The following is a 56,375-nucleotide window of genomic DNA, read 5'->3' on the forward strand; positions in this document are numbered from 1 at the left end:
TCTACATCGCCTGCGGCATCTCCGGGGCGATCCAGCATCTGGCCGGCATGAAGGATTCGAAGGTCATCGTCGCCATCAACAAGGACGAGGAGGCACCGATCTTCCAGGTCGCCGATTACGGCCTCGTCGCCGACCTGTTCGAAGCCCTGCCGGAGCTGCAAAAGGCGCTGTAACCATTCGCCAACCGCGCCGTGAGAGCCCCAAGGAAAAGGGCTGGCAAAAGCGCTGACTTGGCATTAACAATCTACCGGGCCGGTCAGACCAGCCCGGTATTTTCGTATGTGACGGCGGCATGGCCGCCAAAATTCTTGAAGATGGATGTTCGCCGCGATGATCAAGACGGTCGGAGTTATTGGTGCCGGGCAGATGGGCTGCGGCATTGCGCATGTTTCGGCAATGGCCGGATACAAGGTGCAGATCTACGATCTTGCCGCTGACCGCATCGAGGCAGGGCTGGCCACCGTCAACGGCAACCTTGCCCGCCAGGTGTCTTCCGGCAAGATGACCGACGAGGCCCGCAAGAGCGCGCTGGCGCTGATCAAGGGCTCGTCCGATATCAACGACCTGTCGCAGGTGGACCTCGTCATCGAGGCGGTCACCGAGGACGAAACCATCAAGCGCAAGATCTACGGCCAGGTATGTCCTATCCTGAAGCCGGAAGCACTGCTTGCGACCAACACCTCGTCGCTGTCGATCACCCGCCTCGCCTCGGCAACCGACCGTCCGGAAAAATTCATGGGCATCCACTTCATGAACCCGGTTCCGGTGATGAAGCTGGTCGAGCTCGTGCGCGGCATCGCGACGGACGAAGGTACGTTCAAGGCAGCCAAGGAATTCGTCGGCACGCTCGACAAGACGGTGACGGTCGCCGAAGACTTCCCAGCCTTCATCGTCAACCGCATCCTGCTGCCGATGATCAACGAAGCGATCTACACGCTCTATGAAGGCGTCGGCACGGTAGACGCGATCGATACCGCCATGAAGCTCGGCGCCAACCACCCGATGGGTCCCTTGCAGCTCGCAGACTTCATCGGTCTCGACACCTGCCTGTCGATCATGCAGGTCCTGCACGACGGTCTGGCAGACTCGAAGTATCGTCCCTGCCCGCTGCTGGTAAAATATGTCGAAGCCGGTTGGCTTGGCCGCAAGTCCGGCCGCGGTTTCTACGACTACCGCGGCGACGTGCCGGTGCCGACCCGCTAATCCACCGACATCCGAAATTCAAAGCCCAGCGAAATGCCGGGCTTTTCATTTTCAGACCGTGGCGGACAGGCGCTCAACTGCCGGCGGCCGGGGCAATGGCGGCGCTGATCAGCGCCTTGGCATCGTCGCTGTCCCAGGCGGCCGGGCCGTTCATCGAGCCGATCAGGCAACCCTTGTCGTCGAGCAGCAAGGTTGCCGGCAGGCCGAATGCCAATCCTTCCTTCTTCAGACTGTTGAAGACGCCCATCGAAGCATCGCGGTAGTAGCGCAGGTCGTGGACGGCGGTCTCGTCGAGGAAGGCCTTCGGCTTTTCGTCGTCGCCGACGTCGATGTTGATCGCGACCACCTCGAACTTGTCGCTGCCGAGCGACTTCTGCAGCGCGTTGAGGGCGGGCATCTCCTCGCGGCAGGGCACGCACCAGGTCGCCCAGAGATTGACGAGGATGGTTTTGCCGGAAAATGCAGCGGTAGTCGTCGGCTTGCCGTCCGGGCCGTTGAAATCAAGCGCGATCGGGCGCGGCGACGCGGCCGGCGACATCGCAGCCACCTGCCCCTTCATGAACGGCGTCAGCGAGGCGACCTTTTCGCCCGTCAACGGGCAGACGGCAGCGGCCGTTTCGGTCGTCTCGGCATTGCCAGACCCCGTCTCCTTCACGTATACCGCTACCGCACCGACGATCACGCCGAACACGGCGGCGAGCGCGAACAATTTCACGGCCGGGGGGGATTTCTTCTGGTCGGACATTTCATTCTCCAAGGCGGGCATTCTTCATGGCTGACGGCAATTCCGAGACGAAATCCTCCAACCAGATGTGGGGCGGTCGCTTCGCCTCGGGTCCGGATGCGATCATGGAGGAGATAAATGCCTCGATCGGCTTCGACAAGAAGCTCTATGCTCAGGACATCCGCGGCTCAATAGCGCATGCGACCATGCTTTCGCATCAAGGCATCATTTCGGCCGAGGACAAAGACAAGATCGTTCACGGTCTCAACACGATCCTGTCAGAGATCGAAAGCGGCCAGTTCGAGTTCTCCCGTCGCCTCGAAGACATCCACATGAACATCGAGGCCCGGCTTGCGACCCTGATCGGCCCGGCCGCCGGTCGGCTGCACACCGCCCGTTCGCGCAACGACCAGGTGGCGCTCGACTTCCGCCTCTGGGTCAAGGAAGAGCTGCAGCGGACCGAGAAGGCGCTGACCGGCCTGATCGCCGCCTTCCTCGACCGCGCCGAGGAACATGCCGAGACCGTCATGCCCGGCTTCACCCATCTGCAGACGGCCCAGCCCGTGACCTTCGGCCACCACTGCATGGCCTATGTCGAAATGTTCGGCCGCGACCGCTCGCGCGTGCGCCACGCCATCGAGCACATGGACGAAAGCCCGATCGGCGCGGCCGCCCTTGCCGGCACCGGCTTCCCGATCGATCGTCACATGACCGCCAGCGCGCTTGGCTTTGCCGGTCCGACCCGCAACTCGATCGACACGGTTTCGGACCGCGACTTCGCGCTCGAATTCCTGTCGATTGCCGCAATCGCCGCCACCCACCTGTCGCGCCTTGCCGAAGAGATCGTCATCTGGTCGACGCCGCAGTTCGGCTTCATCCGTCTCTCCGACGCGTTTTCGACCGGCTCCTCGATCATGCCGCAGAAGAAGAACCCCGATGCCGCCGAACTGGTGCGCGCCAAGACCGGCCGCATCAACGGCTCGCTGATCGCACTTCTGACCGTCATGAAGGGCCTGCCGCTTGCCTATTCCAAGGACATGCAGGAAGACAAGGAGCAGGTCTTCGACGCGGCCGAAAGCCTCGAGCTCGCCATTGCAGCGATGACCGGCATGGTGCGCGACATGACCATCCGCGCCGACCGGATGAAAGCGGCTGCTGGCTCCGGCTATTCGACCGCGACCGACCTTGCCGACTGGCTGGTGCGCGAGGCGGGCCTGCCCTTCCGCGATGCCCACCATGTCACCGGCCGCGCCGTCGCCCTTGCCGAGCAGAAGAGCTGCGAGCTCGCCGATCTCTCGCTTGAAGATCTGCAGTCGATCCATCCCCAGATCACCGCCAAGGTGTTCGACGTGCTGACGGTCGAGGCCTCGGTCGCCAGCCGTACCTCCTTCGGCGGCACCGCTCCGAACGAGGTTCGCAAGCAGATCGCCTGGTGGCGCGCCCGCAACTGATTCCTGTCGCCCGAAACCGTTCAGCGGTTTCGGGCCGACGGCACGCCTGGGCACAAGGGTCTGAAACGCGTCGCAGAATCAGGGTGCACAAGCGCCGGAAAAATCGATAAGACATCGCACCAGCATCAGTCTCCGCGAAGGAAAATCACGATGACATTCACGAAGGCGGCCCGGCTCGCGCTTCTTCTGGCGATCCCCGGGCTGGTTCTTGTCGGTTGCGGACGCAAGGGCGACCTCGACCGACCCGGTTCGACGGCACCGATCAACACCTTGACCCCTGCCGGAACCGTCGAAAAGAAAGAACAGGTGGACGACCGCCGTTTCCTGCTCGATCCCCTCCTCTAGAGCGTTTCCAGCTTAAACGGGGTGTAAAAACGCTCTAACTCTTTGTTTCAACGCATTTCCCGACGGAAAACCGCTTCGCACTTTTCCTGGAAATGCTCCAAGCCGAGCAACGCCCGTGAACCATTTCGAATACCGCGACGGAATCCTCTACGCTGAAGACGTGCCGGTGACCGACATCGCCCGTACCGTCGGAACGCCCTTCTACTGCTATTCGACGGCGACGCTCGAGCGGCACTACAAGGTCTTCTCCAAAGCCTTTGCCGACGTCGATGCGATGGTCTGCTATGCCATGAAGGCCAATTCGAACCAGGCCGTCCTGAAGACGCTCGCCCGCCTTGGCGCCGGCGTCGACGTCGTGTCGGGCGGCGAACTGCGCCGCGCGCTCGCCGCCGGCATTCCGGCAGGCCGCATCATGTTTTCAGGCGTCGGCAAGACCCCGCAGGAAATGGACCTGGCACTCGAGGCCGGCATCTACTGCTTCAACGTCGAGTCCGAACCGGAACTCGAGATCCTGAACCAGCGCGCCGTCCGCGCCGGCAAGCGTGCGCACGTCTCCTTCCGCATCAACCCAGATGTCGACGCCCGCACCCATTCGAAGATCTCGACCGGCAAGAAGGAAAACAAGTTCGGCATTTCGTGGGAGCGCGCCCGCGCCGTCTACGCCCATGCCGCAACGCTGCCCGGCATCCAGGTGACCGGCATCGACATGCATATCGGCAGCCAGATCACCGAGCTGCAGCCCTTTGACGATGCCTTCAAGCTGCTGCGCGAGCTGGTCGACACGCTGCGCAGCGACGGCCACGCGATCGATCACGTCGATATCGGCGGTGGTCTCGGCATTCCCTACAAGGAAGACAACAATCCGCCGCCGCTGCCCGACGCCTATGCCGAAATTGTCAAGAGCCAGCTGCAATCGCTCGGCTGCAAGATCGTCACCGAGCCGGGCCGGCTGATCGTCGGCAATGCCGGCATCCTGGTGACCGAGGTCATCTACGTCAAGGATGGCGGCGACAAGACCTTCGTCATCGTCGATGGCGCCATGAACGATCTGATCCGCCCGACGCTCTACGAGGCCTATCACGAGATCAGGCCGGTCCGCATCTCCGCCGCCAATGCGCCCCGCATCAAGGCCGACGTCGTCGGTCCCGTCTGCGAGACCGGCGACTACCTGGCGCTCGATCGCGAGATGGCCATGCCGAAGCCGGGCGATCTCTTCGCCATCAGCTCTGCCGGCGCCTATGGTGCAGTCCAGGCCAGCACCTACAACAGCCGGCTCTTGATCCCGGAAGTGCTGGTCAAGGGCGACCGCTTCCATGTGATCAGGCCGCGCCAAAGCTACGACGACCTGATCGGGCTCGATTCCGTCCCGGACTGGCTCGACTGAGCGACCTTCCGGATCGGACGATGATCTGTGGATCGCCCGTGCGGGCGATCACGATTTTGTTGTCGCCCTCGTCTTCGCCACAAACGATGTTATCCTGATCATTCAAAAGGTCGGTCACGAGCGGTCATGAGCGACCGAAAGGGAACTTGGGCGGATGACGCAATTCCGGCAGGATGAGACGCCACAACCGAGGTCGTTTGCCAGAACGCTGGCGCTGAAGAGGTTTGTCGCGCGGGCGGTGTTGATCGCCGAGCAGGTCTTGCCGTGCGCCCTCGTTCCCGCGTCGATCGCCCTCCTGTTTCTATCCGCCGCCTGGCTCGGTCTGTTCCGCATTGCCCCACTTTGGTTGCACGCCGTCGTGCTTCTGGGCTTTCTCGTCGCCTTCATCGCCTCCCTCGTTCCGCTGACCCGGTTAAGATTGCCGGAAAATGTCGACGCAGACCGCATGCTGGAGGAACGCAACGACCTTCCCCACCAGGCGATCCGCGTCCAAGACGATATGCCGGCAACCGGCGGTGCCTTTGGCGAAGCGCTGTGGCGCGAACATCAGACGCGCATGGCGCAGATGATCCGCGCGCTCGACACCGGCCTGCCGCGTCCCGACATTGCCCGCCACGACCCCTTCGCGCTGCGCGCGCTGCCGGTTCTGCTCGCCTGCGTCGCTTTCGCCTATTCCTATTCCAATCGGGCGGGACTGCTCTCCGACGCGTTCCATCTGCCGCAAGCGACAAGCGAAGTCGCCGACATCCGGGTAGATGCCTGGGTGACGCCGCCCGCCTATACCGGGCGCGCGCCCGTCTTCCTCACCGGTCGCCAGGGCGTCGCATCCCCCTCTGATGAAACGGCGGCAATCACCATTCCGCAGTTCAGTGATCTGACCGTGCGCGTCACCGGCGCCGGCACGGAAGAAACCGTCCGCTATGCGGAAGACGGAGCGGCAGAACCGATCATCATCCCGACCGCCGGGGAAAAAACCGTCGAAAAGACTGCGTCAGCGCAACCGGCCGTCCAAAAGGCGCCCGATAATGCCGTGCGCAATCACGCCTACAAGATTGTCAAGGGCGGCGAACTATCTGTCGGCGACCAGAGGTGGACGTTCAAGATCACCCCGGACAGCGTGCCGCAGATCGCCTTCGACGGCCTGCCGAAGCCCACCCCCAATGCGTCGCTGGACATCGCCTTCCTGGCAACCGACGATTACGGCATCGCGCAGGCATGGGCTGAGATCAAGCCGCTGGACGAGCCTGTGAAGGACGCACGGCCGCTCTATCCGCTTCCCGAATACCGGCTCGACCTGCCGCGCCGCAATGCCCGCGAGGCCAAGGGCACGACCAGCCGCAACCTCAGTGAACATCCGCTCGCCGGCAAGCGCGTTCGCCTCACGCTCGTCGCTCGCGATGCTGCCGGCCAGGAGGGCCGAAGCGTGCCGCAGGATATGATCCTGCCGGCACGCCAGTTCTTCAATCCCCTGGCGGGCTCCGTCGCCGAACAGCGCCAGGTCTTCGCGCTCAACGCCAACGACCTGCCGCGGGCGATCGACCTCAACGATGCGATCACCAGCTTCGCCGAGGAGACGATCCCCAACCTCACCCATTTCCTGCTGTTGAAATCGGCGCGCTCACGCATGGCGCTGGCGCATAACGGCGACATGCTGCGCGATGCCGCAAAACACCTCTGGGAGATCGCGCTTGGCATCGAAGATGGCGATCTGTCGCTCGCCGACCGCCGCCTGCGCGACGCGCAGCAGGCGTTGTCGGACGCGCTTGAGCGCAATGCGCCCGATGAGGAGATCGCCAAACTGATGAAGGAACTGCGCGAAGCCATGCAGGAATACATGCAGGCGCTCGCCAAGGAGGCCGCGAAAAACCCGCGCATGGCCGCCAATCCGGATCAGAACAATGTGCTGCGCCCGCAGGATCTGGAGAAGTTGATGAACCAGATCGAGAACCTGGCGCGATCGGGCGCACGCGACCAGGCCCGGCAGATGCTGTCCGAGCTCCAGCGGCTGATGAACAACCTGCAGGCCAACCGCGGCCAGCAGCAGATGGGCGAACAGAACAACGCCATGCGCGAGCAGATGGACAAGCTCGGCCAGCTGATGCAGGAACAGCAAAGGCTGATGGACGAGACGTTCAAGCTCGACCAGGCGCAGCGCGACCGCATGCAGCGCGGCGATCCGTTGCAGGGCGAAGACAACGAGCTTTACGGTCAGGAAATGCCGCAGGACCCCGGTCAGCGCGGCGATGAGAACGGTGAGCCCAACCCGCTTGACGACATGACCGCCGAGCAGCTGAAGGACGCGCTGAAGCAGCTGAAGCAGCAGCAGGATGCGCTGGGCAAGCAACTCGGCGAGTTGCGGAAGGGCTTGGAAAGCCTGGGCATCAAGCCCGGCAAGGGGTTCGGCGACGCCAAGCGCGAAATGGAAGGCGCCTCCGGATCGCTCGGCAGGGGCCAGGGCGAGCCGGCCGTGGGCAGCCAGGGTCGCGCGCTGCAGGCACTGCGCGAAGGCGCCCAGGACATGATGAACCAGATGCAGGCTCAGGGTCAGGGGCCCGGCCAGGGCATTCCGCAATACGGCCAGAATGGCCGCGATCCGCTCGGCCGGCGCCAGCAAAATGCCGGTCCGGATTTCGGCGACCAGGTCAAGGTGCCGGATGAAATCGATACCCAGCGCGCCCGCGAAATCCTCGACGAAATCCGTCGCCGGCTCGGCAACACCCTGTCGCCGGAAGCCGAGCGTCAATATCTCGAGCGATTGCTCGACATGCGCTGACCCGCGGCCGACAGAAACAAACAGAACGACAACGCCCCTGGAGCGGAAGCGCACCAAGGGCGTATTCAATTGTCAGATCGGCAGGCCTTCACGGCTGTCTCCGCCCCCGACGGGCAGTCGTGCGCCGTCGCTTCACGGCGGAGGCCGTCAGGCGGCGAGTGCCAGTGCAACGGCCTTGCGGATATCAGGCAGGGAAAAGGGCTTGGAGATGACGTCGACGATCTTGTCGGCAAGATCGTCGGCACGCTCACGCTGCTCGGCGTAGCCGGTCATCAGCAGGATCTTCATTGCCGGAAATGCAGCGGACGCCTGATGCGTCAGCTCGATGCCGTCCATGACGGGCATGCGGATATCCGACAGAAGCAGATCGAAATTCTCGGTTTGCAGGCAGGCCAGTCCGTCTGCGCCGTCTCCAGCCTCCACGGTCTCATGTCCATCGAGCCTCAGGGCCCGTGCGACGAAGGAGCGCAACGCATCCTCGTCCTCGGTAATCAGGATCTTCGCCATCATGGCCTCCCGCGTTCGCTGCGACGGCACGGCTCTATCGCGAAGAGACCGGCCCATTCCAATGGATACGGCAACGCCCACGAGAAACGTGACGGTAGGCCGCAGCGGCACGCGGCACCTCAAGGGGCGACGCACGACACGACCTCAAACAACCAGCTTTTTCTTTGTGTTCGGTAAACGCCGGGCGGCTGGATTTCGGAATCCCTGTTACGGCAGCCCTACTCCGATCGGGCGAACGCGGCCCGGACACCGTTACAGCGCCGCGATCTTACTGCATAATTCCTTAAATCGGATCCGATTTAGGGATAAAATTATGCAGCAAGTTTAAAGCATTACAGCGTCCTTTGCGCGTCATATTTGACGCCCGGCGCTGTAGACGCCGCAGCGTTGCGCATTCTTACCGTTATTCGGCGTCGCCGGTCACCACGCCGACGAAAGGCAATTCGCGGAATGCATAGGCCACGTCCATGCCGTAACCGACGACGAAATGATCCGGGCATTCGAAGCCGACATAATCCGCCTCAAGCTCGACCTTGCGCTTGACGCGCTTGTCGAGCAGCACCGCGACGGTGACGTTGCGCGCGCCGCGCTCGTACATCAATTCCTTGGCAAAGCGCAGGGTGCGCCCGGATTCCAGGATATCGTCGATCAGGAGCACGTCCCGGCCGTGCACGTCGCTGTCGATGTCCTTGATGATCTTCACGCCCTGCGAGACGGTCCCGAGCCCGTAGCTCGACAGCGTGATGAACTCGACTTCCGGTGCAAGGCCGGTATTGTGCATGGCGCGGATCAGATCTGCGGCAAAGATGAACGAGCCCTTCAGCACCGCGATCACCAGAAGGTCCTGGTGCGGACCGTTGACGATCATATCGGCAAGCTCGTTGTTGCGTGCGGCAATCGTCTCTGCCGTGTAAAGGGGCTCGATATTCTTTCCGCGAACGACGGGCATGCGGCTTCTCCAGCGTTTCATCCGGAAGACAAACGCCTTCCCTTTCGCGCCCGCTTAGCACAATCAGCGCACGGAGACACCGTTTTCGGCGAAGGAAACCTTCACCTCCGGCATTTTTCCACCCGCATATGGGAGCCTGGTGACAAAGCGCCGGCTCTCGCCGGGCGCGATGGCAGCCCCCTCCGGCATCAGCCGCGTGGCGGTGACCTTGCGGCCATTGCTGACCACATCCACCACGACCAACGGCAGGCGCTGCAGGGCGGAGGAGGAATTATCGATGGAGCCGTAGACCGAAAGCACCCGCATGCCGCCGGAATAATCGAGCGAAGCGGTCACGTCGGTGATCGCCAGCGGCTCGCTCTCGACCCCGTCGCCGGTCGAAAGGGCAATGATCCCTGCAAAAGCCGCAAGGGCGAAGCCTGCGACAAGCCCGGCGAACTGGCGTGCCGGCATGGCGCGTAACCGTTTCTCGGCGAGAGACAAGAGGCGCCTCAGCGGGGATTGCTCGTCGCGAACGACCGTCAGGGTCGGGCCATGGCGTCTGGTTTGCTTCTGATTGTCGTTGAAAACAGGATAGGGATTGCGGCGGGCCGTCGCCGAAACGGTCTCGAACTCGGCATCGACATAGTCGACGCGGCGCGTTGCAGATGCACCTTCGCGCGGAACCCGGTCCGGTGGCAGCAGATCGGCATAGGCCGCAGCTCCAGCCGATTTCGTGCGGAATGCCTGCATCGCCTTTCCTCCTGGATCGCGGGCGGACCTGCCGTCCCTGCGAAACCATCGGGCAATGCGCCGATCCCGGGCGGTGCAAGAATCAGGGCATTGCATCAAATCTTTCCGACACGTAAACCGAAATGGTTAATGTTTCGGAAAGAGGCCGTGAAAGCGGCGTCTTTTCATGAAAAATTAACCGCTGCTTAACCATGGTTCCGCTGGCGGTTTTACCTTTCGGTGCTTGTCGTCCTATGCGCAGATGGCCGGCCCCCAAGCAAAAACTGCACGGGTCGTGAGAGAGACTGGGCCAGCCTTTGATTCATTTTGAGAACGTCGGACTGCGTTATGGTATGGGGCCGGAAATTCTCCGGGACCTGACCTTCGACATTCCGCGTCGGTCGTTCCAGTTCCTGACCGGACCTTCGGGTGCCGGCAAGACGACGCTCTTGCGCCTGCTCTTCCTCTCATTGCAACCGACGCGCGGCCTGATCCGCATGTTCGACCGCAACATTTCGTCGATCCCGCGCGAAGAGTTCCCGATGCTGCGCCGGCGCGTCGGCATCGTTTTCCAGGATTTTCGCCTCCTCGACCATCTGACGACCTATGAGAACGTCGCGCTTCCCTTACGGGTGCGCGGCAAGGACGAATCGAGCTACCGCGCCGACGTGCTGGAACTGCTGAAATGGGTCGGACTTGGCGAGCGCATCAACGTGCTGCCGCCGGTTCTGTCCGGTGGCGAGAAGCAGCGCGCGGCAATCGCCCGCGCCCTGATCGACCGCCCGGAAATCCTGCTTGCGGACGAGCCGACTGGCAACGTCGATCCGCCAATGGCCCGCCGCCTCTTGAACCTCTTTCTCGAGCTCAACCGGCTCGGCACCGCCGTGGTCATCGCCACCCACGATCTGTCCTTGATGGATCAGGTCGAGGCGCGGCGCATGATCCTTTCGCAGGGGCGGCTCGATATCTATGAGTGAGAGCCGCACCAAACGCACCCACGAGGTGCCTGAGCAGCAGCCGGAACCGCAGCAGCAGCCGCGCCGGACGGAGATGCGCGTGCGGCCGATGGGGCCCATCGTGCCGGCGACGAATGTGTCCGGCCACGCGCTGATGTGCGTGATCGCGATCATGTCGTTCCTGGCCTGCCTGACGCTTGGCGGCGTCAGCATGGTGCGCGCCACCGCGCAAAGCTGGCAGAGCCAGATTTCTCGGGAGATCACCATCCAGATCAAGCCGGACGACAATCTCGACATGGAAAAAGCGCTCGCCGACGCGCGCGATCTGGCCCTGACCTTCAGCGGCGCGACCGGCGGCAACATCGTCGACCGCGCGGCGACCGCCCGTCTGCTCGAGCCGTGGCTTGGAGAAGGCCTCGATCTCGACGAATTACCGGTGCCCCGGCTCGTCATCATCACCATCGACGAGAACAATCCGCCCGATTTCGCCGCCATGCGCAAGGCACTGACGGAGATCATCCCCCAGGCCTTCCTCGACGATCACCGCACTTGGGTCGACCGTCTGGTGGCGATGGCCAACACGACGGCGATGATCGGCACGGGCGTGCTCGTCCTCGTGTTCTCGACCATGGTGCTGACCGTCATCTTCGCCACGCGCGGCGCACTGTCTGGCAACCGCCATATCGTCGAAGTGCTGCACTTCGTCGGCGCCGAGGCCGGCTTCGTGGCATCGGAGTTCCAGAAGCACTTCCTGAGAATAAGCCTCAAGGGGGCCGGCGCCGGCGGCCTGCTCGCCGCGATCTTCTTTGCGCTTGCAGGCTACTGGCAATCCCGCACATTGGCGACGCCGGAAACGGACCAGGCGACCGCCCTTTTCGGCACATTCACCATCGGCTACAGTGGCTATCTCGGCATTATCGCCATCATGATCGTCATTGCCGTGTTGACGACGCTGACGGCGCGGCTCACGGTAACGCGCACGATCTACGAGATCGACCTGATCCGCTCCGACCCAGGACGTACGGATACATACCAAAGCTGACGCCCAGATGTTTCGCCTTTATTCGATCTATTCCTTGCCGCAATCTGGCGCTATCTGAAGAGAATCATGATGGCGCAAGGACTTCGCGGGAGCGGGATGGCCAGAGGAGGAAAATGGCAAGGCGGGGCCGAGCAGGAACGCCGACCCCGTGGTCCCTTGCGCAAAATTCTCCGGCGAATGTTCTTCATTCTGCTCGTGCCGTCTGCGATCGTTGTCGCAGCCTTCCTCAACTTCGCCGATACCGTCGCCTCCTTGCAGCCTCCGGCAAACCCGAAGGCGGAAGCGATCGTCGTCTTGACCGGCGGCTTTCAGCGCATCGATCAGGCGGTCGACCTCCTGAAGTCCGGGGCCGGCAAACGCTTGCTGATTTCGGGCGTCCACCCGGCGACCACAGGCAGCCAGATCCGCCGCAACACCCAAAGCTCGGCTGATCTCTTCAAGTGCTGCGTCGACATCGGTCACGAGGCAATCGACACGATCGGCAACGCGACCGAGGCGAGCCAATGGATCAGCGACCGAGGCTACAAGCGCGTACTGGTCGTGACCAACAACTACCACATGCCGCGAAGCCTGCTTGAGCTGCGCCGCGCCCGCCCGGAGACCGAATTCATCGCCTATCCCGTCGTCAATTCGGACCTCAAGACGACGAACTGGCTACGCAATCCGATGGTGCTGAAATCGATCCTGCTGGAGTTCGGCAAGTATTCCGTCGCCTCGGTGCGCGATATGGCGGGTGCCCGCCCGGCGACCGGCTTGCGCACCGTTCCCTCGCGTGCGACGCCGGCCGAAGAATAATCGCCGGCGCGCCTCGATCAGCAAAGTGAGAACGAGCGGTTTTCCTTCGGCGTTTATTCGTGTACGCAGCGATCCATCGGCCCACGGGCTGGATATCCCTGAACTCGCCTCTCGAGAGCCTGCTGATGATCGTTCTGCGTTCGGTCCTTTTCAATCTGGTCTTCTACGTCAATCTCATCCTGCAGATGATCGTCTTTACGCCGGCCTATTTTCTGGTGCCGAGAAAGATGGCGTGGTTCGTTCCGAAGAATTGGGCGCGCAGCAATCACTGGCTGTTCGAAAAGATGGTCGGCACGACCTTCGAGATCGAGGGTTTGGAAAACATTCCCAAGAGCGGCTACATCTTCGCGCCCAAGCACCAGTCGTTCTGGGATGTCTATGCGCTCCTGCCCTGGCTCAATGATCCCTTCTTCATTCTCAAGCGCGAACTGACCTGGATCCCGCTCTTCGGCTGGTACGTCAAGAAGCAGCGCATGGTGCCGGTGAATAGGGCCGCCCGTGGCCGTGCCATGACTGAGGTCATGGATCGCACCAAGCAGGAAATGGCTTCCGGTCGCGAGCTGATCATCTATCCCGAAGGCACCCGGCGACCGCCCGGCGCACCGCCGCACTACAAATACGGCATCGCCCGGCTCTATCGCGATCTCAATGTGCCTGTGGTGCCCGTCGCCATGCATCCCGGCCTGTTCTGGCCGCGCCGCAAGTTCCTGCGCTTCCCCGGTCATTTCAAGGTGCGCGTACTGCCGCCGATCGAAGCGGGCCTCGATCCGGACGAGTTCCTCGCCAGGCTGGTCGAAGTGACCGAGGCTGCAAGTGACGAACTGCTGATCGAGACCGTCAGGAACAACCCGCATCTGCCGCTGCCGCCGACGGCAAAGCAGCGCCTGAACGAGCTGAAGGCGATGGGCCGCGGCTAGATCATCCCGCGCATCAATGTCGATCCCGGAAATTATGCAGCAAGTTTAAAGCGTTACAACGTCCTTTGCGCGTCATATATGACGCGCGGCGCTGTAAGGGTCGCCACGACTTCTTCCAGCCAATGATCGCGAATGCCCATCTCCTTGAGGTGGGCTAGCGTGTTGAACACGTATTCGCTGTTCGGACCCGACTTTCCCGACGAGACGGCGACGATCGCCGCCGCCTCCGGGGCACTGAGCGTACCGGCATATTGCACATGGGCGCGATCGATGACGTAGGTCAACGCCGGGACACGCCGGCCGTCGGCGAGCTGCACCGGCATCGTCTTTTCCTTGTAGACATGCGTGACAAGCTCACGCTCCCGCAGATAGTCGACCACCTCGGCCCTCTCTCTGCTGTCGACGCGAAACGCCGTCCCGATGCAGGAGCCGCCATAATCGAGCCCCAGCACGAGGCCTGGCCGCTGCTGCGTGCCGCGATGGACCCACGAGCGCACACAAAGCGACCGACGATAGCCAAATGCTCGCGCCGTCGATCTTTCCTCGAACCGGAAGCCCGGGTTCCACATCAGCGACCCGTAGCCAAAGACCCAAAATTCGTCCATATCCACTGTCATTCAATCCGCGCTGTCTGCTCATCGCCGAATCGTCGGCTCATCGGTGGTCGGCCATGTCGGTTTTCTACGGCACAGCATCTCGGCACGGAAGAGACAAGTCGTTCCCGTGCATAGAACGAAAGATAATAAACAGGATCGGCGGCGCCACCCGAAAGGCGGCCGCGATCTGAGTTTGGTGGAGTACGCGTTACCATGACCGCAACCGCAGTCGCCAATCCCTCGCCGGTCAGCCGGAAGTTTCGCTGGCTGATCGCCGGCATCGTCATCGTCTGTGCCGCCTATTCGGCCGGCTGGTTTGCCGTGGCCGACCAGGTCGAGAAGCGCTTGACGACCTATCTTGCCAACGGACAGGCGACCGGGCTTGCCGGCGAGTGCACGAACATGGACGTACGCGGCTTCCCCTTCCGCATCGGCCTCTTCTGCGACAAGGTCAATCTTGACGACAGCCGGCGCGGTGCCTCCGCCTCCTTCGGGGCGCTTCGAACCGCGGCACAGGTCTACCAGCCCGGCCATGCGATCATCGAGCTCGACGGTCCGGCTGAACTGCGCGTGTCGCCCGGCCTCAATGTCTCGGCCGACTGGACGCTGCTGCATGCGAGCGTCAGGGCAACGCTTTCCGGGCTCGACCGCAGCTCGCTCACCTATGACAACCTGACCGGCACCGTGCGCCTGCCGCTGACTGGCGACAGCTTCGGTTTCGGCGCCAGCCATGGCGAAATGCATCTGCGCCAGAACGGCAAGGACCTCGACGCGGCCTTGAGCGTCGACAAGCTCGATCTTCGCCCGGAAAACGGCGCGAGCTTCGCGCCGCCTGCCAATGTCGCCGCTGACCTCACCTTTGTCGACAAGGCGAGCTGGATGGGCTCGGGCATCCCCACACCGGCCATGCTGCGCGGCAGCAAGGGCGAACTGCGACAGATGACGCTTGACCTCGGCTCGGGCATGAACGCCAAGCTGTCTGGCCCCTTCTCGGTCAACGACCAGGGGCTGATTTCCGGTGAATTTTCGCTGACGATGACCAATATCGAGGCTTGGCGCACCAACCTGGTCACGCTAATCCCTGACGATGCGAACCTCGTCAACAACACCGCCAACATGCTGAAGGCGCTGGCCAACGGCAAGAACGAGGCGACGGTCAAGCTCAACGTGCGCGACGGCACCGCCTTCCTCGCCTTCATCCCGATCGGCGTGCTGCCGACACTCTGATCTGGTTGGAGCGAAAGCCGCTGACTGCATTCGCGAGAATAAAACGAGCCCGGGGCATGGATCATTCCACGCCCCGGGCCTTTTCGTTTTTCGGCTATTTCTGATCCATCGCATGACGGCCGAAGTCGGGCATCGCCGTGTCCTGACCGGCCTGAATGATCGAGCGGCGGATGGCGCGGGTGCGGGTGAAGAGGTCGAACAGCTTCTCGCCGTCGCCCCAGCGGATCGCCCGCTGCAGATAGGCGAGGTCCTCGGAAAACCGCGACAGCATTTCCAGGATCGCGTCCTTGTTGTGCAGGCAGACGTCGCGCCACATGGTCGGGTCGGAAGCAGCAAGGCGGGTGAAGTCGCGAAAACCCGACGCGGAATATTTGATGACCTCGGATTCGGTCACCGCTTCCAGATCGTCGGCCGTGCCGACGATGTTATAGGCGATGATGTGCGGCAGATGCGAGACGATCGCCAGCACCTTGTCGTGGTGCTCGGCATCCATCTCCTCGACCATCGAGCCGAGCGTTTCCCAGAACAGCCGCAACCGCGCGATCGCCTCCTCGTCCTGGCCGGCCGGCGGCGTCAGGATGCACCAGCGGCCGCGGAAGAGGCCGACGAAGCCGGCATCGGGACCGGAATGCTCGGTGCCGGCGATCGGATGGCCGGGCACGAAGTGAACCGTGTCGGGCAGATGCGGCGCCATCTGGGCGATGACCGAACCCTTGGTCGAGCCGACATCGGTCACGATCGCGCCAGGCTTCAGGTGGGCGGCGATTTCCGCGGCCACAGCGCCGGAGGCACCGACGGGCACCGATACGATGACGAGATCGGCATCGCGCACCGCATCGGCGGCCGACAGCGTGTAGCGATCGCCAAGACCAAGCGCCTCGGCGCGCGCAAGCGTCGCTTCGCTGCGGGTCGAGATCACCAGGGTGCCGGCGAGCTGCTTGTCGCGGATTTCCCGGGCAATCGATGAGCCGATGAGGCCGATGCCGATAAGCGCGATCGTTTCAAACTGCTGTGTCATCATTTCCGTCCCATGAATTCTGTCAGTGCCGCGATGACACCCTCGTTGGCCGCCTGCGAGCCGATGGTCATGCGCAAGGCATTGGGAAAGCCATAAGCCGCGATTGCGCGCAGGATGAAGCCGCGACGGGTGAGGAACGCGTCCGCATCGTGCGCGCGCTTGCCGTCCTCGTCCGGGAAGTGGATCAGCACGAAGTTGGTCACCGATGGCGTCACCCTGAGGCCGATCGCTTCCAGCGCATCGCTGACGCGCTCCAGCCAGGCGAGGTTATGGTCGACCGCCTGCGCGACGAAGGCCTGATCGCGAACTGCAGCCGCTCCGGCCGCAATCGCCGCAGCATTGAGATTGAACGGCCCGCGGACGCGATCGACGGCGTCGATCACTTCCGGCGGCGCATACATCCAGCCGATGCGCAGGCCCGCGAGACCGTAGATCTTCGAGAAGGTTCGGGTCATGACGACATTGCGGTTGGCCGATACCAGCTCGAGCCCGGCCGCGTAATCGTTGCGGCGAACATATTCGGCATAGGCGGCATCGAGCACCAGAAGCACGCCCTCGGGCAGGCCCGCATGCAGGCGGCGAACTTCGTCGACCGGGATATAGGTGCCGGTCGGGTTCGCCGGGTTGGCGATGAACACGAGCTTCGTGCGCTCGGTCACTGCGGCGAGGATCGCATCGACGTCGACGGTGGCGTTCCTCTCCTTGACCGTGACCGGCGTGCCGCCGGCGGCCATGATCTGGATCTTGTAGACCAGGAACCCGTGCTCGGTGATGATGCCTTCGGCGCCGGGCGCCAGATAGGTGTGGCAAAGGAGGCCGAGCAACTCGTCCGAGCCGTTGCCGCAAAGAATGTTTGCCGGGTTGAGCCCGTGCACGGCACCGATCGCGGCGCGCAATGCCTGCGCCTGGCCGTCGGGATAGCGCTCCAGGTTGAAGGCCGCGGCCTGAAACGCCTCGATCGCCCTGGGGCTGGCGCCGAGCGGCGTCTCGTTCGAGGAGAGCTTGTGAACCTTGGCGACACCGGGCGCATGCTCCTTGCCGGGCACATAGGCGGCAATGTCCAGAATGCCGGGGCGCGGCTGCGGGCTCTTCGAGGCAAGGCTCATCGGATCAGCTTTCTATTGCATGTTTCCTTAAATCGCCTCCGACTTAAGGACAAAAACATGCATTCATTAAAGTGCTATAGCGACCTTTGCGCGCCTGATAAGGCGCGCGGCGCTGTAGGCAGGAAATGAGGCCAAGCCAATACCGGCGCAATCGGCATTTGTCGAGGGTCGGCAAGCCCCGCCGCACCGGCGATCACGATGGCGCGCGCGGTTGTTCTCGTGTGCTCGGAATGCCCTGCGGCGCCAGCACCGGCACGAACACGCGACGCGACGCGCGCGCGGCAACCGGCAGGCCCTGATAAAGCCGCTTCTGCGCCTCCACCACGATCACGCCGGAGAAGACCGGCCAGAGCGACCGGCCAAGCCGCTCGAAGCCGCGGCGCAGGCGCAGGATCATCTTCAGCTTCGACGGCGGGAAGAACAGCGCCTCCGCCGATGCGCCGGGCGTAAAGTTCGTTTCGCGCAAGAGCGCCGTCAACTGACCACGCGAATAGGGCCGGCCGGAACCAAACGGCGTATGCTCCATGCGCGCCCAGACGCCGCGGCGATTGGGCACGACGATCACCAGCCGGCCGCCCGGCGCCAGCACCCGCCAGATTTCCTTCATCGTCTCGCGCGGGCTTTCGGCAAATTCCAGTGAATGGACCATCAACACCCGGTCGATCGAGGCATCGGGCAGCGGCAGTTCCTCGTCGAACACCAGCGCCGTCGAGGACAGCTCGGCCACCGGCCAGTTCACCGCCCCCTGCCCCGCCGGCATGAAGGCGAAGGTCCGCTCCGTGTCCTTGCGAAAGCGTTCGAGATAGGGCACGGCATAGCCGAGCCCGACGAGCCGTTCCTCCGGCAGGCGCGCCCAGACCGAGGACAGCGCCATGGTCACGGACTGTTCCGCCATGCGGCCCAGTTCGGAATGATAGAATTCTCGGAGATCGACGATATCGGTGTGCATGCGCAACATGTTAGCCTTGAAGCGGTAGACTTCAAGGCAAGCCTCGCTACATTCGGCAGCAGTGACTGCAGTGCCGTGCGTCGAATATGACGCGCAACGGTCACTGCAGCGCTTTAAACACGCTGCATGATGTTGCCAAAGATCGATTCCGATCGAAAGATCATGCAGAAGAAGCGGATCGGAAGACATGCCATGGCCGCACTCGAACTCGACCTTTTCCTTTGCCGCACCGACAATTTCGGCGTGCTGCTGCACGACCCGGCAAGCGGCGCCACCGCGTCGATCGACGCGCCGGAGGAGCAGCCGATCCTGGAGGCGCTGGAGCGCCGGGGCTGGACGCTCACCCATATCCTCACCACCCATCACCATGGCGACCATGTCGCGGCCAACGTCGCGCTCAAGGATCGTTTCGGCGCCATCATCATCGGGCCGGCGGCAGAAGCGACAAAGATCCCGGGCATCGACAGGAGCGTGCGCCATGGCGAACGCTTCGACTTTGCCGGCCACCCGATCGAGGTCATCGAAACGCCCGGGCACACCGCCGGCCATATCTGTTTCCACTTTCCGGATGACAAGCTGCTCTTTGCAGCCGACACCCTGTTTGCGCTCGGCTGCGGCCGCCTGTTCGAGGGGACGGCGGAGACGATGTGGCAGTCGCTCAGCCGCCTGCTGGCCCTGCCCGACGACACCACGGTCTATTTCGGTCACGAATACACGCTGTCGAACGCCCATTTTGCCGTGACGATCGATCCCGACAATAGTGCGCTGAAGGAGCGTGCCGCCGAGATCGAGGAAACCCGCTGCGACGGCGGCTTTACTGCCCCCACGACGATCGACCTTGAAAAGCGCACCAACCCGTTCCTGCGCGCCGCCGACGCGAAGATCCGCGCGCATCTCGGCATGGAAGGGGCGACCGACGCGGCCGTCTTTGCCGAAATCCGCAAGCGGAAGGATAATTTCTGATGGCGGCCGACCAGGAACTGACGCCCGCCGCCATCATCGAAATGCTCGGACTGACGCGCCATCCCGAAGGCGGCTGGTATGTGCAGACCTTTCGCGACGGGAGCGGCGGGCCGCGTGGCCACTCGACGGCGATCTACTATCTCCTGGAGCGCGGCGAGCGCTCGCACTGGCATCGGGTGCGCGATGCCGCCGAGATCTGGCATCACTATGCCGGCGCGCCGCTGGAACTCAGCATTGCCGCCGAAGGGGCGCCTGCAACGGTTCTGCGTCTCGGTCCCGGCATTCTGAACGGCGAGCGCCCGCAAGGGCTGGTGCCGCCCAACTGGTGGCAATCCGCCGTCTCGCTCGGCGACTGGACGCTTGTCGGCTGCACGGTGGCGCCGGGCTTCGATTTCTCCGTCTTCAAGATGGCGGCCCCCGACTGGGCGCCGCCTGCGAAATAGAGCATTTCCAGAAAAAGGGCGAAGCGGTTTTCCGTCAGGAAATGCGCAAGACCACAGAGATAGAGCCGTTCCGCCGTTACTCTGCCGGCTGCACAGCCGTGCGGCCCCCACGGAAGATCATGTCCTTGGCTGCCAGCACGGCACCGCCCGTGACGAAGAGACACGCAGCCGCAATGCGCCAAGACGGTTCGGCAAAGCCGAACAGGATCAGGATCAGCGTCGACAGAACGGGGGCTGCGTAGCTGGCAACACCGAGTAGCTGGATATTGCCGTTCTTGACGCCGAAGTCCCAGGCATAGAAGGCAGCGCCTACCGGCAGCAGGCCGAGGCCCGCAACCGCCAGCCACTCGAACGTCGTTTCCGGCCAGACGGTCGTCTCGAGACCAAGATGGCAGAGGAAGGAAAGGATCGACGTCGCCAGGCAGAAGCCGGTGACGACATCGGTCGAGACCGCCTCGAGACGGCGCGTCAAAAGCGAATAGCCTGACCAGGTGAAGGCGCAGAGCAACGCGGCGCCGTAGCCCATGAGATAGGCGTCGTCGAAGGCGATGCCGTTGCGGGCGACGATCATGATCGTCCCCATCAGGCCCGCGAAGGCACCGGCAACGTGGTACCAGCGCAGCCGTTCGCCCGGCAAAAGGGCCGAGCCGACGACGATCAGCAGCGGCCAGAGATAGGCGATCAGGCCCGCCTCGACGGCCGGCGCGTTGCGAAGCGCGGTAAAGTAGAGAAAGTGATAGCCGAAAAGGCCGGCGATGCCGGTGATCCAGACCTTGGCCGGCTGTTTTAGAAGCGCGAGCCGCTCGGGCTTCAGCGCGAGAACGATCAGTCCGGGAAGACTGCCGATGAGGAAACAGATCGCCGACAACTGGAACGGCGGCATTTTACCCGACGCAGCGGTAAACAGCGCCAGAAGCGACCACATCAAAATGGCGGTCGCACCGATCAACGTTGCCCTGAACTTCATGTCTTATCCCCTCGCACGGCCTCTTCGCGAAAACCGGCGCGGATAAAATCATGACTCGGTGCGAATTGTTAGAGCCTGATGTCGAAAAGTATAAGCGGTTTTCGGTCGAAATCACGCTCTACTTATTTGATTCTAGAGCGGATTCGGATTTCAGGTCGATTCGGCCTGAAATCATCCGGCTCTGGTGCCGTTGTCGCCGATCGATCGTTTCAACCGCCGAATCGCGTCGCCGAAACCGTCACGGGACCAAGCTTGGTCGGGATGCGCACATAGACAGGCGCATAGACATCGACGGCGTCCGACTTGGCAAACCAGATTTCCATGGTCTGCAGCCGCCTGAGATATTCGACGTCTTCGCGCCCCTTCTTGTAGCCCGCCTTCGGAACGAAGCGGATGCCGCAGACGATCGCCTCGCCGTCAAACCCCTTGGTCTTGAACGGCCTGGTCCCTTTCGCCGACAGCTTGATGTCCAGACGCGATTCGCCGTCGAAGATCGGCAGCGTGTTAGGGCAGACGCGGGCCTTCGCCGGAATGATGAGGCCGGACAGCGGATCGAGCACGTTGCGCATGTCGCGCGAGGTCACCGGTACCCAGTTCTTCGGTAGCGGCGTCCGTTTCGGATTCATGCTGGCATGCACGACGTTGCCGTTGGCGTAGGTGACGCTGATCGCCCGGCCCTTCTTGCCGCTGCGGTAGGACATCGAATATTCGTTGGCGCGCAGATGGTCGCGGCCGATGACGCCGGAAACACGGGTCTGGCCCGATGTCCGGCTGAAAATCTCGACGAGACCCGCCGAGTGCAGTGTTCCTGATATCGTGTAGCGATTCTTTTCAACCGCCGTATGGAACGACGCTCTCGCAAGCGGCAAACCGGCAAGCGAGATGCTGTAATCCGTCTGATGCTCGACATCCGCGGCAAGCGATGCTGTGGAAAACAATGCCGCCGACAGCAGCGCTACCGCGCGAGAACCGATGCGCAACTTCATACCTTCAGAGATCCATCACTCGAATGTCGTCGCAATGCCTTGGAATGCAGGCCGTTTGCGGCTTTTCTACGCCTTTTCCAAGAGATCGGGCCGCCGGGCCGCCGGGCGCGTCAGGCGCTCTCCTGCATCCACAAGACAACAGATAGCGCATAGTAAATCGGCTTGGAATGGCCTTCGCGAAGCATTATTGTGACCACGATCGAGCTTGCCTGATGCAGAAACGGCCGCGAGAAACGGTGGTTTTCCGAGAATGCAAGAGGTTTGGCTTGACGGGCGGGCCGTCTCTGACTATAGAACCGCAACTTTCCAATAATGGCCAACAGGAACGCGGCCTGGGCTCTGGGCCCGCTACCGCATCGTCCGGCGGCGATAAAGAGAATAGGTGTACCATGTCCCGTAGTTGCGAATTGACCGGCAAGGGCGTCCAGTCGGGCAACAATGTTAGCCATGCTAACAACAAGACCAAGCGCAAGTTCCTTCCGAACCTGTGCAACGTCACGCTGATTTCCGATGCTCTCGGCCAGCGCTTCCGCCTGCGCGTTTCCGCAGCGGCTCTCCGCTCGGTTGAACACCGCGGCGGCCTCGACGCTTTCCTCGTGAAGGCTGACGAGAACGAGCTGAGCATGCGCGCTCGCCTGCTGCGCCGTCAGATCGTCAAGAAGGCTGCTGAAGCCGCCGCCGCTTAATCGGCGCCAGCGTCTGTCTTTGACACGACTTAAAAAGGCTTGCAGGTTCATCCGGCAAGCCTTTTTCTCGTGTGTGATTTGAAGGTTTTCATCGGCCGGGCGCTTGAGTCCGGCTCCCGCTCTCCAACTGGTGGCATCTCCCAGGATAAAAAATGCTGATCAACCGTACGTTCTTCGTCTATGTCGCGCTCATGACCCTGGTGGTCGTGGCCTCGAACTTCCTCGTTCAGTACCCGCTGCCAGGCTCGATCGCCGGCATGCAACTCGGCGACCTCCTGACCTGGGGCGCCTTCAGCTATCCCTTCGCGTTCCTCGTCACCGACCTGACCAACCGCCATTTCGGCCCGCGAATTGCCCGCCGTGTCGTCGTTGCCGGCTTCCTCGTCGCGATCGTTCTCTCCTTCTTCGCTGCGACGCCGCGCATCGCGATCGCCTCCGGTTCCGCCTTCCTGTTCGGTCAGCTCCTTGATATCTCGGTGTTCAACAAGCTCCGCCGCCAGAGCTGGTGGCGCGCGCCGCTGGCCGGCTCCCTGATCGGCTCGGCGCTCGACACCGCCATGTTCTTCTCCTTCGCCTTTGCACCGTTTTTCGTGTTCTTCGGTCCGAATGACAGTTTTGCGCTGGAGACGGCACCGCTACTCGGTATTCTTGCGACCGAGGCTCCGCGCTGGATTTCCTGGGCGCTCGGCGACCTGACGGTCAAGATCGTCTGCGGCATCGTCATGCTGCTGCCCTACGGTGCGCTGATGAGCGTGATCAAGCCCATGCCACCAGCCAAGGCCGCGGCCTGATATCATCTGAAACACGCGATCGATGACGGGGCCGAATGGCCCCGTTTTCATTTGATCAGGCGGAATTCCAGCATCAGATTGCGCTCGAGGATCGAGTGGTTGTCATCGGAAACGACGATGATGCGGACATCGCCATTGGGACCTGTGACAACGTCAAAGCCCTCCATGTTGTCGATCTGATAGCCCATGTCGGCTTCGAGAATGACGTCGCCGTCAACCACAGCGCCCGGCTGGATGCTTGCACCCGGGATACGGCGGATGCGCATGCCGAGGCCGGAGGCGAAGTTGAACCGCCGCTCCAGCAACAGGAGGTCGCCATCGGGCAGGAAAGCGCCGTCGGTGACCGCGTAGGGCTCGGTGCGGACAACCGCAAAGGCGCCCTTCATCGGGCCGTCGACAATGCCTGCAAGAAGATTGTCCGCCTGGTCGACGCTACGCTCGGACACGGTGACGGCAGCGCCGCCGAGCGGGCCATCCTTCGGTGAAATCGCCACGGTCTCGAGCCCGCCATTGTTGCGAAGCTCCGTCTTCGGGAACGGCAACGGCAGGCTGCCGATCGGCCTCGAGCCGGCTAAGCCCGGGTCCGGGTAGATATCGATGCGATGGGCCTGCTCGTAGCTGACGATCACCTCGCCTTCGCGCAGCGCCAGCCCCTCCGAATCCACCTTCCATTTCTCCAGCCCGACAGCACCGCTCCTGTCTGCCATCGGCGTCGCCGTCAGGTCCGTCAGGCCTGAAAGCCTGCCGTCAGCATCACGGGTCACCGCCCCTTCGAGCCAATGGCCCGTATCCATGACTGCAACGAAGGAACTGCCATCCGTCCGGAAACGGATCGCCGAAACCGCGCCGAACAGCGCGTTGGACGACGTCATCTCTAGTCCGCCGATGAATTCGAGCTGACCGAACCGCGTCTGGCTGGAGCCGACCTTGAAAGCGTCTATCTGCCGGCTGGCAATGGGCAGCGTCTCGCTGCCGCTGGCGGCCCACGCCACGCCAGTCGAGGCCAGCAGGGAAAGAACGAGGAGACCGCGGCCAAGCATCTGGGGGAGTTCCTTCGGGCGGGCAGGATAGGCAGAGAGGAGGCGGCAACGGTGGCCGCCTTGGGGATGAAACGGGGCGACGGAAGGCCGCCCCGGCTTCGCGAAAGATTATCCTGCGCGGCGCGTCCGCCCCGGACGGCGGCTCATGCTTTCGTCTTCGAACAGATCGGCAAGCTGCTCGGTCATCGCGCCAGCCAGTTCGTCCGCATCGACGATCGTCACGGCGCGGCGATAATAGCGCGTCACGTCGTGACCGATGCCGATCGCCAGCAGTTCGACCGGCGAGCGCGTCTCGATCTGCTCGATCACGGCGCGCAGGTGCCGTTCGAGATAGTTGCCTGGATTGACCGACAGCGTCGAATCGTCGACCGGCGCGCCATCCGAAATCATCATCAGGATGCGGCGCTGCTCGCGCCGGGCCATCAGGCGCTCATGCGCCCAGATCAGCGCCTCGCCGTCGATGTTTTCCTTGAGCAGGCCCTCACGCATCATCAGGCCGAGATTGCGGCGCGCGCGCCGCCACGGCGCATCGGCCGACTTGTAGATGATGTGGCGCAGGTCGTTGAGGCGGCCCGGCGATTGCGGCTTGCCGCCGGCCAGCCACTTCTCGCGCGATTGCCCGCCCTTCCAGGCCTTGGTGGTAAAGCCGAGGATCTCCACCTTGACGCCGCAGCGCTCCAGCGTGCGCGCCAGAATATCGGCGCAGGTCGCCGCAACCGTGATCGGCCGGCCACGCATCGAGCCGGAATTGTCGATCAGCAGGGTCACCACGGTGTCGCGGAAGTTCGTATCCTTCTCGCGCTTGAACGAGAGCGGCTGCATCGGGTCGATGACGATGCGCTGCAGGCGCGCGGTATCGAGATAGCCCTCTTCCAGGTCGAACTCCCAGGACCGGTTCTGCTGCGCCATCAGGCGGCGCTGCAGGCGGTTGGCAAGCCGGCCGACCGCACCCTGAAGATGCGAGAGCTGCTTGTCGAGGAAGGCGCGCAGGCGATCGAGCTCCGCCTCGTCGCAGAGTTCTTCCGACGCGATGGTCTCGTCGAACTCGCGGGTGAAGACGGTGTAGTCGACCTTTTCGTTGAAGTCGGCAAACGGCTGGTTCGGGCGCTTGACCTCGCCGGGCGTCTCGCTGTCCTCGTCACCCTCGTCCTGCAGGTCGTCGTCGGAAATCTCCGCGCCGTCCATCTCGCCTTCTTCCATCTGCTCTTCGGCAGCCTGGTTTTCGTCGGCGGGTGCCGCATCGTCGCCGGCTTCCTCGTCGCTGGCGTTCTCGTCCTGCTCCTGGCTGCGCGGCTGATCTTCGTCGGTCTCGCTTTCCTGCTCGTCCGGCTCGATGTCGTCGTCGCCGTATTTCTCGGCAACATCCATCGACGTCAGCATGTCGCGCACGACGCGGGCGAAGGCCTGCTGGTCGTTGAGCGCAGCCGAAAGATTGCGCATGTCGCCGGCGGCCTTTTCCTCGATGAAGTCGCGCCAGAGATCGAGCACCTTGCCGGCGGATGCCGGCGGCTTCTCGCCGGTCAGCTTCTCGCGCACCAGCAATGCCACGGCCTCACCCAGCGGCGCATCGGCCTGCTTGCTGATCGCGCCGAAGTTGGCCTTGGAATATTTCTCCTCGAGCATCGAGTTGAGGTTCTTGGCAACGCCCTCCATGCGCAGCGAGCCGATCGCTTCGACCCGCGCCTGCTCGACGGCGTCGAAGATCACCCGTGCGTCAGCGCCCTGCGGCGACATCGTCGCGTGGATGCGCGCGTCATGACAGGCCTTGCGCAGCGCCATGCTGTCGCCGAGGCCGCGTGTCACGGCGAGCTCCTGCCGCGTCGGCCGCTTGGATATTTCCGGCAGCCGGATGCGCTCGCCGGCAATGCCCGGCCGCTCGTTGGCAAAGGCCACCTCCACCTCGGCATCGCCAGCGATCGATCGGATGCAGCCGGAAAGCGCCCGCTTGAACGGTTCGGCTGCATTTTCGCGCGTGGTCGGCTTTGCCTTGGAGTTCGAGCTCACGAGAGTTCCTTCTTCAGCCAGATGCGGTGAAATCCCGGCGGGAAATCATCGAGTTTGCCATAAACGTCGTAACCCAGCTTCTGATAGAAGCCGTCGCCCTGGAAGCTAAACGTGTCGACGTAGATGTAGCGGGCGCCGCGGCTTGCGGCGACTGCCTCGACACGCGCAACGAGCTCGCGCCCGCTGCCGGACCCTCTCAGCGCCTCGTCTACCCAGAGCAGTTCGATGAAGCACCAGTTCCACGCGGTGTAGGCGACGATGCCGCCCACGATCTCGTCGCCGTCGTCACGCAGCGAAATGGCGAAGCGCCTGTATTTGGCGCTTCCCGCCTTTCGAGGTTGAAGGCCTTGAGGCCGTTGAAGACCGCGTTGGCGGTCTTCGAGACGCTCTTCTCCTCAACGAAGCGAAGCGCCGGAGCGCCCTTCGCCTCCGCCCCTGCCATGGCTCAGGCGGTGGCTTCCAGTACGATATTGGCGGCGCTCTCCTTGAGCTCGACGCCGAAAGCACGCTGGTAATGCTCGGCCACCAGCGCCCGCTCCAACTCGTCGCACTTGTTGAGGAAGGTCACGCGGAACGCAAAGGCGATATCGCCGAAGATATAGGCGTTCTCGGCCCAAGTGATGACCGTACGCGGGCTCATCACCGTCGACAGGTCGCCATTGATGAAGGCGGCGCGGGTAAGATCCGCAACGCGCACCATCTTGGAAACGGTCTCGCGGCCCTTGTCGGCGGTAAAGCCCTTCACCTTGGCGGCGACGATGTCGACTTCCTTGTCATGCGCCAGGTAGTTGAGCGTCGTCACGATCGACCAGCGGTCCATCTGCGCCTGGTTGATCTGCTGCGTGCCGTGATAGAGGCCGGTGGTATCGCCGAGGCCGACGGTGTTGGCGGTCGCAAACAGGCGGAAGGCCGGGTGCGGGCGAATGACGCGGCTCTGGTCGAGCAGCGTCAGGCGACCGGAGGATTCCAGCACGCGCTGGATGACGAACATCACGTCCGGGCGGCCGGCATCGTATTCGTCGAAGACGAGCGCGACATTGTGCTGGTAGGCCCAGGGCAGAATGCCGTCCTTGAACTCGGTGACCTGCAGACCGTCCTTGACGACGATCGCGTCCTTGCCGACGAGATCGATACGGCTGACATGGCTGTCGAGGTTGACGCGCACGCACGGCCAGTTGAGGCGCGCTGCGACCTGCTCGATGTGGGTGGACTTACCGGTACCGTGATAGCCCGAGACCATCACGCGTCGGTTGTGGGCAAAGCCTGCGAGAATGGCGAGCGTGGTTTCGCGGTCGAAGAGGTAGTCCGGATCGAGATCCGGCACGTAGGCGTCGGCCTTCGTGTAGGCGGGAACGCGCAAATCCGTGTCAATGCCGAAAACCTCCCGAACCGATACGGTCGTGTCGGGGAGGTTGGAAATATCGAGGTCAATCTTGCTCATCATGTCTCCAGAGCGGCCACCGGACGGCACCCGCGCATTCGCCTGCAAAAGTGCTTCTGTAATAATCCGCGTTGTTAGCAGAAACCAGCCTGTTTTAACAATTGGTAGGCTTGAATTACTGCGCGAAAACGCTCCTCCGATCCCCTGTCCCCGCCATTGGCGTCCGGGTGGTGTTTCTTGACCAGATCCTTGTAGGCCGCCTTGATATCGCTGGCGCTCGCCGAGGCACCGAGGCCGAGCGTCTCATAGGCCTTGGCTTCGAGCGTTTTCAGCTTGCGCTGGCGTGGCTCGGGACGGCCGGCGCGCGCCTTTGCCTCGCTGACGAAACCGAAGGGATCACGCATGCGCGCCTGCGCCCCGGCCGAGCCTGAACGGGTCTGCGATTGGGTCGGGCTATTCTTGGCATTCTTGTTGACGCCGACGGTCCAGGTCGGACGATGTCCGGTCACCGCTTCCTTCTGGTAGCGCGCGACCTCGCTGTCGGAGAGGCCGGAGAAGTAGTTGTAGCCCTTGTTGTATTCCTTCACATGCTCGAAGCAGAACATGAAATACTGCCCCTCGGCATTGCGGCCGACGGGTGCGCGATGAACGCCCTTCTTGTCGCAGCCGTCCCACTGACAGGTGGGTGCGGCCGGCTCTGCGCGCGGCTCGACCTTGCGCCGTGTCCGAATGCGATCGAAGTATTTTGAATCGAGTCTCATGGTGCTCATTATGGGCGTTGGCCGGGGCCACAACAAGAATTGACAAAGCGGAATGTTGCTGGCTTTGTGCGGGCATTTTGCGCCGCCAAGGCCGCACTGCCGGACCCGACCAACACAAGGGCACCCAGCAACCAAGGAAATGGGACGGAAGAATGTCGCTGCGGGACACGATCGAACAGAAATTGACCGACGCCTTTCATCCCGAGCGGCTGGCGGTGATCAACGAAAGCCACCTGCATGCGGGCCATCAGCCGGACTTCGACGGCGGCGGCGAGACCCATATGCGCATCCGCATCGTTGCCGAGGCCTTTGCCGGCATGAGCCGGGTGGCGCGCCATCGCGCCATCAACGACCTGTTGAAGCCCGAACTCGACGCCGGCCTGCACGCGCTGGCGGTCGAACCGGCGGCACCCGGCGAGCCGACGCGCTGGTAGCCATCAGGCGATCGGCGTCTGGTCGTCGGCCGGACGGATCCTGAGTTTCGTGATCCGGTTCTTCACCCGCTTCATCACGATGAAGCGCTTGCCGTGGAAGGTGAAGGCCTGACGCTCCTCCGGGATGCTTTTCGACTCGTGGATCACCAGACCGGCGACCGTCGTCGCCTCTTCGTCGGGCAGCGACCAGTCGAGCGCGCGGTTGAGGTCGCGGATCGGCACCGAGCCATCGACCACGATCGAACCGTCGGCCTCCTGGCGAACGCCCTGGATATCAAGATCGTGCTCGTCGGCGATATCACCGACAATCTCCTCCAGAATATCCTCAAGCGTCACCAGCCCTTGAACCTGGCCGTATTCGTCGACGACGATGGCAAGATGCAGCTTGCGGCGCAGGAAGGCGTTGAGCTGGTCCTTGAGATTGGTCGTGTCGGGAACGAACCAGGGTTTCTGCGCGATCTTGACGATGTCGAGGTTTTCGGGCTCGACGTCCGGTTCCGCAAGCGCGCGCAGCAGATCCTTGGAGTGCACCACCCCGATGATGTTGTCGGTGGCGCCCCGCCACAAGGGCAGGCGCGTGAACGGGCTTTGCAGGATATCGCGCACGCAGATCTCCGGCGGATCGTCGGCGTTGATCGCCCGCATGTTGGTGCGGTGGATCATGATGTCGGAGATCTCGAGTTCCCCGAGATCGAGCACGCCGCCGAGCCGATCCCGGTCGGCCTTGATGACCGAGCCTTCGCGGTGCAGCAGGTCGACTGCGCCGCGCAGTTCGTCATGCGCCGAAAGCATCGACATCTCGGAGGAAAGATTGACGCCGAACAGCGACAGGATGCGGCGCACGATGCCGTTGACAAGGCTCGACAGCGGTCCGGCCACGGCGACGAAGGGACGGACGATCGGCGCCACCGTCAGCGCGAAGCGATCCGGCGACGCGATCGCCCAGCTCTTCGGCAGCACTTCGGAGAAAATCACCAAAAGCACGGTCATGACGACCGTGGCGATCGCCACGCCCGAATTGCCGAGCAGGCCGATCAACAGGCTCGTCGCCAGGGACGAGGCAAGAATGTTGACGAGATTGTTGCCGATCAGAAGCGCGCCAATCAGCCTGTCGCGGCGCTCGATCAGGCGATTGACGATACCCGCCCGCTCGTCGCCATTGTTCTCCAGCGAATGCATGCGCGAGCGCGAAGCCGCGGTCAGTGCCGTCTCGGAGCCCGAGAAGAAGGCGGAAAACAACAGCAGGCAGAAGACCGCGACAATCGACAGCCAGTATTCCGCCAGAAACGCCAGGAATGCTTCGCCGGTCATTGCGGGTGCTTTTCCCTCAGGAAGCCCAGGACCTCGGAGGCCGGCACGTCGTCGGCGACGAAGGACTGGCCGATGCCCCGGGTCAGGATGAAGGTGAGCTTGCCGCCCTTGACCTTCTTGTCCTGGGCGATCGCGTCCATCAGCTTTTCGGCCGGCGGCAGGCGGCCGGGGATTTCGGACATGCGCGTCGGCAGGCCGACGGCTCTCAAATGCGCTTCGACCCGGGTCGCATCGTCGGCGCTCGCCAGGTTCATGCGCGTTGAGAACTGGTGCGCCAGCACCATGCCGATCGCCACGCCTTCGCCATGCACCAGCCGTGCACTGTCGTATTCGGTGGCGGCCTCCAGCGCGTGGCCAAAGGTGTGGCCGAGATTGAGCAGCGCACGCTGGCCGTTCTCCCGCTCGTCCGCCGCCACCACATCGGCCTTGGCCTGGCAACTGACCGCGATCGCCTCGATGCGCGCCGCCCCACCGGAAAACACCGCCTGCCAGTTCTTCTCCAGCCAGGCGAAGAAGTCCGGCTTGTCGATCAGGCCGTATTTCGCAACTTCGGCATAGCCGGCGCGGAACTCGCGCGGGCTCAGCGTGTCGAGCACGTCCGTGTCGGCGAGCACCAGATCCGGCTGGTGGAAGACGCCGATCAGGTTCTTGCCGTGCGGCGAATTGATGCCGGTCTTGCCGCCGACCGAGGAATCGACCTGCGCCAGCAACGATGTCGGGATCTGGATGAAGCGCGAGCCGCGACGCACGATGCCGGCCGCAAAGCCGGTCAGGTCGCCGATGACACCGCCGCCGAGCGCGATCACCGCGTCGTTGCGCTCGATCCGGGCGCCAAGCACCGTCTCGCAGACCGGGATGAGATGCTCGAAGCTTTTGGTCTTCTCGCCGGCGGGCAGCACCAACGACACGCCCTCGATATCCCTGTCCTTGAGGCTTGCCATCAACCGATCGAGATAGCGAGGCGCCACATTCTCGTCGGTGATGACGGCCACCTTGCGCCCCTTGAGGCGCGACGCGATCTCGCTGCCCGCGGCAGCGATCAGCCCCGGGCCGATCAGAATGTCATAGGAACGATCGCCGAGATCGACACGAACCTTGCGCTCGGCGGCGGGCATCACATGGCTATTCATCATTTGGCACTTTCCGGAAATCTATGACGGCGGTGAGAACCTCCTCCACCATCGTCTCCTTGTTCACATCGCGCGACAATACCGTCAGATCGGCTTCCGCGTAGATCGGGTAACGGGCGCGCATCAGGTTTTCGAGGGTCTGCTTGGGGTTCTCGGTCTTCAAGAGCGGTCGCGTGTCGCGCTTGTTGACCCGCTCCCAGAGCACGTCCAGTTCGGCGTTGAGCCAGATCGTCAGGCCGCCGCGCTTGATCTGGCGCCGCGATCGCTCGTTGACATAGGCGCCGCCGCCGGTGGAAACGACACGGGGGCCGGTGCGCAGCAGGCGTTTCAACACACGCGCTTCCAGCGCCCGAAACTCGTCCTCGCCGTAGCGGGTAAAAAGATCGCTGATCGTCATACGCGAGACGCGCTCGATCTCGTGGTCGGAATCGACGAAGGGAATGCCGAGCGCCTGCGCCGTCAGCCGGCCGATCGCCGATTTGCCGGCACCCATCAGGCCGATGAAAACGAGATTGCGTTTACCGAGCGCAAGCTTCGCCCGTTCGGCAAGCGTCGCGGAAACCGGTTCGATCACGTCGTTCATTGGACTTCTTATTCCCCATTCCCTTCCGGTATCGACAAATCGGGGTGGAGCGTCAAGCCGTCGCGCGCGTCCGTGCATGCTTCTTGAACTTGGCGAAAGGGGCGTACATATAGATCGAGCATCCGCCAAAGTGCGGCGCGTCCGGTCCGACGCGCACAAGGTTGCTGTAGCACATTCAACGGCTGCATGATTTTATCCTTAAATTCGCTCCGGTTTAAGGAACCATGCAGAGGAGACTGAAATGCCCACCCTCTTCCGGTTCCTGTTTTTCTGCGGCATCATCGCCGGGCTGATCTACGGCACGATGATCGCGCTCGTCACCTTCGTCGAACCGGTCGAGCGGGACGTGACCGTGAAGATCCCCTCCGAACGGGTCAACAAGACCCAATGAGCGATCTTTCCGCGGCACATGTCGAGGCCTTCCTCGAAATGATGAGCGCCGAACGCGGCGCCGCCGTCAACACGCTGCAATCCTACGAGCGCGATCTGGACGACGCATTGTCCCACATGCGCAGCCGAGGAACGGGGCTCACGAGCGCCGCAACCGACGATCTCCGGCATTATCTCGCCCATCTGGCGGGCCAAGGCTTCAAGCCGTCCTCGCAGGCGCGGCGGCTGTCGGCGCTCAGGCAGTTCTACAAGTTCCTCTATGCCGAGGGCCTGCGCGGCGACGACCCGACAGGCATCCTCGATGCGCCGAAAAAGGGCAGAAGCCTGCCGAAGACGCTGAGCGTCGACGACGTTTCACGGCTGATCGGCCGGGCCGAGACCGAAGCCGAGGCCACGACAGACGGGTCGGAGCGGCTTTCCAAGCTGCGCATGCATGCGTTGATGGAGCTTCTCTACGCGACCGGCATGCGCGTCAGCGAACTGGTGTCGCTGCCGGCAAGCGTGCTGGCACAGAACGGGCGCTTTCTTGTCATCCGCGGCAAGGGCAACAAGGAACGACTGGTGCCGCTGTCCCAGGCGGCGATCCGCGCGATGCGGCTTTACGGTGCGGCTCTGGCTGAAGAGTCTGCGAAAGCGGACAAGGTTGAGCGCGAAAGCCCGTGGTTGTTTCCGTCGTCTGCAAAGGCAGGTTTTCTCCCCCGCCAGGTCTTTGCCCGCGACCTGAAATCGCTGGCTGCGCGTGCCGGTATCCGCGTGGCGACAATCTCCCCGCATGTGCTGCGTCATGCCTTCGCCAGCCACCTGCTCGCCAACGGCGCCGACCTTCGCGCCGTGCAGGAACTACTGGGTCATTCGGACATTTCCACGACACAAATCTATACACATGTTCTGGAAGAACGGCTGCACGACCTCGTGCAAAACCATCACCCTCTTGCCAAACAGGCGAAAAAACAGGATTAGGACCGCCGGGCAGGCTGGTTTCGGCCGGCAGGTCCTTGTCGCAAAACGATCGGAAACGCATCTCATGCACAACTATCTCGATTTCGAAAAACCTATCTCCGACCTCGAAGGCAAGATTCTCGAACTGAAGAAGCTCGCCGGCGAAGACGAGAGTGTGAACACTTCGGATGAGGTCGAACGGCTCGAGACGCGCGTTCGCGATGCGATGGCCGAGATCTATTCGAAGCTGACGCCGTGGCAGAAGACCCAGGTCGCCCGCCACCCCTCGCGCCCGCACTTCCTCGACTACTCCGCGGAACTCTTCACCGAGTTCACGCCGCTCGCCGGCGACCGCAACTATGGCAACGACGAGGCCATCCAGGCCGGGCTTGCGCGCTTCCGCGGCATGCCCGTCGCCGTCCTCGGCCAGGAAAAGGGCAGCGATACCAAGTCGCGCATCAAGCACAACTTCGGCAGCCCGCGCCCTGAGGGCTACCGCAAGGCCATCCGCATCATGGAAATGGCCGACCGCTTCAGCCTGCCGCTGATCACGCTGATCGACACCGCCGGTGCCTATCCCGGCGTCGGCGCGGAAGAACGCGGCCAGGCGGAAGCCATCGCCCGCTCGACCGAAATGTGCCTGAACGTGCGCGTGCCGATCGTCACCGTCGTCATCGGCGAAGGCGGCTCCGGCGGCGCCATCGCGATCGCGACCGGCAACCGCGTCTATATGCTTGAGCACGCCATCTACAGCGTCATCTCGCCGGAAGGTGCGGCCTCGATCCTCTGGCGCGATTCGACCCGCGCCAAGGAAGCGGCCAGCAACATGAAGATCACGTCTGAAGATCTGAAGGCCCTCGGCGTGATCGACGGCATCATCCCCGAGCCCGTCGGCGGCGCGCATCGCGACCCGCAGTCGGTCATCGCCCGCACCGGAACGGTGATTGCCGATGCGCTGAAGGAACTGTCCGGACGCAACGGCGACCAACTGCGCACCGACCGCCGGCAGAAGTACCTGAATATCGGCCGGAACCTCTGAGCCCAAGCGATTGTTCGGCGAAAATTCGCAACCACAAATCGGACTGTGGCCAAATCTTGGCCATATTCGTGAGGTCATGAACAACGGCGTGCGCAGGGCATCCTGCAGGGTTAAGAATTCGTGAAGTATAATGGCTTACTGATTCCCTAAGAGCCCTCCCGTCGGACGCGGCTCGCACTGACGAGTTTTGGTTTGAACGGGCTTTCGCTGATGCGCTTGAGAAACCTTGTAGCCACCGCCGCTGTTGCCGCGCTGCTTGCCGGCTGCACCAACGATACCCTGGACACGGCGGCTGTCGATCTTTCGACCGTCAAGAACAAGACCGAGTACCAGCTTTCCAGCAAGATGGCCGCCGAGATGAGCAAGCTCGGCATGCAGAAGACATCCCCGATCGCGCTGCGCATCTTCAAGGAGGAAGGAACGCTCGAGGTCTGGAAGGCCAATACGGCCAATCGCTTCCAGCTCTTGAAGAGCTACAAGATCTGCGCCTGGTCGGGCAAGCTCGGCCCCAAGGTGAAGGAAGGCGACCGTCAGGCGCCGGAGGGCTTCTATCCGCTGTTCCCGCACCAGATGAACCCCAACTCGAAATATTATCTGGCGATCAACACCGGCTACCCCAACACCTATGACCGCGCCAACGGCCGTCAGGGTACGCATCTGATGATCCACGGCGCCTGCTCGTCGTCCGGCTGCTACTCGATGACCGACGAGCAGATGGTCGAGATTTTCGCCATGGCCCGCGACGCCTTCAAGGGCGGGCAGCAAAGCGTCCAGTTGCAGGCTTTCCCCTTCCGCATGACCGCCGAGAACATGGCGCGTCATCGCAACAATCCCAACATCGACTTCTGGAAGATGCTGAAGGTCGGCTACGATCAGTTCGAAGTCACCAAGCGTCCGCCGGAAATCAATGTCTGCGAGAAGAAATACGTCTTCAACCAGCAGGGCAGCGGCGCCTTCAACCCGGGCGGCCAGTGCCCGGCGATGTCGACCCCGCCCGCCTTGCAGATGGCGATGTCGACGTTCGACAAGGGCTACCAGCTCGACTACGACAAGGCGATGAAGAAGTACGACGGCATGGTCTGGTACGAGCCGAGCGAGGCCGAGCGCAAGGCGATCGTCGCCAAGCAGCGCGCCGGCCGCGAACTCGCCTACGCGCCGACCGGCAACTCGATCGATGCCGGCAAACTGATGAAGGCAAGCGACCTCGAGAAGAAGCTGGCCGAACAGAAGGAAGCCGAAGAAACCAAGCTGGCTGTCGAGATCCAGAAGAAGGAACTGGAAAAGGCGACCAAGGGCGGCACCCATGTGCCGGTTCCCGCCGCCAATCCCATCCCTCAGCCCGTACTGCAGGCAGCCGTCGAACAGCAGCCGGCCAAGAAGTCCTTCTGGAGCCTGTTCTCCAAGGGCGAGGCCGCAGAACAGGCACCGGCAGCCGTCGCCGTGGCCCCGGAGCAGCCGGCAGCCGTTGAGCCGCAGGCGCAGCCGGCAGGCGCAGCGGCAAAGCAGGCACGGTCGGCCGCAGCACCTCAAAATGCTCAGCCTCAGAGTACCGCGATGGCATCCGCAAGTGCTGAGGGCGCAGCGGCGCCAGCGGCTGAAGCACCTGTTGCCGTCGAGGAACCGCCGAAGAAGCGCCCATTCTGGAAGATCTGGGGCAATTGATGCCTGACGAACAGAAGACGGTCTACGACCTCAGGGGGCTTAAATGCCCCCTTCCCGTTTTGAAGGCCCGCAAGCGTATCGCCTCCATGGCCGCAGGCGCGCTGCTCGAGATCGAGACCACCGATCCGATGGCGGTGATCGATATCCCGCATTTCTGCCGGGAAGACGGCCATAGCCTCGAGGCGGCTTGCCCGGCAGAAGGCGGGCATCGCTTCCTGATCCGCAAGGGCGTCTGACGCCGAACCACAATGTTCTCGATCAGCCGCTCGCATTGCGCCCGCCGGCCGAGATCCTATTCCGCCGCAGCGCCGAGCTGGGCCCATCATCACGCGCCACATCCTTGCCCTCGAGGAAAGGTCATTGTAACCATTTGATTGACTGCGCAATTCCCTGGCATCGATTGCGATTTGTGTCGATGATGCCGGAATTCGCGGACGCATTTTTAAGGAATAGAGAATATAAAGCCCCAACACGTGATCGGGCAAATCTCATGGACTCCGCCAGGAACGACACAGAAACGGCCAAGCAAACCTTGGTGCAGAACTTGAGCCGGCCAGCCGTCTTGCGAAACCTGCTGTCGACGTTCCAGCGGCTGCGGCTCGAGGTTCAGTTCATCATCATCGCCTCCTTCGTCGTCGTGGCGCTGATGATCGCCCTTGCGATCTGGACGACGCACCGCCTTGAGAAAACCGTGTTCAATAGCGTCGGCTCGCTCGGCGCCGCCTATCTCCAGACATTCGTTGCGCCGCTGATCGCTGAGGAGGATATCAAACGCGGAACGCTTCCACCGATCGTCGAAGACAGGCTGAAGCAACTTCTCGGCACCAGCGCGCTTGGCCAACATGTCCACGAACTGAAGATCTGGGAGCCAAGCGGAAGCTTGATGTATTCGACTACGGGCAAAATGATCGACGAAGAGATTGTCTTTGACGAGCTACAGCGCGCCCTTAGGGGCGAGATCGTTGTTTCCCGCACAATGATCGAGAAACACGAATACACCGGCGACGAGCAGCGCGGCATGTACATCGAGGTCTATGCGCCGCTCGTGCGCGATGAGGCGGGCAAGGTGCTGCTTGTCGGCGAATTCTACGAGCGCCCCGATTTTCTGGTAGGTGAGTTGTCGACGGCGTGGCGGGAGACGATCGACATCGTGCTCCTGATCTCGGTGCCGATGCTCGCACTGCTCTTCCTGATCGTGCGCAGCGGCAGCCGGCTCATTGATCGTCAGCACGCCGCCATCCGCCATAGCCTTGGACGGGCACTCGAACTTTCCAATCAGAACCGACGGCTGCGCGCGGCCGCGGAGACCGCACGGCTCGAAGCCGGCAAGCTCAATGAGATGATCCTCGATCAGATCGGTACGGATCTGCACGACGGTCCGGTCCAACTGCTGACATTGCTCAAGCTGAAGCTGAGCGACATGACTTCGAAGCCGGCTGACGGCCAACCAACGGACCCGATCGGGCCGCGGGATATCGACAAGATGGTCAGCACCGTCACGACCGTGCTTGAGGAACTGCGGAACATTTCGACGGATCTCGTGCTGCCGGAACTCGACGATATGTCCCTCGATGACACGATCCTGCTTGCGGTAAGGCGGCATATGGATCTCATTGGCCGCGACATCGACGTCGTCGGGCTGATCGCGTCGCAGAAGGTCGATGCGCATCTCAACATCTGCGTCTATCGCTTCATCCAGGAGGCCTTGATGAACAGCGAAAGACATGCACCGGGCAACCGCCAGCATCTGCGCTACGGCACGCGCCATAACCGCCTGTTCATCACGGTGGCCGATGTGGGTGTCGCGCCATCGACAGCAGCGACGCCACCCCGTGCCGGCCGCACAGGGCTCGGCACCATCACGCAGAAACGCCGCATTCGCGCCTTTGGCGGCCGCATGCGCACCATCCGCCGACCGAACGGAACGGTGGTAACAGCCGTCCTGCCGCTTGATCACAGCGGCGGCGCGTTCGATCGCCCATAGATCTGGCTACAGCGCCGCGCGTCCATTTAGACGCGCAAAGGTCGCTGTAACAGTTTGAGTTGCTGCATAATTTTGTCCCTAAATCGATTCCGATTTAAGGAATTATGCAGTAAGGCCTGTTGGACATTAGCCGAAACGCCTTGAACGCCGCATTCGCGCTGAATGCGGCGTTCTTAGCGATCGAATTCGATCGCCTAGTTGATGCGCCGTGACGCGCTGCGTTCGGCCGAGCCGTCCGGCAACACATCCAGCCGCTGCGCTGCCAGCACCACTTCCACGCGGTTCCTGACGTCGAGTTTCTGCATCAAGACCGTCATGTAGTGTTTCACGGTCTTTTCGCTGATATCAAGACAGGCCGCTATTTCGCGGTTCGTGCTGCCACGCATGAGATGGCGAACGATCTGCTCCTCGCGCAGGCTCAGGCGTCGTTGCGCCTGGGACCGCCGACGGATTTCCGCAGTCTTCATCGCCATGATGACCTTGGTCGCGAACCCCGCCGTGATGAACGTCTCGCCGTCATAGACCGTGCGTATGGCCTCGTGCAGGTCGCTGGCGCTGCTGCCTTTCAGCACATAGCCAGAGACCCCGTAGTTCAGGACTTGTATCGCGGTTTCAATGCTTGAATTTGCGGTGAAGACGATGATCCGCGTGTCTTTGTATTTTTGCGCAACCAGCTCGATAGCCGCAATGGCGTCGCCGGGCATGCTCAAATCGAGCACGAGAACTTCAGGTGAAAAGTCTTCAACTATTTTCAAAGCATCGACCGCGCTTTCGCCCTTGGCGACGATCTCGAGGTCACTTTTTCCAGAATATAAACTGACCAGCCCTTCCAGCAGGATCGGATGGTCGTCAACAAATGCAACTGATATCGACATGGTCGTTGCTCTCCCTCCGCAACAAACATGCTAGTTCATCGGGTTCCGGTTTTAAAGAAGACGCTTAACTTCTAGTTAATTTAGCAAGAGCACGAAGCACACGACAGAATGTCCCGTGCCGCCGCGCAAATATTCGCGCTATGATTTAGAAGAGCAATAATTTTTGTATACAAGGGAGCAGAAAATAGCCAGATTACTACAATATTTTCAAATACTTAGAAGATTAACTCCGAGTTTCGACGGGCCCCATCCTGCGAGCGCGACACACGCAGCAGCATTTTTCGAACGCTTGCGGCGACTGGAAGTAAAGCCGAAATATTAGCCCAAAAATGTTTGGCCGATCCGCAAAACATCGCCCGAAAGTACTATAGATTTTAACCCTTTTTCCTGGAATCTGCAGCAACAAGCGGCCGACCGCAGGCAAACAATTCTAGAATTTCATACCGGGCACAACCAGAGGGTTATCAGAAAGCGCCTGAGCGTCGGGGCGATCGATGCGTGGTTTTCCCGTGAAGGCATCGAAAAGGTCGCTCACGAACGCCTCGCTCAGACCCTTGGTGATCAACACCATGCGCGTGCGCCGATCGGTCGGATCCGGCCAGGCGGAAAGCCGCTCCGGCGTGTGAAAGACGTTCTGCACCCCATGCAGGACCAACGGCCGGTTCGGATTATCGGAGACGGCGACGATCGCCTTCATCCGCAACAGCTTCTCGCCATGGGCCGAGCGCAGCAGATCGATGAACATGTCGAGCGCCATCGGTTCGATCGGCCTGTCATGCATGATGCTGAACGAACGAATGTCCGCCCCATGGCGCGTTGCATCGTGATGATGGTGGTGATGGCTGTGGTCGTGATGGTGGTGGTCGCCGTCATGATGATGGTGATCGTGGTCACAATGCCCGTGATCGGCCTCGTCCTGCAGCCAGCGGCCGACATCGGCAATCTTCGATGCCGGGTCATAGAGACCACAGGCAAAGAGCGCTGCCCGCCCCGCTTCGGCACTGTCGCCATCGACGAACGGCGCACGCGGATTGAGCGCCTTCAGACGCAGCCGCAGTTCGTCCAACTGTGACTGATCGGCGAGCCCTGCCTTGCTGATGACGATGCGGTCGGCGACCGCGATCTGCTTCAGCGCTTCCTCGTGGTTGGCAAGCGTCTGCAATCCGTTGACCGCATCCACCACGGTCACCACGCCATCGAGACGAAAGCTCTGGGCGATCACGGGATTGCCGATCACCGACTGCAGCACTGGCGCCGGATCCGCAAGCCCGGTCGTTTCGATGACGACGCGCTTCAGCGGCTTGATGCGCCCGGTCTGCATGCGGTCCATGAGATCGGCAAGGGTATCCACCAGTTCGCCGCGCACCGTGCAGCACAGGCAACCGTCGGAAAGCTCGATGACACCGTCGCTCGAGGCTTCCACCAGCAAGTGATCGATGGAGACGTCGCCGAATTCGTTGATGATAACGGCCGTATCCGAGAGATCCGGGTCCTTCAAAAGCCGGTTGAGCAACGTCGTTTTGCCCGCACCGAGAAAACCGGTCAGGATCGAGACCGGCACCGCCGGCAGTGGGCTAACCATTGGAAACTCCGATCAGAGGTTCGGCCGCGGCACCGGGATCGGCACGTTGGCGACATCGCCCTGGCCGGCAGGGTCGGCGCCAGCCTTGGCGAGCTTGTCGCCGCTGCCGGGGATGAGGCCGGCAAATGCCAGCTTCAGCGGCCGGTTGATCTCGTGGATGAACGGCGAAAGCAGCTTCTGCCGGCCGGCTTCATCTCGACCTTCGCTGCGCACCTTGGCAGCGGCCTTCGAGCAGATCTGCTTGCTGACGTCGGCAACGACGTCGCGCGTTTCGCCATAGGGCGCAATCTGCACCAGCGACGGCTTGGCCGATCCAGATGTCGTCAGCGCCGTTTGCAGCAGGCGCGCGGATTCGTCGGCACGGGCGCCGAGACTGTCTTCGCCAAGCACGACGGAAACGACGCTGCGGCCATCGCGCGTCGCCGATGAGACCTGGTTGAAACCGGACGCGCAGATGAAACCGGTCTTCATGCCGTCAGCGCCCTCGAAGCGGCCGATCAGCATGTTGTAGTTCGAATAGTCCTTCTTGCCGGTGGTGAACCCTTCCAGCGAGAAATAGGAGGCGTATTCGGGAAACTCGCGCTTCAGCGTGATCGCCAGCACGGCGAGGTCGCGCGCGGTGGTGTACTGGCCGGGACCCGGCAGGCCGTTGGCATTGATGAAATGCGACGACGTCATGCCGATGCGGCGCGCCTCGGAATTCATCCGGTCGATGAAGGCAGGCTCGGAACCGCCGACGGCCTCGGCGATCGCCACCGCCACGTCGTTTGCCGACTTCACCAGCATCATCTTCAGCGCGCTGTCGAGCGTCATCGCCTGGCCGGGCTTGTAGAACATCTTGCTCGGCGGCTCGGAGGCGGCGTTCTTGGTCATCACAACAGGGCTTGTCAGCGCCAGCTGTCCCGACTTGATCGCCCGGAAGGTGGTATAGGCCGTCATCAGCTTGGTCAGCGACGCCGGATACCATTTCTGGAAGATGTCCTGATGCTCGTAGACCTTCAACGTATTGACGTCGACGACGAGCCGCGGATTGGCAAATGCCGGCAAAGCCATGAGAAGGCTCGCGCAGGCACCGGCTACGACACCCACTGCCCTTGCCTTGCCACGCATGAAAAATCCTGCTGTCACCACCATAGTCCTCGAAATTCCGCTGTTGCCTCGTCTCGTCCGGCTATTTAGCCTATATGGCAAGGAGATGGCAAAGCCCATTCATTGGCTGCTGCGCCAATCCACCGCAGATAGATGTGATCGAACAGACCGACAGGACTTAACTCATGCCGATTCTCAACCGTGCCGCCGAACTCCAGAACGAAGTCACCGAATGGCGGCGTCATCTGCACAAGAACCCCGAGCTCCTGTTCGCGGTGGAAAATACGGCAGCCTTCGTCGAATTGAAACTGAAGGAGTTCGGCGTTGACGAAATCGTGACCGGGCTTGGGCAGACCGGCGTCGTCGGTCTGATCAAGGGCAATCTCGGTGCCGGCCGCACGATCGGCCTTCGCGCCGACATGGATGCGCTGCCGATCACCGAAACCACCGGCAAGCCCTGGGCATCGGAAACCTCCGGCAAGATGCACGCCTGCGGCCATGACGGTCACACAGCCATGTTGCTTGGCGCGGCCAAATATCTGGCCGAGACCCGCAACTTCGCCGGCAGCGTCGCGGTCATCTTCCAGCCGGCCGAAGAAGGCGGCGGCGGCGGCAACGAGATGGTCAAGGACGGCATGATGGAGCGCTTCGACATCGCCGAAGTCTACGGCATGCACAATATGCCGGGCATGCCCATCGGTCATTTCGGCAGCCGCGTCGGCCCGATCATGGCGTCGACGGACGAGTTCACCATCACCATCAAGGGCCGCGGCGGCCATGCGGCCCAGCCGCACAAGACGATCGACCCGATCGTCATCGGCACGCAGATCGTCACCGCGCTGCAGACGATCGCGTCCAGAACAGTTGATCCGCTCGCCTCGGTCGTGGTCTCGGTCACCACGTTCAACGCCGGCTTCGCCCACAACGTCATCCCGGAGGAAGCCGTGCTCGGCGGCACCGTGCGCACGCTCAAGCCCGAAGTGCGCGATATCGGCGAGACCCGCATCCGGCTGATCGCCGAAGGCATCGCCGACGTCTATGGCGCGACCGTCGACGTCTGGTACAGCCGCAACTATCCGGTGACGGTCAACCATGAGGACGAGACGGCCTACGCGCTGAAGGCGGCGGCAGAAATTGCCGGCGAAGGCAATGTCAGGGCGGCGCTCGACCCGATGATGGGCGGCGAGGATTTCTCCTACATGCTGCTGGCCCGCCCAGGCGCCTTCATCTTCATGGGCAACGGCGACACTGCCGGGCTGCACCATCCCGCCTATGACTTCAACGACGAAGCGATCCCGCACGGGATTTCCTATTGGGTGAAACTCGCGGAAACGCGACTTGCCGCCTGAGGCGCGAGCAGGAGGCGGCACGATGCATCAGATCGACAAGATAGACCGTAGAATTCTCAACATCCTGCAGGCGGATGGCCGGATCACCAATCTGGAGCTTGCCGATCGCATCGGCCTGTCGCCGACGGCAACCAGCGAACGGCTGCGCCGGCTGTTGAAGGAAGGGTATGTTTCGGGCTTCGGCGCCCGCCTCGATCCGCAGAAGCTCGGCTTCGGCCTGCTCGTCTTCATCGAGGTCATGCTCGACAAGACGACGCCCGATGTCTTCCACCAGTTCGCGATCGCGATCAAGCAGGCACCGGCTGTTCTGGAATGTCACATGGTCGCCGGCGGCTTCGACTATCTCGTCAAGACCCGCTTCGAGGACATGGCAGCCTACCGCAACTTCCTCGGTCAGGTGCTCTGGACGCTGCCGGGGGTCAAGGAAACCCGCACCTACGCGGTAATGGAAGAGATCAAGAACGACGGGCCGCTGCCGCTCGTCTGAGGTGAGACAAGAATTGCCCCAGGAGCCGACGGGATCCTGGGGCAAACACTTCGGTCGAGCGCCTTAAACAACGCGCTTACGCGGCGTCGAGCGACGCCATGTCGATGACGAAGCGGTAGCGCACGTCGCTCTTGACGACCCGCTCATAAGCTTCGTTGATCTCTTGGATCCTGATCGTTTCGATCTCAGAGACGATGTTGTGCTCGCCGCAGAAGTCGAGCATTTCCTGGGTCTCCTTGATCGAGCCGATCATCGAGCCGGAAATGCTGCGGCGAGCCGGAACCAGCGCGAAGGCATGAACCGGCACGGCATTCTCCGGAATGCCGACCAGCACGAAGTCGCCGTCGATCTTCAGAAGATTGAGGTAGGCGTTCCAGTCGATCTCGGCCGCAACCGTGCAGATGATCAGGTCGAAATGACCCTGAAGCGTCTTGAAGGTTTCCGGATCGTTGGTGGCGTAATAGTGGTCGGCGCCGAGCTTCAGCCCGTCTTCCTTCTTCGACAGGCTCTGGCTCAGCACCGTCACCTCTGCACCCATGGCGTGGGCGATCTTCACGCCCATGTGGCCGAGGCCGCCCATGCCGACGATCGCGACCTTCTTGCCGGGACCGGCCTTCCAGTGGCGAAGCGGCGAATAGAGCGTGATGCCGGCGCACAGCAGTGGTGCTGCCGCATCCAGCGGCAGGTTTTCCGGAATCGACAGCACGTAGCCTTCCCTCACGACGATGCTGTCGGAGTATCCGCCCTGCGTCGCGGTCTTGCCGTCCGCCTCGACGCCGTTATACGTCACCACCAGACCCGGCAGGTAATGTTCCAGGTCGAGGTCGCGCGTCGCGCAGGTGGTGCAGGAATCGACGAAGCAGCCGACGCCGGCGCGGTCGCCCACCCTAAACTTGGTGACTTTGGAGCCGACGGCGGTGACGATGCCGACGATTTCGTGGCCAGGGACCATCGGGAAGACCGAGTTGCCCCATTCGTTGCGTGCCTGGTGAATGTCGGAGTGGCAGACGCCGCAATATTTGATGTCGATCACCACGTCGTCGTCGCGCGGCTCGCGACGTTCGAAGGTGAAGGGCGTAAGCGGTTTCGACGCATCGGTCGCCGCATATCCTCTTGCAATGGCCATCAGTCTGTCCTTCATTTTGGGAGATGCGAAAAGCCGGAGCGTTCCCGGCAGATCGCAGCAAGGACTATGGGTGCGCCGACCGCAAAGCGTTAGAGCGATCCTGCAAAGTTTTTGCACGATCCTGCAAGATTGAGATAGACGTCCTGGAGTTGGCACGCCGAGGCCCTATCTGAGCATCGCCTCAGACAATGCTAAGCCGCTGGAAAGACAGAAGATTATGACAGCCACGCGACAGACCTCCCGCCCCGAGATGATCGACGTCATTGCCCGGTTCGCCGAAACGGACGGCGACCACATGACCGGCATTTCCGGTCTGACACTCCATCGTCATGGCGGCGACGCCCCGGTCAACTGTTCTGCCTACAGGCCAAGCCTGGCGATCATCGTGCAGGGCGCCAAGCGCGTGATCCTCGGCGAGGAAACGCTGATCTACGGCGCATCCGACTATCTGTTGACGTCGATCGATCTCCCCGTTCTCTCCCAGGTCTGTCAGGCCTCTGCGCAAGAACCCTATCTCAGCATGGCCTTCACGCTCGACCGTGGCAAGATCCAGGCGCTGGTCGCCTCGCTACCGCAACTGCCGGCGCCGGCGGCGACGGCGCGCGGCATGACAGTCAGCAAGATCACCGCCGACCTCGAAGATGCGGCGCTGCGCCTGCTGCGCCTGCTTGAACGGCCGGACGATACCCCTGCCCTGTTGCCGCTGATCGAACAGGAGATCCTTTACCGCCTGCTGACCGGCCCGCATGGCCATCGCCTGCGACAGATGGCGACCGCCGACAGCCAACCGCATCAGGTCGGTCGCGCCGTCGCCTGGCTGAAGGAGCACTATTCCCGGCCACTGCGCATCGACGACCTGGCAAGCCGCGTCAGCATGAGCGTTTCGTCGCTGCACCACCATTTCAAGGCGATCACCGCGATGAGCCCGTTGCAGTACCAGAAGCAACTGCGGCTGCAGGAGGCGCGGCGCCTGATGCTGGAAGAACGCCTCGATGCCGGAGATGCCGGCCATCAGGTCGGTTACGAGAGCCAGTCGCAGTTCAGCCGCGAATACGCCCGCCACTTCGGCGAGCCGCCGATGCGCGACATCGGCCGCATGCGCCGCACTCTGGTCGAACGCTTCGCTGGTGAGGCGGAGATGCTGAGCGAAGGCTGAGGCGCTAAGCTTTTCCAGGAAAAGTGCGTAGCGGTTTTCCGTCAGGATATGCGTAAAAACAAACAGGGAGCTTTCGATAACTCCGCCTAAGACGGAAAGCCCCAGAACCTCAGCTTCTTTCGATATCCCGCCTGAGCACGATCGACGTCGTCAGGTCCTCGACATTGTCCATGGTCGCCACCTCGTTGCGCAGTTCGTTCAACGCATTGATGGAACCGACCTCGACCTCGACGACCAGATCGAGCTGGCCGCTGACGGACGAAACCTTGCGTACTGACGAGAAGCCGGCGAGCCGATCGAGCACGCCGATCGATGGCGTGCGCTGCAAAGTGACGAGCAGGAAAGCCTGAATCTGCCCCTCTTCAAGCTGCCCGATATCGGCGCGGTAGCCGCGGATGATGCCCGCCTTTTCCAGACGGGTGACGCGCTCCGTCGTTGCACTTCTGGAAAGCCCGATCCGGCCTGCCAGCGACTTCATCGGGATGCGCGCTTCCCGCGACAGGATGCTCAGGATCGTCCGGTCGATCGCGTCGATGTCCTGCATGGTTTCCGCCTCCGAGTGCGCCGACAAGATGACGGTTATTATAAACATAATGCCGGTGCAACCGGCATATTGCCGGATGCATGCGTCGGCCGCTCGTGCAACTCTGCCTGTATGACGAGGGTTCCCATGAACGATATGCTGAAGACGACACCAGACTTTTCCATCGACCAGGCGGCGGCACTGCTCCAGCAGCATTACGGCCTCGCCGGTACGCTTTCGCTGCTCGCCAGCGAACGCGATCAGAACTTCAAGGTCGAGGCAGCAGACGGCGCCACCTATATCCTGAAGATCGTCAATGCCGCCGAGCCTGAAGTCGAGAGCGACTTCCAGACCGCGCTGCTCCGCCATGTCGGAACCTTTGCCGCCGAATTGCCGGTGCCGCACATCCGACCGACATCGGCCGGCAGCAGCCTTGCCGAAACCACCAGCGCCCACGGCGTCCGCCACAGGTTGCGTCTCGTCAGCTGGGTCTCGGGTGTCCCGCTCGCCGAAACCGGTCGCAGCGCCGGCGCGCTCCAATCGCTCGGCCAAATGCTTGGCCGCTTCGACGCCGCGTTGAAAGGCTTCATGCATCCGGGCGCGCTGCGCGACCTCGACTGGGACATTCGCAGGGCCGGCCGTTCCAAGGACAGGCTGGACCATGTTGCGGCCCCTGAAGACCGGGCGATGCTCGAGCGTTTTCTTGCCCGCTTTGCGAGGACGGTGGAGCCGAAACTGGCGACGCTGCGTTCGGCCGTCATCCACAACGACGCCAACGACTGGAACGTGCTCGTCGACAAGGCCGATCATGACCGCATCTCCGGGCTGATCGACTTCGGCGACGCGCTCTATGCGCCCGTCATCGCCGAGGTTGCAATCGCGGCCGCCTATGCCGGTCTCGACCATCCCGATCCGATCGGCGCCACGGCCGCGATCGCCCGCGGCTACCACACGGAATATCCGCTGCTCGAGGAAGAAGTCGATCTGCTCTTCGACCTCATCGCCATGCGGCTCGTCACCTCGGTGACGATCTCGGCCTCTCGCCGCGCCCACACGGCCGACAACCCCTATCTCGCCATCAGCGAAAAGCCGGCCTGGACGCTGTTGCGCAAGCTCGACCGGATGAACCCGCGTTTCGCCACCGCGATCCTGCGCAAGGCCTGCGGCTTTGCGGCAGCCCCCGGCGCGCATGGCGTTACTGCCTGGATCGCCGGCAACCGCAAGACGCTTGCGCCGCTGCTCGAACGCCCGGCTGCGACCTATCCAGCAGCCCTCGTGCCCTATGGCGACCCGAACCATCCGATGACGGTGAAATCCGCCGGCGAACAACCGGATGAAGCGCAGGCGATCTGGGAAGACTATTGCCGCGAGAACGGCATCGATCTCGGCGTCGGTCCATGGGGCGAGCCCCGCACCGTCTATTCCGGCGAGATGTTCGTCTCGCGGCTGATCGAGAATACCCGCCGTACCTGCCATCTCGGGCTCGACCTGTTCATGGCGGCCGGCACCAAGGTGTTCACGCCGATCGCCGCCACGGTCGTCAGCGTCGAGATCGAAAAAGACCCGCTCGGTTACGGTTGCCTGATTGCGCTTCGTCACGAGCCGGAGGGCTGCCCGCCCTTCGTGTCGCTCTGGGGTCATCTGGCGCACGAGGCGATGGGCCGGATCAAGGCTGGCGACCGGCTGGAAGCCGGCGCGCTCGTCGGTGAAATGGGTGCCCCAAAGGAGAACGGCGGCTGGGCGCCGCACCTGCACCTGCAGCTTTCGATCGATACCAGCCTTTCGGCTACCGAAATCCTCGGCGTCGGCGAACCGCAATATCTCGACGTCTGGGGCGAACTCTTCCCCGATGCGCGCACCTTTGCCGGCATTGCCGAGGAGTTTTATACCAAGAGCGGTCGTGCGCATGACGAGATCGTCAAGCTGCGCAAAGAATTGCTGCTGCCGAACCTGTCGATCTCCTACGAGAAGCCGATCAAGTTCGTGCGCGGCGAAGGTGTCTGGCTGATCGACGACAGCGGCCGCGCCTATCTCGACTGCTTCAACAATGTCTGCCACATCGGCCACGCCCATCCCGCAGTCGTCGAGGCAATGGCCAAGCAGGCGGCGATCCTCAACACCAATACCCGCTATCTGCACGACAACATCGTCGCCTATGCCGAACGGCTGACGGCGACGCTGCCTGGGGAGTTGACGGTCGCCGGCTTCGTCAACAGCGGTTCGGAGGCAAACAGCCTGGCGCTGCGCCTGATGCGCACGCATACGGGCCGCGAAAATGCGATTACGCTCGACTGGTCCTATCACGGCACGACGCAGGAGCTGATCGACATCAGCCCCTACAAATTCCGTCGCAAGGGCGGCAAGGGCCCGAAGCCCCATGTCCATGTCGCTGCCGTTCCCGACAGCTATCGCGCGCCTGCCGACTGGCCGGCCGAGGAACACGGCAAGCGTTTTGCCGAAAGCGTCGCCGAACAGATCGCCGCCATGCAGGCGAAGGGCGAAGGCCCCGGCTTCTTCATCGCGGAATCGATCCCGAGCGTCGCCGGCCAAGTGTTCCTGCCCGATGGCTACCTCAAGGAGGTCTACCGCCTGGTGCGCGATGCCGGCGGCGTCTGCATCGCCGACGAGGTCCAGGTCGGCTTTGGCCGCGTCGGCAGCCATTGGTGGGCCTTCGAGACTCAAGGCGTGGTCCCCGACATCGTCACCATGGGCAAGCCGATCGGCGACGGCCATCCGCTGGCGGCCGTCGTCACCACCCGCGAGGTCACCGACAGCTTCAACAACGGCATGGAGTACTTCAACACTTTCGGCGGGAACCCGGTTTCCTGCGCCGTCGGCCTTGCGGTGCTCGACGTCATCGAGGGGCAGGACCTGCGCGGCAACGCATTTGCCATCGGCAACTATCTCATCAACTCCTTCCGGGCGATGCAGGCGCGTTACGAGGTGATCGGCGACGTCCGTGGCATGGGGCTGTTCCTCGGCATCGAACTGGTCAGCGATCGCAAGACCAAGGCGCCCGCCACCGAGTTCGCCCGGGCGGTTTCCAACGGCGCACGCCAGCGCGGCGTGCTGATGGGCACCGAAGGGCCGCATGACAACGTCTTGAAGATGCGCCCGCCGATGATCTTCTCGAAGCGCGATGCCGACCATCTGCTCGCGGTTCTCGAGGAGACCTTTGCGGATGTGAGCAAGAAGCTCGGCTGAGGTCGAGCAGAACAACGCCGAAACCAAAACCAGTTGGCCGGGACGCGCACGCGCCCCGGCATCGAAGACGCATGCCTTCATAACAGCATAACAAGAGGAGAACAGGACAATGAAATCAGGAATTCTAGCACTTGCCAGTGCGGCATTTCTGGCCGGAACGGCCGCAAGCGCCGCCACGCTCGATGTCGTGAAAGAACGCGGCGAGCTTCGCTGTGGCGTCAGCCAGGGCGTGCTCGGCTTTTCCGCGCCGAACGACAAGGGCGAATGGAGCGGCTTCGACATCGACTTCTGCCGCGCGGTCGCCGCCGCCGCGCTCGGCAACCCGGACAAGGTGAAATATGTGCCGCTCTCGACCAAGGAGCGCTTCACCGCGTTGCAGTCGGGCGAAGTCGATCTGCTGTCGCGCCAGACCACCTGGACGCTGTCGCGCGACAGCGATCTCGGCATGAGCTTCGTCGGCGTCAACTACTATGACGGCCAAGCCTTCATGGTGCGTAACGACCTCGGCGTGAAGAGCGTCAAGGAACTCTCGGGTGCCTCCATCTGCACGGAAACCGGCACGACCACCGAGCAGAACATGGCCGACTACTTCAGCTCTAACAACATCCAGTACCAGGTCATCGCGTTTGAAAAGCCCGACCAGACGGTCCAGGCCTTCAACACCGCACGTTGCGACGTCTATTCGACCGACGCCTCGGCGCTCTACGCCCAGCGCCTGACACTGAACGACCCGGACCGCTTCGTCGTGCTGCCCGAAGTCATCTCGAAGGAACCGCTCGGACCGGCCGTTCGCCAGGGTGACGAGCAGTGGTTCAAGGTCGTGCGCTGGACATTGTTCGCGATGATCGAAGCCGAAGAGCTGGGCATCACTAAGGAGAACGCCGCCAAGCTGCAGGAAAGCGGCACCGTCGGCCAGAAGCGCTTTCTCGGCATCGACAACGAGGCCGGCAAGGCGCTGGGCCTCGGTCCGACATGGGCCTTCCAGGCGATCTCCGCCGTCGGCAACTACGGCGAGGTTTTCGAAAAACATCTCGGCAAGGACAGCGCGCTCAAGATCGACCGCGGCCTCAACAAGCTGTGGAGCCAGGGCGGTCTGATGTACGCGCCGCCGGCGCGCTGATTGCACGCTCCACGCCATCGAACGCCGCGGGCTCCTCCCCGCGGCGTTTTTTTGTGTTGGCACCCGGCGCAATCGTCGGCGACGGCAAGCGGTGCGCCCGCCCCGCGCTTGCGTTCCTTGGACCGGTTCGTCGCCACAGGGCATTCGCCGGAAAGAATACCCTTCAAGCAAATGCAAAGGCCGCGAGAGAAAACCCTCACGGCCTTTGCTTTCGAGTTGAAATGATCGCTCTGGCGATCAGAGCTTGACGATCGTCTTGCGCGCAAGCAGCCCCTGCGGCGCGAAGAGAAGCACGCCGATGACGAGCAGGATGGTGAAGGCATCGCGGTAGCTGAGCAGGCTTTCGGGCAGATAGGCCTGCAGGAACACCTCGATGAAGCCGAGCAGGAAGCCGCCGGCAACGGCACCGGAAAGGCTGCCGAGCCCGCCGATGATCGCGGCGATGAAAGCCTTCAACACCGGCAGGAAACCCATCAGCGGATCGACGCTGCCGCGTTGCGCCACCCAGAGAATGCCTGCCACACCCGCCAGCAGGCCGGAAATCGCAAAGGCAGTCGCCACCACGGCATTGGCGCGAATGCCCATCAGCCGGACGATGGCGAAATCCTCAGACGCCGCGCGCATCGCCCGACCGAGAACGGTCGTGCGCAGGAAGAGGTTGAGCCCGACGAGCATGATGACGGTGACAAGGATCGACGTGCCCTGGATGAGGCCGAGATGGAGACCGCCGATCTCGATCGTTCCGGAAAAGCTCTCCGGCATCGGCACCGGTTTCGGCCGCGCCGAAATGAAATTCTGGAAGATGACGCGCAGGATGGCGCTGACGGCAAAGCTGGTGAGAAGCAGCGTCGTGCCGCTGGCACCGCGCACCGGCCGGAAGGCGACGCGCTCCATCAGCATGGCGAGCACTACGGCAATCATCAGCGCGCCGAAGATGGCGAGCGGGAACGGCAGGCCCAGCAGCAGGGCGAAACATAAGCCGTAGCCGGCCGCCGTCATCAGTTCGCCATGGGCGAAATTGATCAGCCCCATGATCGAGAAGACGACCGCGAGCCCAAGCGCGAGAAGCGCATAGGTGCCGCCGAGGCTCAGCGCGTTGACCAGTTGCTGCAGGAACATGTCCATCGTTGTGACCTCTTTGCCCCCGGCCTCAAGCGCCGAGATAGGCACCCTGGATTTCGGTTGAGTTGCGAAGCTCGGCGGCGGTGCCGGAGAGCACGATGCGCCCGTTCGCCATGACATAGCCGGCGTCGGCGATTTCGAGCGAAAGCGCGACGTTCTGCTCGACGAGCAGGATCGTCAGACCTTTCTGGCGCAGACCGGCGATCAGGTCGAAGATCAGATCGACCACCTGCGGCGCCAGCCCGAGCGACGGTTCGTCGAGCAGCAGCAGGTCGGGCGACGACATCATCGAGCGGGCGATCGCCAGCATCTGCTGCTCGCCGCCGGAGAGCGAACCCGCTTTCTGGCCGAGGCGCTCCTTCAGGATCGGGAAGCGTGACAGCATGTCTTCGCGCACGTTGGAGATCGCGCCGCGCGCCTTGTGCATGGCGCCGCCGAGCAACAGGTGTTCGTCCACCGTCAGGCTTGGAAAGATGCGTCGGCCTTCCGGCGTCAGCGTCATGCCGAGCCTGACGATCTGTTCCGGCGGCAGGCCGGAAATGTCCTGGCCGTTGAAGGAAACCCGCCCCGCCTTCTTTGCCGCCAGGCCCACCAGTGCATTCAGCGTCGAGCTCTTGCCGGCACCGTTGGCACCGAGCAGCGTGACGATCTGTCCCTTGCCGACGGTGAGATCGACGCCCTTCAACGCCTCGACGGCACCATAGGCGACCTTGAGGCCGCTGACCTCGAGCAAGGGCTTCTGAGCTGGAATTTCACTGTGCATCATCGGGGCAAAGTCCTTGCCATGGATTGCGAAGCGGCCAGTTGCGGCCGATCGATCTCCGGCACCCTTGCCGGAGACCGCAAGCGGCGACGGTTCAGGGGGCCGGAATATCGGCCGCGGCCGGAACGCCCTGGCTGATCAGTTCGCGGTTGCCGCCTTCGATGCGGACCAGCGAGACCGAGCGCAACGGCATGCCTTGCGTGCCGGCATAGCTGATCGGGCCGGTAACGCCCTGGACGTTTTCGAGCGAGGCGATGGCGTTGCGGATGGCGACCGGGTCGATGCTGTTGGCTTCGGTCACCGCTGCGTCGATGACCTTGCCGAGATCGTAGCCGTTGGCGATGTAGACGGTATCCGGCACTTGGCCGAACTTTTCCTTGTACTTGACGTTGAAGTCGGCGAGCGGGCTGCCTTCACTGGCAAAGCCGGCCGTGGTGAAGACCACGCCGTCGACGGTGGCGCCAAGGCCGAAGGTCGTCGGCGAGTCGATGCCGTCGCTGCCGAGGATCGGGATGGTCACGCCAGCACCGCGCAGCTGGCGGATGAAGGCCGGGAAATCGGGCTCGTAGGCAGCGGTCATGATGACATCGGGCGCCGGGTTCATCGCCTTGATCTTGGTGACTTCGGCGCCGAAATCCTGCTGGCCCATGCTGAACGTGCCTTCGCCGAGAAGCTCACCGCCCTTGGCCTTGAAGGCTTCGCCGAAATATTCCGGAAGCTTCAGCGTATAGGCGCTGTCAGGAGACTTGAGGATATAGGCCTTCTTGTAGCCCTTCTCGACGGCGTAGGTAGCAAGCACCGAGGCCTGGACGTTGTCGGCGGGATAGTTGCCGAACATGTAATCGCCGACGGCAAGCGGCATGGTCGGGGTCGTGGCGCAGAACGAGAAGGCCGGGATTTGCGCTGCCTGCGTCACCTGGCCGGCGGCGATCGACGGATCGGCATCGCAGGGCGTGATCATGATCTTGACACCCTGATCGACCAGCTCCTGCGCCACCAGCGCCGTCTGGGCGGCGTCGGAGCGGGTATCCTTGGCCACCAGCTTGATCGGGAACTTGCCGGCAGCGCCCCCGGCCGCGTTGATTTCCTCGACAGCCATCTCCAGGCCCTTCAGCGACGGTTGGTCGTAGGGAGCAAGGCCGCCGGTCTGGGCGGTGGCAAGGCCGATGACCAAGTCCTCGGCAAGCGCCGGCAGTGGCGACAGCACGAAGCCGCCCAGTACGGTGGTGAGGCACAGGGCCCTAAGGTTCGATTTCATCGGTAAGCTCCCTCTTTCTGATTTCGTTTGCTGATCAAGCTGGATTGTGAAGGCCGCTGGCGCCTGCCTGGGGGCCGGTAGTCTCGACGGCGCCGCGGGGCGCCTGCGCCGACGAGCGGCGACGGCCGATATACGCTTCGATCACATGGGGATTGGCCTGGATCTCCGCCGGCGTGCCGATGGCGATCTGCTGGCCCTTGTTCAGGACAACGACGATGTCGCAGAGCCGCATGATCAGCTTCAGGTCATGCTCGACGACGAGCAGGCCGAGGCGGTATTTCGTGCGGATGCGGTCGAGCACATGCATCAGCTCCTGCGTTTCGGCAGGGTTCATCCCGGCCGCCGGCTCATCGAGCAACAGGTAGCGCGGCTTCAGAGCCAGCGCCCGGGCGATCTCGAGACGACGTTGCGCGCCATAGGACAGCGTACCGGCAAGCTGATCGGAAAAGCCGTCGAGCCCCACCTCGGCCAGCACCAGCCGGGCGCTTTCCATAGGGTCCTCGCCACTGCCCTTCAGCGCGCTTGCCGCCACCGTGACGTTCTCAAGTACGGTCAGGTTCTTGAACAGGCGGATATTCTGGAAGGTACGCGCAAGGCCAGCAACCGGAACGGCGTGGACCGGCAGCGATGCGATGTCCTTGCCGTCGATTAGCACGCGGCCGCTCGACGGCGGCACGACGCCCGAAACGCTGTTGATCAGGGTCGACTTGCCGGCTCCGTTCGGGCCGATCAGACCGGTGACCAGGCCCGGTTTGATCTCGAAATTGGCGTTTTCCAGCGCAACGAGGCCGGCGAATTTCTTGCCGAGATTCTCGACCTTGAGCGTTCCGCCCGGCGGGATAGCAGCAATCTTTTGCGTACCGTCAGAGGATGTCGCAGCCTTCGGGGTAAAGCGCTTCAGCCAGCCAAAACGCTCGTCCAGCTCCCTGACGCCGAAGAGCCCGTCCTGCAGGCGGTACATCACCACCAGGATCGCGACGCCGATGCCGATATCCGTGAGACCAAAAACGGTTGGCAGCGTGACGAAACCAAGATCGACGCCGCCTTCGAGTTTGCGCAGAAGCTCGACGATCAGCATGATCACGGCCGTGCCGCCGACGGCACCCGAGACGGTGGTGACGCCGCCAAGTATCAGCATGGCGAGCAGAACGAAGGTCAGGTTGAAATAAAAGTCCTTGGGCGAGAAGGCGCCGAGGAAATGGGCAAGCAGCGCGCCGGCCGCACCCGCCAGAATAGCGCCGAGCACCCAGCCGACAAAACGATGGAGCTTGACGTTGACGCCGACGGCAGTCGAGGCGATCTCGTCCTCGCGTGAAGCCCTCAGCTTCAAGCCCGCGCTTGAATCCCGATAGAGACGGGCAATGGCGATTGTGGCCACGGCAAAAGGCAGCGCCACCCACAGATTGACCGCGCGCGGAATGCCGAAGAAGGTCTGGCTGCCACGGGTGATGTCGGTCGAGGCGACGAGCACGACATGGACGATCACGAGAAAACCGAGCGTCGCAATCGACGCCGACGATCCGGCAAGGCGCGCGACGGGAATGCCGATGAGGACGGCAACCAATGCCACGACCACGAGCGCCACGGCAAGCGCCGGCAGGAACGGCATGCCGATGCCGGCCAGCCATTCCGGCAGGTGCGGCAGCGCCGTCTTCTGAACGATCGGGTTGATGGTCAGAAGGCCCGACGCATAGGCGCCGATCGCCATGAAGCCGACATGGCCGAAGGAAACGATGCCCGAATTGCCGGCATACATACCGATACCGACCACCGCGATCACGTTGATCATGAACAGCGTAACGAGGCGCTCGCCGCTGCCTGGAAAGGCCAGCGAGGCGACAGCAGCGGCCAGCAAAAGCGGCAACGACGTTAAAAGGATACCGACGACGGTTTCTCGCCTGACGCGAACCATCTGCATTCCCCCGAATTGTCGGCCCGCCGTTGTTTTTGGCTCGGGCCAGTTCCCGAAATGAAAGTTATCTCTTCTCGATCAAATGTCAATCTTGTTTCAAAAAACATTCTCTGCTAGCAATTATGTAACAAAAATTAGAAACTGGGGTTCAAGCCATCATTTTTGGGAGGCGGAAATCGTGGCAATCCGGGATCGACTGACTGAAGGGGCTATTACCTTCACGCGATCGGAACTGAAGATCGTGCGGCAGCTCCTGTCGAACTATCCGGCGGCGGGACTGAATACCGTTGCCTATCTGGCCTCGTCGGCGGGGGTCAGCAATCCGACCGTCGTGCGCTTTGCCAACAAGCTTGGTTTCGAGGGTTATCCTGAGTTTCAACAGGCGCTGCTCGGCGAAGTGCAGGAGCGCATGAGTTCGCCGCTGTCGATGCTGGACGAGCGCCGTCCGTCGCTGGAGCAGGAAAATTTCTACCAATACTTCCTGCGCGCCAGCATCCATGCACTCGAATCCTCGATGCAGATGTTGCCCTCGGAGGATTTTGAGGCAGCGGTCGATGCGGCCGCCGACACGAGCGCCCGCGTCCATTGCCTCGGCGGCCGTTTCAGCGGCTTTCTCGCCGGCCTGCTCTGGTCGCATATGAAGCAGCTGCGCGGCGACACCC

Annotated in this window: 54 protein-coding genes and 1 pseudogene (1 of these 55 running past the window's edge); 28 read left to right on the forward strand and 27 right to left on the reverse strand. The window is 62.6% G+C overall.

Translation table 11 applies throughout. The features are described 5' to 3' along the window. Both BC363_RS17690 and BC363_RS17695 read left to right on the forward strand, forming a co-directional pair. Positions 1-173: pseudogene (locus BC363_RS17690) on the forward strand (FAD-binding protein); the annotation flags it as partial. Positions 174-330: 157 nt separating this feature from the next. Next, on the forward strand, positions 331-1,203 hold the full coding sequence (locus tag BC363_RS17695) for a 3-hydroxybutyryl-CoA dehydrogenase (protein WP_065781110.1): 873 nt from the start codon (positions 331-333) through the stop codon (positions 1,201-1,203). A gap of 73 nt (positions 1,204-1,276) precedes the next feature. Here BC363_RS17695 and BC363_RS17700 read toward each other — a convergent pair whose 3' ends face one another. Further along, on the reverse strand, positions 1,277-1,948 hold the full coding sequence (locus BC363_RS17700; RefSeq protein ID WP_065780835.1) for a TlpA disulfide reductase family protein: 672 nt from the start codon (positions 1,946-1,948) through the stop codon (positions 1,277-1,279). A gap of 26 nt (positions 1,949-1,974) precedes the next feature. Here BC363_RS17700 and argH point away from each other — a divergent pair, with 26 nt between their 5' ends. From argH to BC363_RS17720, 4 genes are all read left to right on the forward strand, one after another. Then, positions 1,975-3,378, forward strand: a complete 1,404-nt coding sequence (gene argH / locus BC363_RS17705) for an argininosuccinate lyase (RefSeq protein ID WP_065780836.1) — start codon at positions 1,975-1,977, stop codon at positions 3,376-3,378. A gap of 150 nt (positions 3,379-3,528) precedes the next feature. After that, entirely contained in the window at positions 3,529-3,723 is a 195-nt protein-coding gene (locus tag BC363_RS17710) for a lipoprotein (RefSeq protein ID WP_065780837.1), read from the forward strand. Positions 3,724-3,838: 115 nt separating this feature from the next. Then, the gene (lysA, locus tag BC363_RS17715) at positions 3,839-5,107 is read left to right on the forward strand and encodes a diaminopimelate decarboxylase (RefSeq protein WP_065780838.1); all 1,269 of its coding nucleotides are present in this window, start codon (positions 3,839-3,841) and stop codon (positions 5,105-5,107) included. 154 nt (positions 5,108-5,261) lie between these two features. Continuing rightward, the gene (locus tag BC363_RS17720; protein WP_065780839.1) at positions 5,262-7,880 is read left to right on the forward strand and encodes a TIGR02302 family protein; all 2,619 of its coding nucleotides are present in this window, start codon (positions 5,262-5,264) and stop codon (positions 7,878-7,880) included. A gap of 147 nt (positions 7,881-8,027) precedes the next feature. On the opposite strand, the gene BC363_RS17725 is transcribed toward BC363_RS17720, so the two are convergent. From BC363_RS17725 to BC363_RS17735, 3 genes are all read right to left on the reverse strand, one after another. Next, a complete protein-coding gene (locus tag BC363_RS17725) occupies positions 8,028-8,387 on the reverse strand; it encodes a response regulator (protein ID WP_025424638.1) in 360 nt (119 codons plus the stop codon). A gap of 403 nt (positions 8,388-8,790) precedes the next feature. Continuing rightward, positions 8,791-9,336, reverse strand: a complete 546-nt coding sequence (hpt, locus tag BC363_RS17730) for a hypoxanthine phosphoribosyltransferase (RefSeq protein WP_065780840.1) — start codon at positions 9,334-9,336, stop codon at positions 8,791-8,793. A gap of 63 nt (positions 9,337-9,399) precedes the next feature. Then, positions 9,400-10,068 carry a hypothetical protein gene (locus BC363_RS17735; protein ID WP_065780841.1) on the reverse strand — a complete coding sequence of 223 codons (669 nt, stop codon included), beginning with the start codon at positions 10,066-10,068 and terminating at the stop codon, positions 9,400-9,402. A 296-nt stretch (positions 10,069-10,364) separates the two neighbouring features. Between BC363_RS17735 and ftsE the strand changes: the two genes are divergently transcribed. From ftsE to BC363_RS17755, 4 genes are all read left to right on the forward strand, one after another. Beyond that, the gene (gene ftsE, locus BC363_RS17740) at positions 10,365-11,024 is read left to right on the forward strand and encodes a cell division ATP-binding protein FtsE (protein WP_063934108.1); all 660 of its coding nucleotides are present in this window, start codon (positions 10,365-10,367) and stop codon (positions 11,022-11,024) included. Next, entirely contained in the window at positions 11,017-12,045 is a 1,029-nt protein-coding gene (locus tag BC363_RS17745) for an ABC transporter permease (RefSeq protein WP_065780842.1), read from the forward strand. The genes ftsE and BC363_RS17745 overlap by 8 nt, the downstream gene beginning before the upstream one ends. 96 nt (positions 12,046-12,141) lie before the next feature. Continuing rightward, a complete protein-coding gene (locus BC363_RS17750; RefSeq protein WP_065780843.1) occupies positions 12,142-12,840 on the forward strand; it encodes a YdcF family protein in 699 nt (232 codons plus the stop codon). 125 nt (positions 12,841-12,965) lie between these two features. Further along, a complete protein-coding gene (locus BC363_RS17755) occupies positions 12,966-13,757 on the forward strand; it encodes a 1-acyl-sn-glycerol-3-phosphate acyltransferase (RefSeq protein WP_065781112.1) in 792 nt (263 codons plus the stop codon). 53 nt (positions 13,758-13,810) lie between these two features. On the opposite strand, the gene BC363_RS17760 is transcribed toward BC363_RS17755, so the two are convergent. After that, entirely contained in the window at positions 13,811-14,374 is a 564-nt protein-coding gene (locus BC363_RS17760; RefSeq protein WP_065780844.1) for a gamma-glutamylcyclotransferase, read from the reverse strand. Positions 14,375-14,566: 192 nt separating this feature from the next. Between BC363_RS17760 and BC363_RS17765 the strand changes: the two genes are divergently transcribed. Then, complete coding sequence (locus tag BC363_RS17765; protein ID WP_065780845.1) at positions 14,567-15,580, forward strand: DUF2125 domain-containing protein; 1,014 nt, start codon at positions 14,567-14,569, stop codon at positions 15,578-15,580. A 94-nt stretch (positions 15,581-15,674) separates the two neighbouring features. On the opposite strand, the gene BC363_RS17770 is transcribed toward BC363_RS17765, so the two are convergent. From BC363_RS17770 to BC363_RS17780, 3 genes are all read right to left on the reverse strand, one after another. After that, on the reverse strand, positions 15,675-16,601 hold the full coding sequence (locus tag BC363_RS17770) for a prephenate/arogenate dehydrogenase family protein (RefSeq protein ID WP_083223382.1): 927 nt from the start codon (positions 16,599-16,601) through the stop codon (positions 15,675-15,677). Next, positions 16,598-17,704 carry a histidinol-phosphate transaminase gene (gene hisC, locus BC363_RS17775; protein ID WP_065780847.1) on the reverse strand — a complete coding sequence of 369 codons (1,107 nt, stop codon included), beginning with the start codon at positions 17,702-17,704 and terminating at the stop codon, positions 16,598-16,600. The genes BC363_RS17770 and hisC overlap by 4 nt, the downstream gene beginning before the upstream one ends. Before the next feature lie 193 nt (positions 17,705-17,897). Beyond that, positions 17,898-18,662, reverse strand: a complete 765-nt coding sequence (locus BC363_RS17780) for a class I SAM-dependent methyltransferase (protein ID WP_348272157.1) — start codon at positions 18,660-18,662, stop codon at positions 17,898-17,900. A 183-nt stretch (positions 18,663-18,845) separates the two neighbouring features. Between BC363_RS17780 and gloB the strand changes: the two genes are divergently transcribed. Together gloB and BC363_RS17790 are read left to right on the forward strand one after the other, a co-directional pair. Then, positions 18,846-19,616, forward strand: a complete 771-nt coding sequence (gene gloB, locus BC363_RS17785; RefSeq protein ID WP_065780848.1) for a hydroxyacylglutathione hydrolase — start codon at positions 18,846-18,848, stop codon at positions 19,614-19,616. Continuing rightward, positions 19,616-20,059: a cupin domain-containing protein gene (locus BC363_RS17790; protein ID WP_065780849.1), complete on the forward strand. Its 444-nt coding sequence runs from the start codon at positions 19,616-19,618 to the stop codon at positions 20,057-20,059. The genes gloB and BC363_RS17790 overlap by 1 nt, the downstream gene beginning before the upstream one ends. A gap of 76 nt (positions 20,060-20,135) precedes the next feature. Here the strand turns inward: BC363_RS17790 and BC363_RS17795 are convergent, their stop codons facing one another. Beyond that, positions 20,136-21,026, reverse strand: coding sequence for an EamA family transporter (locus BC363_RS17795; RefSeq protein ID WP_065780850.1), 891 nt, complete (start codon positions 21,024-21,026; stop codon positions 20,136-20,138). A 209-nt stretch (positions 21,027-21,235) separates the two neighbouring features. Continuing rightward, complete coding sequence (locus BC363_RS17800) at positions 21,236-22,012, reverse strand: DUF3108 domain-containing protein (RefSeq protein WP_065780851.1); 777 nt, start codon at positions 22,010-22,012, stop codon at positions 21,236-21,238. Positions 22,013-22,401: 389 nt separating this feature from the next. Here BC363_RS17800 and rpmB point away from each other — a divergent pair, with 389 nt between their 5' ends. Together rpmB and BC363_RS17810 are read left to right on the forward strand one after the other, a co-directional pair. Beyond that, a complete protein-coding gene (gene rpmB, locus BC363_RS17805) occupies positions 22,402-22,698 on the forward strand; it encodes a 50S ribosomal protein L28 (RefSeq protein ID WP_053249751.1) in 297 nt (98 codons plus the stop codon). A gap of 152 nt (positions 22,699-22,850) precedes the next feature. After that, entirely contained in the window at positions 22,851-23,489 is a 639-nt protein-coding gene (locus BC363_RS17810; RefSeq protein WP_065780852.1) for a VUT family protein, read from the forward strand. Positions 23,490-23,536: 47 nt separating this feature from the next. Here BC363_RS17810 and BC363_RS17815 read toward each other — a convergent pair whose 3' ends face one another. The 5 genes from BC363_RS17815 to BC363_RS17835 form a co-directional block, all read right to left on the reverse strand. Then, entirely contained in the window at positions 23,537-24,529 is a 993-nt protein-coding gene (locus BC363_RS17815; RefSeq protein WP_065780853.1) for an esterase-like activity of phytase family protein, read from the reverse strand. Between the two features lie 108 nt (positions 24,530-24,637). After that, the gene (cobT, locus tag BC363_RS17820) at positions 24,638-26,533 is read right to left on the reverse strand and encodes a cobaltochelatase subunit CobT (protein ID WP_065780854.1); all 1,896 of its coding nucleotides are present in this window, start codon (positions 26,531-26,533) and stop codon (positions 24,638-24,640) included. Beyond that, entirely contained in the window at positions 26,530-26,832 is a 303-nt protein-coding gene (locus BC363_RS17825) for a GNAT family N-acetyltransferase (protein WP_083223383.1), read from the reverse strand. Before BC363_RS17825 ends, cobT begins: the two co-directional genes overlap by 4 nt. Before the next feature lie 146 nt (positions 26,833-26,978). Beyond that, positions 26,979-27,974, reverse strand: coding sequence for a cobaltochelatase subunit CobS (cobS, locus tag BC363_RS17830; protein WP_065780855.1), 996 nt, complete (start codon positions 27,972-27,974; stop codon positions 26,979-26,981). Between the two features lie 74 nt (positions 27,975-28,048). Next, complete coding sequence (locus tag BC363_RS17835) at positions 28,049-28,684, reverse strand: J domain-containing protein (RefSeq protein ID WP_065780856.1); 636 nt, start codon at positions 28,682-28,684, stop codon at positions 28,049-28,051. A 143-nt stretch (positions 28,685-28,827) separates the two neighbouring features. Between BC363_RS17835 and BC363_RS17840 the strand changes: the two genes are divergently transcribed. Then, on the forward strand, positions 28,828-29,109 hold the full coding sequence (locus tag BC363_RS17840; protein ID WP_065780857.1) for a BolA family transcriptional regulator: 282 nt from the start codon (positions 28,828-28,830) through the stop codon (positions 29,107-29,109). A gap of 3 nt (positions 29,110-29,112) precedes the next feature. Here BC363_RS17840 and BC363_RS17845 read toward each other — a convergent pair whose 3' ends face one another. From BC363_RS17845 to BC363_RS17855, 3 genes are read right to left on the reverse strand one after another with little or no spacing between them, the layout of a single operon-like run. Then, positions 29,113-30,420: an HlyC/CorC family transporter gene (locus BC363_RS17845; protein WP_065780858.1), complete on the reverse strand. Its 1,308-nt coding sequence runs from the start codon at positions 30,418-30,420 to the stop codon at positions 29,113-29,115. Then, a complete protein-coding gene (aroB, locus tag BC363_RS17850; RefSeq protein WP_065781116.1) occupies positions 30,417-31,550 on the reverse strand; it encodes a 3-dehydroquinate synthase in 1,134 nt (377 codons plus the stop codon). Before aroB ends, BC363_RS17845 begins: the two co-directional genes overlap by 4 nt. Next, positions 31,543-32,133 carry a shikimate kinase gene (locus BC363_RS17855; protein WP_065780859.1) on the reverse strand — a complete coding sequence of 197 codons (591 nt, stop codon included), beginning with the start codon at positions 32,131-32,133 and terminating at the stop codon, positions 31,543-31,545. The genes aroB and BC363_RS17855 overlap by 8 nt, the downstream gene beginning before the upstream one ends. A gap of 241 nt (positions 32,134-32,374) precedes the next feature. Here BC363_RS17855 and BC363_RS35500 point away from each other — a divergent pair, with 241 nt between their 5' ends. From BC363_RS35500 to BC363_RS17880, 6 genes are all read left to right on the forward strand, one after another. Then, the gene (locus tag BC363_RS35500; RefSeq protein WP_139109926.1) at positions 32,375-32,524 is read left to right on the forward strand and encodes a hypothetical protein; all 150 of its coding nucleotides are present in this window, start codon (positions 32,375-32,377) and stop codon (positions 32,522-32,524) included. After that, a complete protein-coding gene (xerD, locus tag BC363_RS17860) occupies positions 32,521-33,483 on the forward strand; it encodes a site-specific tyrosine recombinase XerD (protein ID WP_065780860.1) in 963 nt (320 codons plus the stop codon). Before BC363_RS35500 ends, xerD begins: the two co-directional genes overlap by 4 nt. Before the next feature lie 64 nt (positions 33,484-33,547). Next, positions 33,548-34,501, forward strand: a complete 954-nt coding sequence (locus tag BC363_RS17865) for an acetyl-CoA carboxylase carboxyltransferase subunit alpha (RefSeq protein ID WP_065780861.1) — start codon at positions 33,548-33,550, stop codon at positions 34,499-34,501. A gap of 210 nt (positions 34,502-34,711) precedes the next feature. Further along, positions 34,712-36,163 (forward strand): murein L,D-transpeptidase family protein, encoded by a 1,452-nt coding sequence (locus BC363_RS17870; RefSeq protein ID WP_065781118.1) that lies wholly within the window; start codon positions 34,712-34,714, stop codon positions 36,161-36,163. Beyond that, positions 36,163-36,399, forward strand: a complete 237-nt coding sequence (locus BC363_RS17875; protein ID WP_065780862.1) for a sulfurtransferase TusA family protein — start codon at positions 36,163-36,165, stop codon at positions 36,397-36,399. Before BC363_RS17870 ends, BC363_RS17875 begins: the two co-directional genes overlap by 1 nt. Positions 36,400-36,707: 308 nt before the next feature. Continuing rightward, on the forward strand, positions 36,708-38,147 hold the full coding sequence (locus BC363_RS17880) for an ATP-binding protein (protein WP_083223396.1): 1,440 nt from the start codon (positions 36,708-36,710) through the stop codon (positions 38,145-38,147). A 194-nt stretch (positions 38,148-38,341) separates the two neighbouring features. On the opposite strand, the gene BC363_RS17885 is transcribed toward BC363_RS17880, so the two are convergent. From BC363_RS17885 to BC363_RS17895, 3 genes are all read right to left on the reverse strand, one after another. Then, positions 38,342-39,022: a response regulator transcription factor gene (locus tag BC363_RS17885; RefSeq protein WP_065780864.1), complete on the reverse strand. Its 681-nt coding sequence runs from the start codon at positions 39,020-39,022 to the stop codon at positions 38,342-38,344. A 430-nt stretch (positions 39,023-39,452) separates the two neighbouring features. Then, entirely contained in the window at positions 39,453-40,604 is a 1,152-nt protein-coding gene (locus tag BC363_RS17890) for a GTP-binding protein (protein ID WP_065780865.1), read from the reverse strand. A gap of 12 nt (positions 40,605-40,616) precedes the next feature. Further along, positions 40,617-41,714 (reverse strand): D-alanyl-D-alanine carboxypeptidase family protein, encoded by a 1,098-nt coding sequence (locus tag BC363_RS17895; protein ID WP_065781120.1) that lies wholly within the window; start codon positions 41,712-41,714, stop codon positions 40,617-40,619. 164 nt (positions 41,715-41,878) lie between these two features. Here BC363_RS17895 and BC363_RS17900 point away from each other — a divergent pair, with 164 nt between their 5' ends. Together BC363_RS17900 and BC363_RS17905 are read left to right on the forward strand one after the other, a co-directional pair. Next, positions 41,879-43,042 (forward strand): M20 aminoacylase family protein, encoded by a 1,164-nt coding sequence (locus BC363_RS17900; protein ID WP_065780866.1) that lies wholly within the window; start codon positions 41,879-41,881, stop codon positions 43,040-43,042. Between the two features lie 22 nt (positions 43,043-43,064). Then, the gene (locus BC363_RS17905; protein ID WP_053249735.1) at positions 43,065-43,529 is read left to right on the forward strand and encodes an Lrp/AsnC ligand binding domain-containing protein; all 465 of its coding nucleotides are present in this window, start codon (positions 43,065-43,067) and stop codon (positions 43,527-43,529) included. 76 nt (positions 43,530-43,605) lie between these two features. Here BC363_RS17905 and BC363_RS17910 read toward each other — a convergent pair whose 3' ends face one another. Then, a complete protein-coding gene (locus BC363_RS17910) occupies positions 43,606-44,655 on the reverse strand; it encodes an NAD(P)-dependent alcohol dehydrogenase (protein ID WP_065781122.1) in 1,050 nt (349 codons plus the stop codon). Positions 44,656-44,872: 217 nt separating this feature from the next. Here BC363_RS17910 and BC363_RS17915 point away from each other — a divergent pair, with 217 nt between their 5' ends. Beyond that, the gene (locus tag BC363_RS17915) at positions 44,873-45,811 is read left to right on the forward strand and encodes an AraC family transcriptional regulator (RefSeq protein ID WP_065780867.1); all 939 of its coding nucleotides are present in this window, start codon (positions 44,873-44,875) and stop codon (positions 45,809-45,811) included. A gap of 109 nt (positions 45,812-45,920) precedes the next feature. Here the strand turns inward: BC363_RS17915 and BC363_RS17920 are convergent, their stop codons facing one another. Continuing rightward, positions 45,921-46,403: an Lrp/AsnC family transcriptional regulator gene (locus tag BC363_RS17920; RefSeq protein ID WP_065780868.1), complete on the reverse strand. Its 483-nt coding sequence runs from the start codon at positions 46,401-46,403 to the stop codon at positions 45,921-45,923. Between the two features lie 78 nt (positions 46,404-46,481). Here BC363_RS17920 and BC363_RS17925 point away from each other — a divergent pair, with 78 nt between their 5' ends. Together BC363_RS17925 and BC363_RS17930 are read left to right on the forward strand one after the other, a co-directional pair. Further along, a complete protein-coding gene (locus BC363_RS17925) occupies positions 46,482-49,538 on the forward strand; it encodes an aminotransferase class III-fold pyridoxal phosphate-dependent enzyme (protein WP_065780869.1) in 3,057 nt (1,018 codons plus the stop codon). Between the two features lie 109 nt (positions 49,539-49,647). Next, the gene (locus BC363_RS17930) at positions 49,648-50,658 is read left to right on the forward strand and encodes an amino acid ABC transporter substrate-binding protein (RefSeq protein ID WP_065780870.1); all 1,011 of its coding nucleotides are present in this window, start codon (positions 49,648-49,650) and stop codon (positions 50,656-50,658) included. Between the two features lie 237 nt (positions 50,659-50,895). On the opposite strand, the gene BC363_RS17935 is transcribed toward BC363_RS17930, so the two are convergent. The 4 genes from BC363_RS17935 to BC363_RS17950 form a co-directional block, all read right to left on the reverse strand. Beyond that, positions 50,896-51,783, reverse strand: a complete 888-nt coding sequence (locus tag BC363_RS17935) for a branched-chain amino acid ABC transporter permease (protein WP_171986865.1) — start codon at positions 51,781-51,783, stop codon at positions 50,896-50,898. A gap of 25 nt (positions 51,784-51,808) precedes the next feature. Continuing rightward, positions 51,809-52,546 (reverse strand): ABC transporter ATP-binding protein, encoded by a 738-nt coding sequence (locus tag BC363_RS17940; RefSeq protein WP_141690363.1) that lies wholly within the window; start codon positions 52,544-52,546, stop codon positions 51,809-51,811. Between the two features lie 91 nt (positions 52,547-52,637). Further along, positions 52,638-53,801, reverse strand: coding sequence for an ABC transporter substrate-binding protein (locus BC363_RS17945; protein WP_065780871.1), 1,164 nt, complete (start codon positions 53,799-53,801; stop codon positions 52,638-52,640). Between the two features lie 34 nt (positions 53,802-53,835). Further along, on the reverse strand, positions 53,836-55,713 hold the full coding sequence (locus BC363_RS17950) for a branched-chain amino acid ABC transporter ATP-binding protein/permease (RefSeq protein WP_065780872.1): 1,878 nt from the start codon (positions 55,711-55,713) through the stop codon (positions 53,836-53,838). A 178-nt stretch (positions 55,714-55,891) separates the two neighbouring features. Between BC363_RS17950 and BC363_RS17955 the strand changes: the two genes are divergently transcribed. After that, positions 55,892-56,375, forward strand: partial view of a MurR/RpiR family transcriptional regulator gene (locus tag BC363_RS17955; protein ID WP_065780873.1) — the 5' portion only. Its footprint extends 398 nt past the window's final position; only the first 484 of its 882 coding nucleotides appear in the window; its start codon is at positions 55,892-55,894; the stop codon falls past the right edge of the window.

Origin of the sequence: Ensifer sp. LC384 (assembly GCF_001695865.1) — a bacterium.
In the GTDB taxonomy this organism is placed as follows: domain Bacteria; phylum Pseudomonadota; class Alphaproteobacteria; order Rhizobiales; family Rhizobiaceae; genus Ensifer.

Bases quoted from the DNA above. Each gene is read 5' to 3' on its own strand.
- BC363_RS17695 (WP_065781110.1), top strand. From the start codon at position 331: ATGATCAAGACGGTCGGAGTTATTGGTGCCGGGCAGATGGGCTGCGGC.
- BC363_RS17700 (WP_065780835.1), bottom strand. From the start codon at position 1,948: ATGTCCGACCAGAAGAAATCCCCCCCGGCCGTGAAATTGTTCGCGCTC.
- argH (WP_065780836.1), top strand. From the start codon at position 1,975: ATGGCTGACGGCAATTCCGAGACGAAATCCTCCAACCAGATGTGGGGC.
- BC363_RS17710 (WP_065780837.1), top strand. From the start codon at position 3,529: ATGACATTCACGAAGGCGGCCCGGCTCGCGCTTCTTCTGGCGATCCCC.
- BC363_RS17720 (WP_065780839.1), top strand. From the start codon at position 5,262: ATGACGCAATTCCGGCAGGATGAGACGCCACAACCGAGGTCGTTTGCC.
- BC363_RS17725 (WP_025424638.1), bottom strand. From the start codon at position 8,387: ATGGCGAAGATCCTGATTACCGAGGACGAGGATGCGTTGCGCTCCTTC.
- hpt (WP_065780840.1), bottom strand. From the start codon at position 9,336: ATGCCCGTCGTTCGCGGAAAGAATATCGAGCCCCTTTACACGGCAGAG.
- BC363_RS17735 (WP_065780841.1), bottom strand. From the start codon at position 10,068: ATGCAGGCATTCCGCACGAAATCGGCTGGAGCTGCGGCCTATGCCGAT.
- BC363_RS17745 (WP_065780842.1), top strand. From the start codon at position 11,017: ATGAGTGAGAGCCGCACCAAACGCACCCACGAGGTGCCTGAGCAGCAG.
- BC363_RS17750 (WP_065780843.1), top strand. From the start codon at position 12,142: ATGGCCAGAGGAGGAAAATGGCAAGGCGGGGCCGAGCAGGAACGCCGA.
- BC363_RS17755 (WP_065781112.1), top strand. From the start codon at position 12,966: ATGATCGTTCTGCGTTCGGTCCTTTTCAATCTGGTCTTCTACGTCAAT.
- BC363_RS17760 (WP_065780844.1), bottom strand. From the start codon at position 14,374: ATGACAGTGGATATGGACGAATTTTGGGTCTTTGGCTACGGGTCGCTG.
- BC363_RS17765 (WP_065780845.1), top strand. From the start codon at position 14,567: ATGACCGCAACCGCAGTCGCCAATCCCTCGCCGGTCAGCCGGAAGTTT.
- BC363_RS17770 (WP_083223382.1), bottom strand. From the start codon at position 16,601: ATGATGACACAGCAGTTTGAAACGATCGCGCTTATCGGCATCGGCCTC.
- hisC (WP_065780847.1), bottom strand. From the start codon at position 17,704: ATGAGCCTTGCCTCGAAGAGCCCGCAGCCGCGCCCCGGCATTCTGGAC.
- BC363_RS17780 (WP_348272157.1), bottom strand. From the start codon at position 18,662: ATGTTGCGCATGCACACCGATATCGTCGATCTCCGAGAATTCTATCAT.
- gloB (WP_065780848.1), top strand. From the start codon at position 18,846: ATGGCCGCACTCGAACTCGACCTTTTCCTTTGCCGCACCGACAATTTC.
- BC363_RS17790 (WP_065780849.1), top strand. From the start codon at position 19,616: ATGGCGGCCGACCAGGAACTGACGCCCGCCGCCATCATCGAAATGCTC.
- BC363_RS17795 (WP_065780850.1), bottom strand. From the start codon at position 21,026: ATGAAGTTCAGGGCAACGTTGATCGGTGCGACCGCCATTTTGATGTGG.
- BC363_RS17800 (WP_065780851.1), bottom strand. From the start codon at position 22,012: ATGAAGTTGCGCATCGGTTCTCGCGCGGTAGCGCTGCTGTCGGCGGCA.
- rpmB (WP_053249751.1), top strand. From the start codon at position 22,402: ATGTCCCGTAGTTGCGAATTGACCGGCAAGGGCGTCCAGTCGGGCAAC.
- BC363_RS17810 (WP_065780852.1), top strand. From the start codon at position 22,851: ATGCTGATCAACCGTACGTTCTTCGTCTATGTCGCGCTCATGACCCTG.
- BC363_RS17815 (WP_065780853.1), bottom strand. From the start codon at position 24,529: ATGCTTGGCCGCGGTCTCCTCGTTCTTTCCCTGCTGGCCTCGACTGGC.
- cobS (WP_065780855.1), bottom strand. From the start codon at position 27,974: ATGAGCAAGATTGACCTCGATATTTCCAACCTCCCCGACACGACCGTA.
- BC363_RS17835 (WP_065780856.1), bottom strand. From the start codon at position 28,684: ATGAGCACCATGAGACTCGATTCAAAATACTTCGATCGCATTCGGACA.
- BC363_RS17840 (WP_065780857.1), top strand. From the start codon at position 28,828: ATGTCGCTGCGGGACACGATCGAACAGAAATTGACCGACGCCTTTCAT.
- BC363_RS17845 (WP_065780858.1), bottom strand. From the start codon at position 30,420: ATGACCGGCGAAGCATTCCTGGCGTTTCTGGCGGAATACTGGCTGTCG.
- aroB (WP_065781116.1), bottom strand. From the start codon at position 31,550: ATGAATAGCCATGTGATGCCCGCCGCCGAGCGCAAGGTTCGTGTCGAT.
- BC363_RS17855 (WP_065780859.1), bottom strand. From the start codon at position 32,133: ATGAACGACGTGATCGAACCGGTTTCCGCGACGCTTGCCGAACGGGCG.
- BC363_RS35500 (WP_139109926.1), top strand. From the start codon at position 32,375: ATGCCCACCCTCTTCCGGTTCCTGTTTTTCTGCGGCATCATCGCCGGG.
- xerD (WP_065780860.1), top strand. From the start codon at position 32,521: ATGAGCGATCTTTCCGCGGCACATGTCGAGGCCTTCCTCGAAATGATG.
- BC363_RS17865 (WP_065780861.1), top strand. From the start codon at position 33,548: ATGCACAACTATCTCGATTTCGAAAAACCTATCTCCGACCTCGAAGGC.
- BC363_RS17870 (WP_065781118.1), top strand. From the start codon at position 34,712: ATGCGCTTGAGAAACCTTGTAGCCACCGCCGCTGTTGCCGCGCTGCTT.
- BC363_RS17875 (WP_065780862.1), top strand. From the start codon at position 36,163: ATGCCTGACGAACAGAAGACGGTCTACGACCTCAGGGGGCTTAAATGC.
- BC363_RS17885 (WP_065780864.1), bottom strand. From the start codon at position 39,022: ATGTCGATATCAGTTGCATTTGTTGACGACCATCCGATCCTGCTGGAA.
- BC363_RS17890 (WP_065780865.1), bottom strand. From the start codon at position 40,604: ATGGTTAGCCCACTGCCGGCGGTGCCGGTCTCGATCCTGACCGGTTTT.
- BC363_RS17895 (WP_065781120.1), bottom strand. From the start codon at position 41,714: ATGCGTGGCAAGGCAAGGGCAGTGGGTGTCGTAGCCGGTGCCTGCGCG.
- BC363_RS17900 (WP_065780866.1), top strand. From the start codon at position 41,879: ATGCCGATTCTCAACCGTGCCGCCGAACTCCAGAACGAAGTCACCGAA.
- BC363_RS17905 (WP_053249735.1), top strand. From the start codon at position 43,065: ATGCATCAGATCGACAAGATAGACCGTAGAATTCTCAACATCCTGCAG.
- BC363_RS17910 (WP_065781122.1), bottom strand. From the start codon at position 44,655: ATGGCCATTGCAAGAGGATATGCGGCGACCGATGCGTCGAAACCGCTT.
- BC363_RS17915 (WP_065780867.1), top strand. From the start codon at position 44,873: ATGACAGCCACGCGACAGACCTCCCGCCCCGAGATGATCGACGTCATT.
- BC363_RS17920 (WP_065780868.1), bottom strand. From the start codon at position 46,403: ATGTTTATAATAACCGTCATCTTGTCGGCGCACTCGGAGGCGGAAACC.
- BC363_RS17925 (WP_065780869.1), top strand. From the start codon at position 46,482: ATGAACGATATGCTGAAGACGACACCAGACTTTTCCATCGACCAGGCG.
- BC363_RS17930 (WP_065780870.1), top strand. From the start codon at position 49,648: ATGAAATCAGGAATTCTAGCACTTGCCAGTGCGGCATTTCTGGCCGGA.
- BC363_RS17935 (WP_171986865.1), bottom strand. From the start codon at position 51,783: ATGGACATGTTCCTGCAGCAACTGGTCAACGCGCTGAGCCTCGGCGGC.
- BC363_RS17940 (WP_141690363.1), bottom strand. From the start codon at position 52,546: ATGATGCACAGTGAAATTCCAGCTCAGAAGCCCTTGCTCGAGGTCAGC.
- BC363_RS17945 (WP_065780871.1), bottom strand. From the start codon at position 53,801: ATGAAATCGAACCTTAGGGCCCTGTGCCTCACCACCGTACTGGGCGGC.
- BC363_RS17950 (WP_065780872.1), bottom strand. From the start codon at position 55,713: ATGGTTCGCGTCAGGCGAGAAACCGTCGTCGGTATCCTTTTAACGTCG.